This window comes from Bacillus sp. L75 (assembly GCF_003676355.1).
GTDB lineage: Bacteria > Bacillota > Bacilli > Bacillales > Bacillaceae > Bacillus > Bacillus velezensis.
Genome location: NZ_ML064901.1, coordinates 459,971 through 515,816 on the forward strand (window position 1 = coordinate 459,971; position 55,846 = coordinate 515,816).

Annotated in this window: 59 protein-coding genes, 1 pseudogene and 1 riboswitch (2 of these 61 cut by a window edge); of the genes and pseudogenes, 34 read left to right on the forward strand and 26 right to left on the reverse strand. The window is 47.7% G+C overall.

Features of this window, described 5'->3' with window-relative positions; all coding sequences use genetic code 11:
• The 4 genes from D5S11_RS02375 to modA form a co-directional block, all read right to left on the reverse strand.
• Window positions 1–1,015, reverse strand: the 5' portion of a protein-coding gene (locus D5S11_RS02375) for a sensor histidine kinase (RefSeq protein WP_047936429.1). It extends 89 nt beyond the left edge of the window; the window shows 1,015 of its 1,104 coding nt (coding positions 1–1,015); the start codon lies at window positions 1,013–1,015; the stop codon falls past the left edge of the window.
• A gap of 5 nt (window positions 1,016–1,020) precedes the next feature.
• On the reverse strand, window positions 1,021–1,668 hold the full coding sequence (locus D5S11_RS02380) for a response regulator transcription factor (protein ID WP_007410028.1): 648 nt from the start codon (window positions 1,666–1,668) through the stop codon (window positions 1,021–1,023).
• Window positions 1,669–1,762: 94 nt separating this feature from the next.
• A complete protein-coding gene (modB, locus tag D5S11_RS02385) occupies window positions 1,763–2,446 on the reverse strand; it encodes a molybdate ABC transporter permease subunit (protein WP_020956333.1) in 684 nt (227 codons plus the stop codon).
• Window positions 2,427–3,224 carry a molybdate ABC transporter substrate-binding protein gene (gene modA / locus D5S11_RS02390; protein WP_007410030.1) on the reverse strand — a complete coding sequence of 266 codons (798 nt, stop codon included), beginning with the start codon at window positions 3,222–3,224 and terminating at the stop codon, window positions 2,427–2,429. Before modA ends, modB begins: the two co-directional genes overlap by 20 nt.
• Before the next feature lie 117 nt (window positions 3,225–3,341).
• On the opposite strand from modA, the gene D5S11_RS02395 reads away from it, so the two are divergent.
• Entirely contained in the window at window positions 3,342–4,268 is a 927-nt protein-coding gene (locus D5S11_RS02395) for a substrate-binding domain-containing protein (RefSeq protein WP_032867975.1), read from the forward strand.
• Window positions 4,269–4,298: 30 nt separating this feature from the next.
• Here D5S11_RS02395 and D5S11_RS02400 read toward each other — a convergent pair whose 3' ends face one another.
• Both D5S11_RS02400 and D5S11_RS02405 read right to left on the reverse strand, forming a co-directional pair.
• Entirely contained in the window at window positions 4,299–6,155 is a 1,857-nt protein-coding gene (locus tag D5S11_RS02400; RefSeq protein WP_020956331.1) for an LTA synthase family protein, read from the reverse strand.
• 41 nt (window positions 6,156–6,196) lie between these two features.
• A complete protein-coding gene (locus D5S11_RS02405; RefSeq protein ID WP_003151759.1) occupies window positions 6,197–6,679 on the reverse strand; it encodes a metal-dependent hydrolase in 483 nt (160 codons plus the stop codon).
• A gap of 182 nt (window positions 6,680–6,861) precedes the next feature.
• Between D5S11_RS02405 and sspJ the strand changes: the two genes are divergently transcribed.
• Both sspJ and D5S11_RS02420 read left to right on the forward strand, forming a co-directional pair.
• Complete coding sequence (gene sspJ, locus D5S11_RS02410) at window positions 6,862–7,002, forward strand: small acid-soluble spore protein SspJ (protein ID WP_007410034.1); 141 nt, start codon at window positions 6,862–6,864, stop codon at window positions 7,000–7,002.
• 122 nt (window positions 7,003–7,124) lie between these two features.
• Window positions 7,125–7,305, forward strand: a riboswitch (Lysine riboswitch).
• Window positions 7,306–7,415: 110 nt separating this feature from the next.
• Complete coding sequence (locus D5S11_RS02420) at window positions 7,416–8,828, forward strand: amino acid permease (protein ID WP_014418866.1); 1,413 nt, start codon at window positions 7,416–7,418, stop codon at window positions 8,826–8,828.
• Between the two features lie 174 nt (window positions 8,829–9,002).
• Here D5S11_RS02420 and D5S11_RS02425 read toward each other — a convergent pair whose 3' ends face one another.
• Entirely contained in the window at window positions 9,003–9,941 is a 939-nt protein-coding gene (locus D5S11_RS02425) for an iron-hydroxamate ABC transporter substrate-binding protein (protein ID WP_007410038.1), read from the reverse strand.
• A 247-nt stretch (window positions 9,942–10,188) separates the two neighbouring features.
• On the opposite strand from D5S11_RS02425, the gene D5S11_RS02430 reads away from it, so the two are divergent.
• Genes D5S11_RS02430 through D5S11_RS02440 form a run of 3 tightly spaced genes read left to right on the forward strand, consistent with a single transcriptional unit; the run spans window position 10,189 to window position 13,058 of the window.
• Window positions 10,189–11,226 (forward strand): FecCD family ABC transporter permease, encoded by a 1,038-nt coding sequence (locus tag D5S11_RS02430; protein WP_031378357.1) that lies wholly within the window; start codon window positions 10,189–10,191, stop codon window positions 11,224–11,226.
• A complete protein-coding gene (locus D5S11_RS02435) occupies window positions 11,226–12,236 on the forward strand; it encodes a FecCD family ABC transporter permease (RefSeq protein ID WP_007410040.1) in 1,011 nt (336 codons plus the stop codon). The genes D5S11_RS02430 and D5S11_RS02435 overlap by 1 nt, the downstream gene beginning before the upstream one ends.
• An 18-nt stretch (window positions 12,237–12,254) precedes the next feature.
• Window positions 12,255–13,058, forward strand: coding sequence for an ABC transporter ATP-binding protein (locus D5S11_RS02440; RefSeq protein WP_007410041.1), 804 nt, complete (start codon window positions 12,255–12,257; stop codon window positions 13,056–13,058).
• 37 nt (window positions 13,059–13,095) lie between these two features.
• On the opposite strand, the gene D5S11_RS02445 is transcribed toward D5S11_RS02440, so the two are convergent.
• From D5S11_RS02445 to D5S11_RS02455, 3 genes are all read right to left on the reverse strand, one after another.
• Window positions 13,096–13,518, reverse strand: coding sequence for an acid stress-sensitive anti sigma factor RsiO (locus tag D5S11_RS02445; RefSeq protein ID WP_015240564.1), 423 nt, complete (start codon window positions 13,516–13,518; stop codon window positions 13,096–13,098).
• 66 nt (window positions 13,519–13,584) lie between these two features.
• On the reverse strand, window positions 13,585–14,745 hold the full coding sequence (locus tag D5S11_RS02450) for an oxalate decarboxylase family bicupin (protein WP_007410043.1): 1,161 nt from the start codon (window positions 14,743–14,745) through the stop codon (window positions 13,585–13,587).
• 117 nt (window positions 14,746–14,862) lie between these two features.
• Window positions 14,863–15,018, reverse strand: coding sequence for a YvrJ family protein (locus D5S11_RS02455; protein WP_012118419.1), 156 nt, complete (start codon window positions 15,016–15,018; stop codon window positions 14,863–14,865).
• 242 nt (window positions 15,019–15,260) lie between these two features.
• Here D5S11_RS02455 and D5S11_RS02460 point away from each other — a divergent pair, with 242 nt between their 5' ends.
• The 5 genes from D5S11_RS02460 (at window position 15,261) to D5S11_RS02480 (ending at window position 19,604) form a co-directional block, all read left to right on the forward strand.
• Window positions 15,261–15,797 carry a sigma-70 family RNA polymerase sigma factor gene (locus D5S11_RS02460; RefSeq protein WP_087920805.1) on the forward strand — a complete coding sequence of 179 codons (537 nt, stop codon included), beginning with the start codon at window positions 15,261–15,263 and terminating at the stop codon, window positions 15,795–15,797.
• Entirely contained in the window at window positions 15,794–16,030 is a 237-nt protein-coding gene (rsoA, locus tag D5S11_RS02465) for a sigma-O factor regulator RsoA (protein WP_003151778.1), read from the forward strand. Before D5S11_RS02460 ends, rsoA begins: the two co-directional genes overlap by 4 nt.
• Before the next feature lie 173 nt (window positions 16,031–16,203).
• A complete protein-coding gene (locus D5S11_RS02470; RefSeq protein WP_003151779.1) occupies window positions 16,204–16,923 on the forward strand; it encodes a response regulator transcription factor in 720 nt (239 codons plus the stop codon).
• On the forward strand, window positions 16,920–18,662 hold the full coding sequence (locus D5S11_RS02475) for a HAMP domain-containing sensor histidine kinase (RefSeq protein WP_015240563.1): 1,743 nt from the start codon (window positions 16,920–16,922) through the stop codon (window positions 18,660–18,662). The genes D5S11_RS02470 and D5S11_RS02475 overlap by 4 nt, the downstream gene beginning before the upstream one ends.
• Before the next feature lie 63 nt (window positions 18,663–18,725).
• A complete protein-coding gene (locus D5S11_RS02480) occupies window positions 18,726–19,604 on the forward strand; it encodes an SMP-30/gluconolactonase/LRE family protein (protein WP_012118417.1) in 879 nt (292 codons plus the stop codon).
• A gap of 50 nt (window positions 19,605–19,654) precedes the next feature.
• On the opposite strand, the gene D5S11_RS02485 is transcribed toward D5S11_RS02480, so the two are convergent.
• A complete protein-coding gene (locus tag D5S11_RS02485; protein ID WP_015240561.1) occupies window positions 19,655–20,446 on the reverse strand; it encodes an SDR family NAD(P)-dependent oxidoreductase in 792 nt (263 codons plus the stop codon).
• 187 nt (window positions 20,447–20,633) lie between these two features.
• Here D5S11_RS02485 and D5S11_RS02490 point away from each other — a divergent pair, with 187 nt between their 5' ends.
• From D5S11_RS02490 to liaR, 11 genes are all read left to right on the forward strand, one after another.
• Window positions 20,634–21,578 (forward strand): ABC transporter substrate-binding protein, encoded by a 945-nt coding sequence (locus D5S11_RS02490; RefSeq protein WP_108724736.1) that lies wholly within the window; start codon window positions 20,634–20,636, stop codon window positions 21,576–21,578.
• Complete coding sequence (locus D5S11_RS02495; RefSeq protein ID WP_025285248.1) at window positions 21,541–22,587, forward strand: FecCD family ABC transporter permease; 1,047 nt, start codon at window positions 21,541–21,543, stop codon at window positions 22,585–22,587. Before D5S11_RS02490 ends, D5S11_RS02495 begins: the two co-directional genes overlap by 38 nt.
• Window positions 22,584–23,810: an ABC transporter ATP-binding protein gene (locus D5S11_RS02500; protein WP_108724737.1), complete on the forward strand. Its 1,227-nt coding sequence runs from the start codon at window positions 22,584–22,586 to the stop codon at window positions 23,808–23,810. Before D5S11_RS02495 ends, D5S11_RS02500 begins: the two co-directional genes overlap by 4 nt.
• Window positions 23,807–24,376, forward strand: coding sequence for a cob(I)yrinic acid a,c-diamide adenosyltransferase (locus tag D5S11_RS02505; protein ID WP_007613687.1), 570 nt, complete (start codon window positions 23,807–23,809; stop codon window positions 24,374–24,376). The genes D5S11_RS02500 and D5S11_RS02505 overlap by 4 nt, the downstream gene beginning before the upstream one ends.
• Window positions 24,377–24,540: 164 nt before the next feature.
• Window positions 24,541–25,809, forward strand: a complete 1,269-nt coding sequence (locus tag D5S11_RS02510) for an MFS transporter (RefSeq protein WP_007410055.1) — start codon at window positions 24,541–24,543, stop codon at window positions 25,807–25,809.
• Between the two features lie 166 nt (window positions 25,810–25,975).
• Complete coding sequence (locus D5S11_RS02515) at window positions 25,976–26,356, forward strand: protein liaI (RefSeq protein ID WP_007410056.1); 381 nt, start codon at window positions 25,976–25,978, stop codon at window positions 26,354–26,356.
• Window positions 26,357–26,369: 13 nt separating this feature from the next.
• A complete protein-coding gene (gene liaH / locus D5S11_RS02520) occupies window positions 26,370–27,047 on the forward strand; it encodes a stress responsive protein LiaH (protein WP_007410057.1) in 678 nt (225 codons plus the stop codon).
• 105 nt (window positions 27,048–27,152) lie between these two features.
• Window positions 27,153–28,022 carry a LiaG family protein gene (gene liaG, locus D5S11_RS02525; protein WP_007410058.1) on the forward strand — a complete coding sequence of 290 codons (870 nt, stop codon included), beginning with the start codon at window positions 27,153–27,155 and terminating at the stop codon, window positions 28,020–28,022.
• Window positions 28,023–28,048: 26 nt separating this feature from the next.
• Window positions 28,049–28,774 carry a cell wall-active antibiotics response protein LiaF gene (liaF, locus tag D5S11_RS02530; RefSeq protein WP_020956324.1) on the forward strand — a complete coding sequence of 242 codons (726 nt, stop codon included), beginning with the start codon at window positions 28,049–28,051 and terminating at the stop codon, window positions 28,772–28,774.
• Window positions 28,771–29,853: a two-component system sensor histidine kinase LiaS gene (gene liaS / locus D5S11_RS02535; RefSeq protein ID WP_015418185.1), complete on the forward strand. Its 1,083-nt coding sequence runs from the start codon at window positions 28,771–28,773 to the stop codon at window positions 29,851–29,853. Before liaF ends, liaS begins: the two co-directional genes overlap by 4 nt.
• Complete coding sequence (liaR, locus tag D5S11_RS02540; protein WP_007410060.1) at window positions 29,831–30,463, forward strand: two-component system response regulator LiaR; 633 nt, start codon at window positions 29,831–29,833, stop codon at window positions 30,461–30,463. The genes liaS and liaR overlap by 23 nt, the downstream gene beginning before the upstream one ends.
• A 42-nt stretch (window positions 30,464–30,505) precedes the next feature.
• Here the strand turns inward: liaR and D5S11_RS02545 are convergent, their stop codons facing one another.
• Genes D5S11_RS02545 through gerAA form a run of 3 tightly spaced genes read right to left on the reverse strand, consistent with a single transcriptional unit; the run spans window position 30,506 to window position 34,135 of the window.
• The gene (locus tag D5S11_RS02545; protein WP_007410061.1) at window positions 30,506–31,621 is read right to left on the reverse strand and encodes a Ger(x)C family spore germination protein; all 1,116 of its coding nucleotides are present in this window, start codon (window positions 31,619–31,621) and stop codon (window positions 30,506–30,508) included.
• Window positions 31,618–32,718 (reverse strand): spore germination protein, encoded by a 1,101-nt coding sequence (locus D5S11_RS02550; protein ID WP_007410062.1) that lies wholly within the window; start codon window positions 32,716–32,718, stop codon window positions 31,618–31,620. Before D5S11_RS02550 ends, D5S11_RS02545 begins: the two co-directional genes overlap by 4 nt.
• The gene (gerAA, locus tag D5S11_RS02555) at window positions 32,693–34,135 is read right to left on the reverse strand and encodes a spore germination receptor protein GerAA (protein ID WP_108724738.1); all 1,443 of its coding nucleotides are present in this window, start codon (window positions 34,133–34,135) and stop codon (window positions 32,693–32,695) included. Before gerAA ends, D5S11_RS02550 begins: the two co-directional genes overlap by 26 nt.
• A gap of 116 nt (window positions 34,136–34,251) precedes the next feature.
• On the opposite strand from gerAA, the gene D5S11_RS02560 reads away from it, so the two are divergent.
• Window positions 34,252–34,437, forward strand: coding sequence for a YvzF family protein (locus tag D5S11_RS02560; protein WP_003151806.1), 186 nt, complete (start codon window positions 34,252–34,254; stop codon window positions 34,435–34,437).
• A gap of 67 nt (window positions 34,438–34,504) precedes the next feature.
• Window positions 34,505–35,893 (forward strand): class II fumarate hydratase, encoded by a 1,389-nt coding sequence (gene fumC, locus D5S11_RS02565; RefSeq protein WP_108724739.1) that lies wholly within the window; start codon window positions 34,505–34,507, stop codon window positions 35,891–35,893.
• A gap of 36 nt (window positions 35,894–35,929) precedes the next feature.
• Here fumC and D5S11_RS02570 read toward each other — a convergent pair whose 3' ends face one another.
• Window positions 35,930–36,805, reverse strand: a complete 876-nt coding sequence (locus tag D5S11_RS02570; RefSeq protein WP_007410065.1) for a TetR/AcrR family transcriptional regulator — start codon at window positions 36,803–36,805, stop codon at window positions 35,930–35,932.
• Window positions 36,806–36,983: 178 nt separating this feature from the next.
• On the opposite strand from D5S11_RS02570, the gene spxO reads away from it, so the two are divergent.
• The gene (spxO, locus tag D5S11_RS02575) at window positions 36,984–37,148 is read left to right on the forward strand and encodes an anti-adapter protein SpxO (RefSeq protein ID WP_003151811.1); all 165 of its coding nucleotides are present in this window, start codon (window positions 36,984–36,986) and stop codon (window positions 37,146–37,148) included.
• Window positions 37,149–37,175: 27 nt separating this feature from the next.
• On the opposite strand, the gene cssS is transcribed toward spxO, so the two are convergent.
• Window positions 37,176–38,531 carry a two-component system sensor histidine kinase CssS gene (gene cssS, locus D5S11_RS02580; RefSeq protein ID WP_020956320.1) on the reverse strand — a complete coding sequence of 452 codons (1,356 nt, stop codon included), beginning with the start codon at window positions 38,529–38,531 and terminating at the stop codon, window positions 37,176–37,178.
• On the reverse strand, window positions 38,528–39,205 hold the full coding sequence (gene cssR / locus D5S11_RS02585) for a two-component system response regulator CssR (protein WP_032869720.1): 678 nt from the start codon (window positions 39,203–39,205) through the stop codon (window positions 38,528–38,530). Before cssR ends, cssS begins: the two co-directional genes overlap by 4 nt.
• Before the next feature lie 276 nt (window positions 39,206–39,481).
• Between cssR and D5S11_RS02595 the strand changes: the two genes are divergently transcribed.
• A complete protein-coding gene (locus D5S11_RS02595; protein ID WP_007410070.1) occupies window positions 39,482–40,843 on the forward strand; it encodes a S1C family serine protease in 1,362 nt (453 codons plus the stop codon).
• A gap of 46 nt (window positions 40,844–40,889) precedes the next feature.
• On the opposite strand, the gene D5S11_RS02600 is transcribed toward D5S11_RS02595, so the two are convergent.
• Together D5S11_RS02600 and D5S11_RS02605 are read right to left on the reverse strand one after the other, a co-directional pair.
• Window positions 40,890–41,354: a Dps family protein gene (locus tag D5S11_RS02600; protein WP_007410071.1), complete on the reverse strand. Its 465-nt coding sequence runs from the start codon at window positions 41,352–41,354 to the stop codon at window positions 40,890–40,892.
• 89 nt (window positions 41,355–41,443) lie between these two features.
• On the reverse strand, window positions 41,444–42,286 hold the full coding sequence (locus tag D5S11_RS02605) for an oxidoreductase (RefSeq protein WP_007410072.1): 843 nt from the start codon (window positions 42,284–42,286) through the stop codon (window positions 41,444–41,446).
• A 132-nt stretch (window positions 42,287–42,418) separates the two neighbouring features.
• Here D5S11_RS02605 and D5S11_RS02610 point away from each other — a divergent pair, with 132 nt between their 5' ends.
• From D5S11_RS02610 to D5S11_RS02625, 4 genes and pseudogenes are all read left to right on the forward strand, one after another.
• The gene (locus D5S11_RS02610; RefSeq protein ID WP_020956317.1) at window positions 42,419–44,200 is read left to right on the forward strand and encodes a M3 family oligoendopeptidase; all 1,782 of its coding nucleotides are present in this window, start codon (window positions 42,419–42,421) and stop codon (window positions 44,198–44,200) included.
• Between the two features lie 118 nt (window positions 44,201–44,318).
• The gene (locus D5S11_RS02615) at window positions 44,319–44,756 is read left to right on the forward strand and encodes a YusW family protein (RefSeq protein ID WP_032869725.1); all 438 of its coding nucleotides are present in this window, start codon (window positions 44,319–44,321) and stop codon (window positions 44,754–44,756) included.
• Window positions 44,757–44,911: 155 nt separating this feature from the next.
• Window positions 44,912–45,736, forward strand: coding sequence for an ABC transporter ATP-binding protein (locus D5S11_RS02620; RefSeq protein WP_007410075.1), 825 nt, complete (start codon window positions 44,912–44,914; stop codon window positions 45,734–45,736).
• Between the two features lie 2 nt (window positions 45,737–45,738).
• Window positions 45,739–46,006 (forward strand): annotated as a pseudogene (locus D5S11_RS02625) (YusU family protein).
• A 192-nt stretch (window positions 46,007–46,198) separates the two neighbouring features.
• Here D5S11_RS02625 and D5S11_RS02630 read toward each other — a convergent pair.
• Window positions 46,199–47,239 carry a ketopantoate reductase family protein gene (locus tag D5S11_RS02630; RefSeq protein WP_032867998.1) on the reverse strand — a complete coding sequence of 347 codons (1,041 nt, stop codon included), beginning with the start codon at window positions 47,237–47,239 and terminating at the stop codon, window positions 46,199–46,201.
• Window positions 47,240–47,251: 12 nt separating this feature from the next.
• On the reverse strand, window positions 47,252–47,998 hold the full coding sequence (locus tag D5S11_RS02635; protein WP_053104480.1) for an acetoacetate decarboxylase: 747 nt from the start codon (window positions 47,996–47,998) through the stop codon (window positions 47,252–47,254).
• Between the two features lie 121 nt (window positions 47,999–48,119).
• On the opposite strand from D5S11_RS02635, the gene D5S11_RS02640 reads away from it, so the two are divergent.
• Window positions 48,120–49,007: a LysR family transcriptional regulator gene (locus tag D5S11_RS02640; protein ID WP_108724740.1), complete on the forward strand. Its 888-nt coding sequence runs from the start codon at window positions 48,120–48,122 to the stop codon at window positions 49,005–49,007.
• Between the two features lie 114 nt (window positions 49,008–49,121).
• Here D5S11_RS02640 and D5S11_RS02645 read toward each other — a convergent pair whose 3' ends face one another.
• From D5S11_RS02645 to D5S11_RS02660, 4 genes are all read right to left on the reverse strand, one after another.
• On the reverse strand, window positions 49,122–50,717 hold the full coding sequence (locus tag D5S11_RS02645) for an MDR family MFS transporter (RefSeq protein ID WP_007410079.1): 1,596 nt from the start codon (window positions 50,715–50,717) through the stop codon (window positions 49,122–49,124).
• A gap of 20 nt (window positions 50,718–50,737) precedes the next feature.
• A complete protein-coding gene (locus D5S11_RS02650) occupies window positions 50,738–51,199 on the reverse strand; it encodes a MarR family winged helix-turn-helix transcriptional regulator (RefSeq protein ID WP_003151828.1) in 462 nt (153 codons plus the stop codon).
• 138 nt (window positions 51,200–51,337) lie between these two features.
• Entirely contained in the window at window positions 51,338–51,670 is a 333-nt protein-coding gene (locus D5S11_RS02655) for a spore coat protein (RefSeq protein WP_003151830.1), read from the reverse strand.
• Window positions 51,671–51,681: 11 nt separating this feature from the next.
• On the reverse strand, window positions 51,682–51,939 hold the full coding sequence (locus D5S11_RS02660; RefSeq protein WP_003151832.1) for a hypothetical protein: 258 nt from the start codon (window positions 51,937–51,939) through the stop codon (window positions 51,682–51,684).
• Window positions 51,940–52,028: 89 nt separating this feature from the next.
• Between D5S11_RS02660 and D5S11_RS02665 the strand changes: the two genes are divergently transcribed.
• Window positions 52,029–52,937, forward strand: a complete 909-nt coding sequence (locus tag D5S11_RS02665; RefSeq protein WP_108724741.1) for a proline dehydrogenase family protein — start codon at window positions 52,029–52,031, stop codon at window positions 52,935–52,937.
• A 29-nt stretch (window positions 52,938–52,966) separates the two neighbouring features.
• Here the strand turns inward: D5S11_RS02665 and D5S11_RS02670 are convergent, their stop codons facing one another.
• Entirely contained in the window at window positions 52,967–53,107 is a 141-nt protein-coding gene (locus D5S11_RS02670) for a YuzL family protein (protein WP_003151836.1), read from the reverse strand.
• A 190-nt stretch (window positions 53,108–53,297) separates the two neighbouring features.
• Here D5S11_RS02670 and D5S11_RS02675 point away from each other — a divergent pair, with 190 nt between their 5' ends.
• Together D5S11_RS02675 and D5S11_RS02680 are read left to right on the forward strand one after the other, a co-directional pair.
• Window positions 53,298–55,667 (forward strand): 3-hydroxyacyl-CoA dehydrogenase/enoyl-CoA hydratase family protein, encoded by a 2,370-nt coding sequence (locus D5S11_RS02675; RefSeq protein WP_032868011.1) that lies wholly within the window; start codon window positions 53,298–53,300, stop codon window positions 55,665–55,667.
• 10 nt (window positions 55,668–55,677) lie between these two features.
• Window positions 55,678–55,846, forward strand: the 5' end (the start) of a protein-coding gene (locus tag D5S11_RS02680) for an acetyl-CoA C-acetyltransferase (protein ID WP_003151841.1). Its footprint extends 1,007 nt past the window's final position; the window shows 169 of its 1,176 coding nt (coding positions 1–169); it begins with the start codon at window positions 55,678–55,680; its stop codon lies off the right edge, out of view.

Sequence of the window (55,846 nt, forward strand, 5' to 3'; positions counted from 1 at the left end):
TACCGAGCATGCCGAGGCCTTTTTTAAAGCGGACGGCGCCGTTTCCGTTATCTTTCACTTCCGCTTTCACGGCTTTATTCAGCACATGGATATCAATGAAAATCTGCGTGGCATCGGCGTATTTCATTGCATTGGTCAAGGCTTCGGTTACGTTTTCCTGAATGACTCTCCAATGCATTTGCGTCAGCCTGTCCAAATCGCCTTGATGCGTAAACGGAACCGGCATCCCGTTTTTGGCCGAAAATTCATCAATAAACGTTCTTAATCTGTGAATGCCCATTTGTTCAGCGGGCGGTTTCATATTTTTCAGCGTTATGCGGATATCCTCAATGCCCTCTTTGGAAATGGTAATGGCGTTTTGGAGCAGTTCAGCCGCTTTGTCCGGATGGGAGCCGAGCATCCGCTTCGCCGCTTCCATCTGAATGAGCGCGCCTGTCATGGAATGGCCGATTTTGTCATGGATGGCTTGGGACAATCTGTTTCTTTCTTCGAGTTTGCCGGTATACTCCGATTGTTTGATATATTCCGTGCTGCTGTGCAGCTGTTTCGTCAGTTTTTCAATGCTTGAGCGCATATTGTCTGACTGCTCTTCATATTTTTTCAGCCGGTCGCTGGACCGGGCGGCCAAAACGAATATCGCCAAGCAGAACAAGGTCATGACGATATAAGTCGGAAGGTCGCCGTACGGGATAAATAAAAACGGCAAAAACACGAGCAGGCAGAACACATAGCGGTGAACCGGATATTCGGCAAGAACGGCAAAAATGGCGGGCGGCAAAAGAAATAGAAACGCCGGATGGCCTAAGGCGGAAAGCCAGGCAGTCAATGCAAGCGAAAGCAGGGTGATCCCGCGCCTCCAAGCGGGCGGCCTGATCATGCAGACCGCAATGCCCAAAGACAGATAAGCGAGCAGAAACAAGACGGCGTACGGCGTGTAAGGGCGGTCTGCCGATACGAACAAAAAAGCCGTATAAAAAATGGCGATCAGTCTGCTCATCAGCATCCAAAAATCCATACCGTTCAACGCCCGTTATCCACCTTCCCGGTGATATAATAAATCGCGATCTGCGTTCTGTGCTCAAGCCCCGTTTTCCCTAAAATAGATGAAATATAATTGGCCGTCGTCCCTTCAGAAATGAAAAGCTGTTTTGAAATTTCCCTGTTCGACAGTCCTTTCGCAATAAGCGACATGATGCTGAGCTCTCTTTCAGTAAACTGGCTTTCATCAATCTGATGCGCGGCTTCCGCCGGCCGGAAAAGGCTGTCTTTTATTTTATCCAGCACGGTGTCCTGAAGAATGCTGTGTCCGTTGAAAACGCTTTTGATCGCATCGCGTATCCGTTCCGGTTCGGTGTTTTTTAATAAATATCCTTTCGCGCCGTTTTTAATCGCTTCTAAAATATACTCATCGTCGTCAAATGTCGTCAGGATCATCGGCTTCGTATCCGTTTCCTCCGCGATCCGTTTTGCGGCTTCGACACCGTTCATCACCGGCATGCGGACGTCCAGCAAGGCGATATCGACGGGATTGTGTTTACAATACTCTGCCGCCTCGAGTCCGTTTTCCAACGTTGCCGATACAGTAAATTCCTCATATGTATGCAAAATGATTTTCATTCCTTCTCTGATGAAAGAATTATCATCCGCGATAATGACATTAATCTTCATGGCCGCACCCTTTGTGTGTTTTTTGTTTCATTATATACCATCCGATTTTAAATCAAAAAGCCTTCCGGCGAAAGGTGCGCGGAAGGCGGATCGGTCAAGCGGGTTTTTTCAATTGAATGAAAAACAGCATCAGGAAAGAAATGATCACAATACAGATCACCCACACCCAGGCGAGTGTTTCATTGCCGGAGTCCATCGCGACGTAAATCGCTGTCGGCAGCGTTTGGGTGACGCCGGGAATATTTCCCGCAAACATTAAAGTCGCCCCGAATTCACCTAGCGCCCTTGCAATACTGAGAATGCTTCCGGTCAAGAGGGAGGGAAAGGCAAGCGGGACGGAAATACGGGTGAACACCTGCCACCTGCCGGCTCCGTCTACTTTCGCCGCTCCCTCAATGTCGGCATCAACCGCGGCGAAGCCCGTTTTAGCGGACTGATACATAAGCGGGAAGGCGACAATGGCCGAAGCGATCACCGCGGCCGACCACGTGAAAATGACGGGCTGGTGAAAAATCCGCTCAATCGCCCGGCCGATAAAGCTGTGTTTCCCGAAAATAATAATGAGAATGAAGCCGACAACGGTAGGCGGAAGAACGAGCGGGAGCATAAACAGGGTCTCCACAGCCGTTTTTCCGGGAAATCGCGCTTTCGCCATCCAGGCGCCGGCAAGCGTCCCGAGAATGATGACGGCAATGCCTGATGTCAAAGCCACCTGAAACGACAGTACGACGGGAGTGAAAAACTCCGAAGCCGTAATGTTACTTGGCAGTAAATCCATATTTCTTAAACACTTTCATCGCTTTATCTGACTGCAGATACTGATAAAACGCTTCTGCTTCTTTACGGTGCTTTGTATCCTTGACGATGCCGAGCGGATAAACGATCTGATCGTGCGTTTTCGCCGGCGCTTCATCGGTGATTTTCACCTTTTTCGAAATCAGCGCGTCTGTTTTATAGACAAGCCCGGCATCGACATTTCCGGTTTCAACATAAGAAAGCACCTGGCGAACGTCTTTTGCATAGACGACTTTATCTTTTACCTTGTCCCACAGGGATAATGCCGTCAATGACTGTTTGGCGTATTGTCCGGCCGGAACGGATTCAGGCGTGCCGAGCGCGATTTTTTCCGCGCTGTCTTTTTTCAGGTCATTCAGATGTGTCAGGTGTGCGCTGTTTTTCTCAGGTACGATCATGACGAGATCATTTTTCAAAAGATCCGTGCTGTCCTTTTTGTCGATATCTCCGTCATGAACGAGCTTTTCGAATTTATCTTCGGCTGCCGAGAAGAATAAATCAGCTCCCGCGCCTTGTGAAATTTGTTTTTGCAATGTGCCTGATGATCCGAAGTTGTCTTGAATGGTTACGTTTGAATGTGATTTTTCGTAGTTGGTCTGGATTTCTTCAAGTGCATCCTGAGCGCTGGCTGCCGCAGAAACGGTCAGCGTGACTTTTTCGTTTTGTCCGCCCTTGGACGATTGTCCGGATGAGCAGCCCGCAGTTGCCAGGAAAACGGCCATAGCCGCAGTTGTGAGTAGTGTCGCTTTCTTTTTCAACATTGTGCACCCCTTATAGCTAAATATCATTAGATCAAACTAATTATAACGCAATTGTACGTGATGGTGCGGTTTTTTTTCAATATCTGAACAGTTATAATAAAAACGGAGCGTGATAATATGACAGAAGCCACTTCCTATACAATAGAAGAAGTTGCGGGCCTTTTGAAGGTCTCCAAACTGACAGTATATGATTTGATAAAAAAAGGACTCATTCCGGCGTACAGGGTCGGAAGACAGATGAGGGTCGATGAAGAGGACTTAAAACAATATAAAGCAAACATGAGAATGTCAAAAAAGCCATCCGTATCAGAAGCTGCTGACCCGTCCCGCGGGCGGGAGCCGGAAAAAAGGCAGTCCGTTATCATCAGCGGGCAGGATGTGTCGATGGACCTCCTCAGCAAACAGCTGGAACAAACTATACAGGCGGCTCCGCTCCGCAAGTACAGCGGCAGTTTGAACAGCCTGATCGAGATGTACCGCGGAGCTTGTGACATCGTCAGTCTGCATTTGTACGATGGGGAGACGGGGCAGTATAACATCCCGTATGTGAAGCGCATTCTTTCAGGGGAGCCGTTTGCGCTTTTTCATGTCGTGCTGCGGCAAGCCGGATTATATGTGAAAAAGGGCAATCCGCTGAACATTCAGGGTTTTCAGGACATGAGCCGAAAAGATGTCCGCATCGTCAATCGCGAAAAAGGATCAGGCGCGAGGGTGCTGCTGGATGAACAGCTCAGATCTTCCGGCATTACGCCGTCTGATGTCGCCGGCTATCATGACATTGTCACGGATCATCTGTCAGCGGCTTCACAAGTATCAAGCGGAAAGGCGGATATCGGAGTCGGGTCGCAGCATGCGGCGCATATGGCGGGCACGGACTTTATCCCGGTGATCAGTGAGCAGTACGATGTGGTCGTCTTAAAACAAAACCGGGAGCTTGTTCAAAGCGTGCAGGACATTCTTAATTCTGAGGAATTCAAGTCTCAGCTTTCTCAATTATCCGGATATGATACGAAAATGACCGGACGGCTTATATATGAAACATGAAAAATCCCTCCATATAACGGAGGGATTTTTTTATTGCTTATAAAACCGCAGCAGGTCGCCGTTTAATATTTTATCGGAAAGCATCAGCTCTTGTTCCGCTTTTTCTTTCTCATCGCTGCACGCGCTCATGTCAGAAAGCGGTTCACCCGTTTTACGGCTGTAACACGTATTTTTCGTATAAATATGATCATCCGTGATAAAGCTGCCGTTTCTCAGCACCGCAAACGGGGTCCGCTCTCTGGAAAACAGATCATTGCCGAACTGAATGCTGCCTTTCGTTTCAATGCCGAGCAGGTGAAGCAGCGTCGGTCTTACATCAACCTGTCCCGCGGCCGAAGCAATCGTTTCCGGCGCACGGTCGGTCACCCCGGGAATATGAATGATAAACGGCACGCGCTGAAGCTGAACCGTATCAAACGGAGTGATTTCCTCTTTCCCTAAGAATTCGGCAAGTCCTTGATTATGGGCTTCGGATATACCGTAATGATCTCCCATCAGGACGATCATCGCGTTGTCATACAGTCCTTCTTTTTTCAGCTTCTTGAAAAAGTGTTTCAGGGCCTCATCTTCATAGCGGACCGTCGTCACATAGCGGTTTAATAACTCGCTGCTTGTGTCCGGTTCTTCAATGAGCTGATCCTGTTTATCAATTTCAAAAGGAAAATGGTTGGTCAAAGTCAGCAGGCTCGCGTAAAACGGCTGCGGAAGCTTCTTTAATTTTTCCGCTGACTGTTCGAGAAATTCCTTATCCTTCAGGCCCCAGCCTGTTGAATTTTCCTGTGTCACCTTAAATTCATCCGCGTCGAAAAAACGGTCGATTCCGAATGCCCCGTACATCTCATCCCGGTTCCAAAAGGCCTTATGATTGGCATGCAGAACGGCTGAATAGTATTGACGGTCTTTTAACATATGGTACATCGTATTGAACCGGTGGCCGCTTTTTGTGAAAAAAACGGCGCCGCTTGAAGACGGATACAGCGAATTCGCAGTAATGAATTCTGAATCTGAGGTTTTTCCCTGTTCAGTCTGCTGATAAAAATGAGTGAAGTCATAACTTTTTTTCCGCAGTTTATTTAAAAACGGGGTAATCTCCCGCCCGTTGACCCGCTCATCCATTACAAAACGCTGTGTTGATTCGAGCGTAACAAAAATCACATTGCGCCCCTTTGCGAGCCCGAACTTTGATTCGGACGGCCTGCTGTAGTCGGCTTGAGTGTAATTCGCGACCGCCGCAAGGCTGTCTTCGTCGGCAAACGCTTTAGCCCCTGCATTCAGCGTCTGCGAAATGGTGTCATACAAATGAAAGTGGAACAGGCCGATTCCTTTTACGAGCGCTTCACGATCAAAAGGGTGCTTGAACAGCTTCGGCTGCTCAGCCTCAGACAGCGCAAGGTTGCACAGCATGAGGCCGGCTGATGCCCACGCATACGCTTTAACGGTACGGGTGCTGGCTTTACCTTTATCGGCTTTATGCCTTTTACCAAGATAAAACAAAACCGCAATATCCAAAAATAAAGCGATATAAAGCGGGTGAAACAGCTCTTGGACGCTGCTTCCCATATCACCCATATTGCTCGCCTGAAACAAAACCGGTATGGTGATAAAATCAATATAAAACCCGTAAAACACCGTATTCGCGATTAAAATTCCCGTCAGCATCACATTTGCCGAAAGCAGAAAGATCCGCTGTTTTTTTTCTGTCAGCAGCAGGGCGATGCCGAACAGCGGCACAATGAAGCTCAGCGGATTAATGAGAAGCAGACATTCCTCAAGAACCGAATTGTTCTGCAGATCAAAACCGAGCTTATAAACGGCATAGGTTTTCATCCACATGAACAGGATGGACAGGCATAAAAACCGATGATTGCTGAAAAAGGTTTTCTTCATATGTATGACTCCTCACCCTAAAAGCGAAAGATGCTTTTTGTTTAAGAGATGCGGCCGTGAACCAGTTCGTATAAATAATAGCAGGATACAATCGTTAAGCCGGCCAGCACAAGCTGCTCCGAAAAGCTCCCCGTTCTCATATAAAGGGGAAGACGGAAGCGGATGGCGGACGGAAACAGCAGTTTAATGCCGTTGACGGTCCATGCGTCAAGCACAAGATGACTCGCCATTCCGATCATCAGTCCGGCGGAAATGCTCGGATTCGGAATATAGGTTGCCGTAATGAAAAACATAATAAGCATAAACAGCAGGCTGTGTGTAAACGTTCTGTGGCCGAACACCGTGCTTACGATTTTGGACAGAACGGGCAGCGTCCTGCCGATTTTGCTTTTCGTATGGCATATGTCGGGAATCAGCGCCCCGAGGGCACCCGCTGAGGTCATAAGGACCGGATCATACCCGTAATAATACGCAATTGCGGAACAAGAAGCGATGCCTCCCATGATGTGTGTTTTTCCTGTCATTTTTCGCTTCTCCTTTTTATTTTTGCCAAAATCCCCTGAATTACAAATATATCAAGAGAATGCATGTTTGATCAACAAACTTTACCTGTTCCGCCAAAAGGAAGGAGACGCGGATTCCGCATATTCTGCCGCGGAAAAAGACACATTATAGGTGTACCATATTTGATAAAGAGGTGATACAGATGGCTTTCTTTAACAAAGAAAAAGGAAAAAACAGCGATAAAAACAAAAATGTCATTCAAGGCGCGCTTGAAGACGCCGGTGCAGCTCTGAAAGACGATCCGCTTCAAGAAGCTGTTCAAAAGAAAAAAAACAACCGCTGACCATATAAGACGGGTAGGGCGAACGCTCTATCCGTTTTCCATCTAATTTTTCCCTTTGACAGATCTTTTTATCTCTGATAACCTCTGAGTAGAATTGAATGATAAAAATCCTCACTCTTTCTCGGTGAGGTAGAGGTTGCGCTTGATGATGAGTCGCACATGCCAGGCTGATAGGGGCCGCAAAACATGTGTTAAAGGCATCAGCGCCGAAGTGTAAAGAAAGCCGATCCTTCTTTATGCTGGGACTGTATCTGAATAAGTGCAGGACTGCCGCGTGCTTTTTCGCGGAGGGCTATCCGGAGATCAAGGGTGTGTGTGTTTCTTTAAGCATGGACTTTTGTTCAGGCTTTTTTTGCGTGTAAATATGATCTCGGGGTCTGGTCCGTACGAATGAACAACCAGGAGGTACAGGAATGGAACAGACGAAAAAATGGGGTTTTTGGTTATTAACGGCGTTTGTCGTAGGAAATATGGTAGGCTCGGGCATCTTTTCGCTTCCGAGTACGCTCGCAAAAATCGCGAGCCCGTTCGGCGCCACATCGGCATGGCTTTTAACGGGAGCCGGTGTGTTAATGATCGCGCTGGTCTTCGGCCACTTATCCATCCGCAAGCCTGAGCTGACGGCGGGGCCGCAAAGCTATGCGCGTGCGCTGTTCAGCGATCGGAAAAAAGGGAATGCAGCGGGCTTCACGATGGTCTGGGGCTACTGGGTGGCGAGCTGGATCAGCAACGTGGCGATCATCACGAGCCTTGCCGGATATTTAACATCATTTTTCCCGATTTTAACGGATAAGCGTGAAATGTTTTCGATCGGCGGTCAGGCTGTTACGCTCGGCCAGCTGCTGACGTTTGCCGTATGTACGGTTTTATTATGGGGCACTCACACGATTCTCGTCACCAGCATTAACGGTGCGAGTAAATTAAATTTTGTCACGACGTTTTCAAAAGTATTAGGATTTATTTTCTTTATCATTGCAGGTTTATTTGTGTTTCAAACGTCGTTTTTCGATCATTTTTATTTTCCGGTTCAAACAGGTCCTCACACAGTTGAGGGAATCGGCGGACAGATCCACAATGCGGCGATTTCAACATTATGGGCGTTCGTCGGAATTGAATCGGCAGTCATTTTATCCGGGCGCGCCCGTTCGCAGCGCGATGTGAAACGCGCCACCATTACCGGATTATTGATCGCGCTCAGCATCTATATCATCGTGACATTGATTACGATGGGCGTGCTTCCGCATGGTAAGCTTGTCGGCTCGGAAAAACCGTTTGTTGACGTATTGTACGCGATCGTCGGCAATGCGGGAAGCGTCATCATGGCGATTCTGGCGATTTTGTGTCTGTTCGGAACGATGCTCGGCTGGATTCTTCTCGGCTCTGAAGTTCCGTATCAAGCGGCGAAATCAGGAGACTTTCCGGCTGCTTTTGCAAAAACGAATAAACAGGGAAGCCCGGTTGTGTCGTTAATCGTAACGAACGTGATGTCACAGATCTTTATCTTTTCGGTTATTTCCCGGACGATCAGTGACGCGTTTACGTTTTTAACGACGGCGGCGACGCTCGCTTATCTGATTCCGTATCTCGTGTCAGCGTTTTACAGCCTGAAGCTCATTTTTACGGGTGAAACGTATGACGAGATAAAGGGTTCAAGAGTAAGAGACGGTATCATCGCCATCCTTGCCTGCATTTATTCTTTTTATGTCATTATTACCGGAACGGCCGATTTAACGACCTTTATTCTCGGTATCGGGCTGTTCTTCGTCGGTTTGCTGTTATATCCTTTCGTCTCAAAGAAATTTGCAAACAACAGACAATCGGTATGACAAAAAGACATCTCACGTCTGTGAGATGTCTTTTTTATTTGCGGCGGCGGGTTACGTTTTGACGGCGTGTATATAATGAATGGTCTCGAATGCGGTTAAATGGTCAGTGCGTCCGCTGAAAAAACGGTCAAGTGTAAAGCGTAATAAAAAGCCGCTGTGACAGCGGCTTCGGGATTACTTCGTTAAGCTTTTTGTGATGTAGTCAAGCTGGCCTTCAAGTGAGATCGGGTCTGAGAAATAGAAGCCGATCGGATCAATGCGGTAGACATGGTTTTGTTTGACGGCATCGAGGTTCTTCCAGATTGAGCTGTCAAGCACGCCTTTGTCGTCACCGCCGGCCTGCCATGGCCCCATAAAGATGTAGTCTCCCGCGAAGTCAGGCAGTTTCTCGAGTGAAATGCTGGCGTAGCCCGGTCCTTGATTAATGGCTTTTTCCTGCGTCAGTTTTGTGGCCTTCAGCCCGAGTTTGTCATAAATGATGCTTCCGCCGCGGCCGAAGTCTTTACCGAATACATAGATGTCTTTTCCGTTTGTCTGCATGATGGAGATGGTTTTTGAGCCGACCGCTTTTTGAACCTTTGTTTTAGCGGCAGCGGTTTTCTTATCCCATTCAGCCAGCCATTTGTCTGCTTTATCTTCAGTGCCTGTCATTTTCGCAAACTCTTTGAATTGATCAATGTTGCTGAGCTTGTCATATTTAATGGCGATGGTCGGCGCGATTTTTTCCAGTTTTTCAATATCGGCGCCTTGTGTCGTCCAGACAACGATTAAATCCGGCTTTAAGTCAATGATTTTTTCAACGGACGTGCCGTCGCCGATGTTTGTCACACCTTTTGTTTTCCCTTTGTAATAAGGGTTTTTAAATACGTTTTGCGGCGCGCCGACAATATTGATGCCGAGCTGTTTAAAGTCGCCGTAGTAGCCGTCAGCCATGACGACGACCCGTTTCGGGTGCTTCGGAATTTTAATATTGCCGTTTTCGGCTTTATACGTGATGGTTTCTTCTTTTTCAGAAGAACCTTTCGAGTCTGAAGAATTGCCGCATGCGGCCAAAGCGGCGATGAGCAGCATGGCAATCAGCGCTGCGCCGATTTTCTTGTATGTATGGAACATCTGACATTCCTTCTTTCATGAGTATTAGTGATAAAGAGAATCATTATCAGTGTGATTATATCACTGCTTTCATAGAGAAGCACGCTCTTTTTTAAGAAAAACTTTCTTTTTTTATATGAAATTAGGTCTATTAAAAGAGAAGATAAAAGTGCTATACTGAAACAAGTCATTGATAATCATTATCATTACCATTCTTGTTTTGAGAAAGGAAGAACGAGTGTTGGGTCTATTGAAAAAGAAACAGACAATGACGGCTCTAGGGGCATCAGGGAGTGAAATCCAGTGGACGGCGCGTTCATTCAGAGCGGCTGTGCTGCTGTGTGCCGGGATTGCGGTTTTATTGATCGGCGCGGCCCTGTCTGTTTCCATCGGAGCTGCCGATATTCATCTGCGGACGGTGTGGGATGCTCTCTTTCACTTTCAGCCGCAAAATACATCTCATCAAATCATACGCGATCTGAGGCTGCCGAGAACCGCCGCCGCCGCGCTCGTCGGGGCTTTTTTAGCTGTGTCCGGGGCGATTATGCAGGGGCTGACGCGGAACCCGCTTGCTGAGCCTTCCATTATGGGCGTGACGTCGGGGTCAGGATTTGCGATCGCATTGGCGTTTGCTTTTTTTCCGGGCCTGTCTGCGGCGGGACTTGTTTTGTGGTCCTTCGCGGGAGCGGGAATCGGAGCGCTTATTGTGTTTGGCATCGGCCTGTTTTCAAAAGGCGGTCTGACACCGGTGAAGCTCGCGCTGGCCGGTACGGCAGTCGGCTATTTCTTAACGGGGCTTTCAAGCGCGATTGCGATCCGTTTTGATGTCGCCCAGGATGTGAAGTTCTGGTATGCCGGAGGAGTTGCTTCCGTGAAATGGGAAGGCGTGCAGCTGCTGTTGGCGGTCGGGGTTATCGGACTTTTGCTGGCATTTCTGATTGCGCGCTCAGTGACGGTGCTGAGCTTGGGTGAGGAGCTGGCCAAAGGGCTCGGGCAGTACACATCGCTTGTGAAAGTAATCGGAATGTTTGTCGTTGTCCTCTTGACGGGGGCTTCAGTCTCAGTCGCCGGAGCCATTTCTTTTATCGGCTTGGTGATTCCGCATATCACCCGATTTTTAGTCGGGGTAGATTACAGGTGGATCATTCCCTGTTCGGCGGTATTCGGCGCCGTTCTGTTAGTCTTCAGTGATATTGCCGCAAGACTTGTCAATGCGCCGTTTGAAACACCGGTCGGCGCTTTAACCGCCCTTATCGGCGTTCCCTTTTTCTTTTATTTGGCGCGCAGGGAAAGGAGAGGGCTGTAATGAATGTAAAATCGAAAAAACCGCTGGCGGTCATGGCCGTTACGTTTTTGCTCATATGCATCGTCTTTTTTATCAGCTTAAACATGGGCGTGATCCGGATTGCGCCTCTTGATACGCTACGTGTCTTTTTCGGACAAGGGGATGCCCGGGATCAGCTCGTTTTATTTGAATTCAGACTGCCGCGCATGGTGCTGTCATTGCTGGTCGGCGCCGGAATCGCGGTTTCAGGCGCGATTTTTCAAAGCGTGTCTCAAAATGACTTGGCGGAGCCGGGCATTCTCGGGATTAACGCCGGGGCGTCTTTGGCGGTCGTTTTGTTTATCTTCTTTTTCCAAGGATCAGCTGCTGATTTAAGCATGGCCGGTACATGGCTGCTTCCGGTGAGCGCTTTGGCGGGGGCTTTTCTGGCTGCGCTGCTCATCTATGTGCTGGCTTGGAAAAAAGGCGTTTCACCTGTCCGGCTCGTTTTGGTCGGGATCGGCGTCAATGCGGGGTTTAATGCGCTTCTCTTGATTTTTCAGCTGAAAATGGACCCGCGGGATTTCATGCAGGCGCTTGTATGGATTTCCGGTTCGATTTGGAACGCCAATTGGAAAATGGTGCTGTCCATTTTGCCGTGGCTGCTGGTTCTTTTACCGTTCAGCCTCTATAAAGCCAGGTATTTAAATGTGCTCCAGCTCGGTGATCAGCTGGCGGCGGGGCTTGGCACCCGGGTTGAAAAGGAGCGGCGCGTTCTGCTGATGTGCGCCGTTGCCCTGACCGCGTCATGTGTTGCGGCAGCCGGCGGAATCGCTTTTCTCGGACTCATTGCGCCGCATTTGGCCAGAAGGCTTACCGGACCGCGCCACCAGACGCTTATCCCGGTTTCGGCTTTAATCGGAGCATTTTTATTTCTGCTTGCCGATACGCTGGCGAGAAATGTGCTTGCACCGTCCGAAGTTCCCGTCGGCCTGGTGATTTCCGTGCTCGGAGCGCCGTATTTTGTATATTTGCTGATGAAAACGAAATAGAGGAAGGAGACTGCCGCGATGAACTCATTATCGGCGGAACAGCTTACTGTCGGTTATGGCGACCGTTTGATAGCGAAAGAATTGGATATCGCCGTCCCGAAAGGAAAAATTACAACACTGATCGGTCCGAACGGCTGCGGAAAATCGACGGTTCTCAAAACGATGTCAAGAATCATGAAACCGAAATCCGGCGCCGTCTATTTAAACGGACAGGCGATCATGCAAAAATCCACGAAAGACATCGCCAAGGAAATGGCAATTCTTCCGCAGACGCCTGAAGCGCCGAGCGGGCTGACGGTGTACGAACTTGTTTCTTACGGCAGGTTTCCGCATCAGTCCGGAATGGGCCGTTTGAGTGATAAAGACCGTGACATGATCAAATGGGCGCTGGAAGAGACGGGGATGGCCGAATTTTACGACCGGCCGATCGAAGCGCTTTCCGGTGGGCAGCGGCAGCGTGTGTGGATCGCCATGGCGCTCGCTCAAGAAACGGAGCTGCTGCTTCTTGATGAACCGACCACTTATTTAGATCTCGCCCATCAGCTTGAAATTTTGCAGCTGCTGGACAAATTAAACAAGGAGCAGGGCCGTACCATTTTAATGGTCATTCATGATCTGAACCATGCCGCCCGTTTTTCCCATTACATGATCGCCCTGAAAAAAGGGCGCGTCATCAAGGAAGGAACGGCGGAGGAAGTCATGACTCCCGGCATATTGAAAGACGTTTTCCAAATTGACGCACAGATTGTAAAAGATCCGCGCACGAACAAACCGGTCTGCTTAACCTACGATTTAATCCGGCATGAAAACGCAACGGTATGATGAAAAAAAACGCAGAGCCATTCCGGCCTGCGTTTTTTTATTGCGCCCGGGGCTGCTTTTGTCCGGAGACGCATTTATCCAAAACGAAAAAAACCCCCGCCACAATCAGCTCCTCCGTCGTTGACAGCCAAATCTTTTCAATCAGTTTATCCGTCGTATACGCGGTCATCCAGAGGAACAGCAGCTGAACGGTGCTGGCTAAAAGGAGAAAAGGCAGCCTGCCCGTCCCAAAAAAGGTAAAGCTATGTATCATCAGCCGCTCAAGCGGTTCAAAACATAAACCGAGAAGAATAAAAAGCACGGAAAAAAGCAGGACGTACGCCATCGATCCGTAGCTCGTCCCGGCTAATGAAAATACAGCCATCATCACGATGAAATACCCGAATAATACGGCAGCGGCTGCCAGGGCATACCGGAGCACATGAAGAAAAAACATTTTCGTCCCGTTTTGATTGATCATCTGTTCAGCTCCTTTTCACACAGAGGAGACTTGCAGAGACGGAACTCTGCAAGCCGGTGTGTATCTTCAGCATTTTTTTTTGACGACAGGGTGTTTCTCTTTCGAAAGAATATCCGTAAAGTCTTTGCCCAGATCCAGATGCTGCTGGACGAATTTCTCAGGAAGCATGGCAAGCCATTGGTTCAGGGACACATCGGCATAGTGGTCATCCTTGAAGATTTCCAGGAAGACGAGCGGCTCATCTCCCAAATTCTCCACATAGTGGCCCATTGCGAACGGAACGTAACCGACATCCCCGGCCTGATAGTTAAATGTTCTTGCATGGCCGTCCGATGCAAAAACCGTCATCCGCCCTTTACCGGAAATATAATACTGCCATTCATGCGTGTTCGGATGCCAGTGCAGCTCTCTCATTGCGCCCGGTTCGACCACGACAAGCGCTGAAGCGATCGTTTTGGACACTTTGAAGTTTGTGGAATCCGCGATATATACTTTGCCGCCATCTGTCTCAGCAGTCGGGCCTTCATCCAGCAGGCGGTAAGTGAACGGATAAGGCACTTCACCGTTCGGGCCTTCCACGATGTCATCTTTCAGCTTCCCGGGAACCGGCTCTTCAAAGATATATTTTTCTTTCCCGGGCAGGCCGGCGAGGTCTTTTTCTGAAACCCCAAAGTTGTTGGCGATGACATCAAGCGGTGTGTGGGCAAGCCAGTCAGTCACTTGGAATGTGCTGTTTTCTGAGAAAGAACCGTCATCAAAAACCAAGAGGAATTCACAGCCTTCTTTCAGCGCCTGAATGGAGTGCGGCAGGCCTGACGGGAAGTACCACAGATCTCCTTCCTTCACGTCATCGATAAAACTGCGTCCCTGTTCATCAACAATCGTGACCCGCGCTTTGCCCGTCAGCATATATGCCCATTCCGCTTCTTTATGCCAGTGCAGCTCACGGATGGCGCCCGGTTTTAAACGCATGTTGACAGATGCCAGATTCTCAGAAATCGGCAGCTCGCGAACGGTCACCTCACGCGCGTATCCGCCCTTTTCCAGCCGGTTGTGCACATCTGAGAAAGAGAATTTCATATTATCCACTGTGCCGTGATCCGTTTCCGGCGGCGTCAGCATATCCGGATTTTGGCGGTCTCTTTCAAGGTTGCGCGGAATCGTGACGGTCGCCCCTTTGTCTCCTCTGATCGGCTGCGGGATATTGCAGTTGTTTTCTTTTGACATGTAAATCGTCTCCTCTCAAGCTTTGTTTTTTCAGAAAGAGAATGTGAAAGGCCTTTCGTTTTCCCTTCTGCTTTGTTAAGTGATGCGTTCCGATGAAAAGTCAACTTCGTGTGAAAATTAATTTTTCATTTTCTGATCTTTCAGTTCCGTCATCAGTTCGATCAGGGCGTCAAACTTCTTCTCAAACCGTGTGAGAAGATACATGGCAATCAGAGCCGGAAAGCCGAGATTGCCGATCTGTCTGACCGCTTCTTCTATAAAAACCTGATCCATTATCAGCCACCTCCTGACTTGACCTGCAGTCATGTATATAAGTGAAAGAAAGAGCGGCTCCTGTAAACCTGATATCCCGGTTGAGGGTCTTTTTTTTGTTCCGGCAAATCCGGGACATAAGGAGTGTGGAATCTTAGTCGGAAAGGAGTAGTTTACTTTTTTTTGCTTTCTTTCATTTAATTTAAATAGGGGGCGGTTTTATGGACTATCAAGTTCTTTTACGGTCAAAATGCAAGGAAATTATGAAACATCCGATCGTTAAACATTTTTTAAGTGACCCAAAGCATTACGAGAAATTTAAAAATGTGCTGGAACATTCAGACGAGAAGGATGCAAAATCACTGGACGACCATTTTAAACAGTTTTATAAGGAAATCCGGATCATCAAATATATGAACTCTATGATCCGGATTTTCTCCATCGATTTTGACAAGCGCATCCGTAAAAATCAGAAGCGCTATCCGCTGACGGTGGATCAGCCGGAGGGAGGTGAAGCGCTTCCCTATGAAATGGGAAAAGACGCGTATGAAGAGTTTCTGCGGAAGCAGGGGGATTTGAGCCAGCATGTCCAAAACCGTGATTTATACGAAGCGCTTCAGACGTTAACCGATAAACAAAAAAGCGTGCTGACGAATATTTATCTTCACGGAGCGACGATGAAGGAGATTGCCGAGTCGCTGGGTGAATCACGGCAGAACATTTCCAATATTCATAAAAAAGGGCTCGACAATCTCAGAAAGCAGCTGGACAAGCAAAAAAAGGGGGAAAATAAGCAGTGAACGGGCCATTTGACTTCAACAAAGAGAACACAGATACCGACGAAATGGAACTTTTGATTTCGCGTTTTTCGCCAATGATAAAAAAAAAACTGAGCAATACATCATACCAGGAAAGAGAAGATCTTGAACAAGAATTGAAGATTAAAATAGTTGAAAAAGCGGACATGCTGTTATGCCAGGAAGTGCCGGGTTTTTGGGAATTTATTCTTCATCTTATAAATGAAAGCTCCTGACAAAAGCGGCGGAATGATGGATATTCCGCTCTGACAACATGAGAAAAACGAGAAGAGATGTCCGGTCTCGTTTTTCTTTTCTGTTTCCCCGCAAGACCTCCGCACTAAAAAAGTACCAAATCTTATCCATATAATGATATGATGAAAAAAACAAAGAGAAAGGAACGTCCAAGGTGGAAAATGCGTCAATTTTAATTGTAGACGATGAGAAGGCGATCGTTGATATGGTCAAACGCGTTCTCGTCAAAGAAGGCTATCACAACATTAAGACAGCCGGAAGCGCTGAGGAAGCGATCGAGTTTGTTAAACATGAAACCGCGGATCTGCTCGTGCTGGATGTGATGATGGAAGGCATGTCCGGTTTTGAAGCATGCACCGAAATCCGGAACTATACCGACGCTCCGATCTTTTTTCTGACCGCCCGTTCTTCTGATGCGGATAAGCTGTCAGGATTTGCATTGGGAGCTGACGATTATATAACAAAGCCGTTTAATCCGCTCGAATTGGCGGCGCGGATCAGAGCGACGTTAAAGAGAACCTATAAGCGCGAAGAGAAAACGGCGGTAAAGACGTATTCATACAGCCATTTTTCCTATTCACCGCAAAACGCCGAGCTGATCGTCGGGGGCGAGCCCGTCAGCTGCTCCGCACAGCTTCTGCAATTGCTTCAATATTTCTGTGAACACCCTGATGTGGTGCTCTCAAAAGATCAGATCTATGAAAAAGTATGGGGATATCCGTCTTACGGCGACAACAACACCGTCATGGTGCATATCCGCAAGCTCAGAGAAAAAATTGAAAAAGACCCCAGCAATCCGTCTTATATTGTAACGGTGCGCGGCCTCGGTTATCGGTTTATTCCCGATCAAGGAGAAAAAGGAACCCGCTCATGAGAATGCGCGGAAAATTTCTGCTCCACTTTTTCGGACAGCTGCTGCTTGTCATCCTGCTGATGTCCGTTTTGGCCGTCGCTTCTTTCTTCTATTTGGATTGGCGTTTCAGCGAAGCGGAAGCCAATGCGGGACTGACCAAAGCGACCGCAGACTCGTTTGAAGCGTGGCTTGATAAAAACGAAGACGGCACATGGGATGTCGATGAGTTTTTAAAGATGTCGGTCCGAAAGCAGAAGGGCTGGCTGCAGATCATTAATGATAATGAAAAAACGGACTACGCGTACAGAGTGCCGAAAGACGTCCCGAGCCATTACAGCAGAAAAGATCTCTTATCCATTTACCAGTACCGGAATTTTGACAACTACAAGCTGAATTACTGGACGGTCACGATAAATGATGAGACCTATTTGATTCTGTTCGGCTGGAAATCCGCCAGTGAGCAGCTTCTCACTTACATCGAATCACAGGAGCCATCCCTCGCTTCCCTTTCTCAATATAAAAAGAGCACGGTTGATTATATTAAACGGGAAAAAGGGGCGGTCTACCTTCTCGAAGACAGCGGCAGACTGCTCGGGGATATCAACAGCACGAAAAAAGAACGGAACACCGTCAATGAGCTTGAATTGCTGAAATACAGTTCCAAGCCGTGGAATTACAAACGGGAAATTTCTTTTAAAAGACTCGATAAAACGAAATGGATGGTCGCGTCGGTGCCGAACCCCGTGTACATCCCCGATCACGAGTTTAACAAATCATTTTTGAGAAATGTGATGAAAACCCTCTTCCTCTTGATCGGAATCTTAGTATTTATGATCTGCATCTTGACCATCTGGTACTCTTTCCGTTTCGGCTGGCCGCTGTTTCATACCATCAAATGGCTCGTCAATTTATCAAAGGGCCGGCTTGAAGAGCCGAAGAACCGCAAAGGACAGCCGGTCAGCAAAAACAAAAAAGGCAAAACAAAGCAGCCGTTCCGCTTTTTCGCCGAGATTTTCGAATCGATGGATCAGCTGACCGACACGCTGAAGCGGGATAAGAAAAACAGAGAAAAAATCCAGGCGACAAGGGAAGAATGGATCGCCGGGCTGAGCCATGACTTAAAAACCCCGCTGAGCACGATTTACGGCTACAGCATGATGCTTGAATCGAAGCAATACGACTGGACCCCGGAAGAAGTCAAAGAAATGGGGCAGATCGTCCGGGAAAAATCAGAATATATGTCCAAGCTGATTGAGGACTTAAACTTAACATACCGTCTCAAAAACGCGGCCCTCCCGATCGAACGGCGGCTGATCAACGTCGTGCCGTTTATCAGAAACGTCACGAACGATTTCACGAAAAACACGTTCTCGGAAGGCTATGACATCGCCTTTGAAACCAAAAAGGAAGACATTCTTTTCGCCATTGATGAAGCGTGGTTCCGCCGTATTCTGGAGAATCTGCTGGCAAACGCGGTTAAGCATAATAAGAAAGGGACCGCCATTCGGGTCGTGCTTGAGGAATCAGCCGAACAGCTCATTCTGAAGGTGAAAGATAACGGAAGAGGAATGGACGACGAAACGATTCACCAGCTGTTTAACCGTTATTACCGGGGAACGAATACGAAGGGACCGTCAGAAGGAACGGGACTCGGGCTCGCCATTGCCAAGGAGCTGGTTCACCTTCATAACGGAACCATCCATGTCAACAGCAGAATCAGCGCCGGAACGGTGATTACGATTCTTTTTAAAAAAGATTGAGTTTGGACGCCGCTTTGTCGGGAATAACAATAGAAGACTGACAAGCAAAAGAGGTGTTCACACATGGAAGCAGCATTACGAGCAGATACGAGAGCAGTTATCGGAGAAGGCCCTTTATGGGACAAGGACAAGCAATGCCTGTACTGGGTGGATATACTGGGCAGCCAGCTGCATATCTTCACTCCGGCTGACGGAATCAACCGTTCCGTTAAATTCAAATCATTTGTCACGGCTCTGGCCTTGTATTCAAAGGAAGAGCTGGTGATGACGATGAAAGACGGTTTTTACCTGTACAATCTTCGGGAAGACACATTGACGAAGATGAAGCAGCCGAAAGATATGCGGGAAGATATCCGTTTCAATGACGCAAAATGCGACCCGTCCGGCAGATTATGGGCGGGAACGACGAGCATGGAAGGCAAAGAAGAGGAGGCTTCGCTGTACCGTCTGAATACGGACGGCAGCCTTGCCAAAATAAAAGACCAGGTCTCCACCTCGAACGGTTTGGATTGGGATCGGGACCGAAACTTGATGTACTATATCGACACTCCGACGCAGGAAATCGTCTGTTATGCATACGATCCTGAAACCGGAGCCGTATCAGATCCGAAAACGGTCTACCGCTTTCCGGAGTCGCAAGGATCTCCCGACGGAATGACCATTGACCGTGACGGAATGCTGTGGGTGGCTCTGTTCGGAGGCGGCCGTGCCGTCCGGATTGACCCGTTTTTGCATAAGGAAATTGCATCTATCGAAGTTCCGGCGAAATACGTCACCTGCTGCGCGTTCGGAGGCAGAGACTTGAACACGTTATACATTACGACCGCGACGGAAAAATTGACGGAAGCCGAAAGACTTGAGCAGCCGCATGCGGGCGGCCTGTTTTCAGCAGAGCTTGAGACGGGCGGCTGGGAGCCGGTACCGTTTGCAGGCATGATGTAAAAAAAGCCCTGGCATATGGGGAAGTTCCCATTGTGCCGGGCTTTTTTGTGTTAAATGGAGCGGATGATGCCGCCTTCAACCCGCTGTGCGGTGCCATTAATGGCAGAAGCCGCTGATGAAGCGAGAAATACAATCGTATTGGCGACTTCTTCCGGCGTTGCATAGCGCTGAATCAATGATGTCGGTTCATTCACTTTAAAATAATCCCGGACGAAGCTGTCTGTGTCTTCTCCGGCAGCCTTTGCGGCTCCTTCCATGTAAGAAGCGACGCCTTCGGTCCATGTCGGTCCCGGCAGCACGGAGTTGACCGTGACATTTGTGCCTTTCGTCATTTCCGCCATTCCCCGGGACAAGCTGATTAACGCCGTTTTCGTCATTGAATACGGAATCATTTGCGCAAGCGGTTTGACACCGGCTTCACTGGAGATGTTCAGAATCCGTCCGCTGTTTCTTTCGAGCATTTGCGGCAGAAAACGCCGGCACAGGCGCACGGCGCTCATAACATTCACTTCAAAATACCGAGTCCATTCGTCATCAGACACCTCAGTGAAGTCCTTTACTTCAAAAAAACCGAGATTATTGACGAGAATATCGACTTCCCCGATTCCGCCGGCGCGCTTGATCAAGTCATCCGCCTCATCCTGACGCGATAAATCCGCAGCGATGCCGTGGACCGTTCCGTAAGCGGAAAGCTCCTCAACCGTCCGTTCCACAGTTTCTTTTTTTCTTCCGTTTATAATCACCTCGGCGCCTTCGGCTAAAAAGCTTTTTGCCGCGGCTTTTCCGATGCCTGAGGTTGATCCTGTAATCAAAACGAGCTTTCGTTCAAGCTGTAATTCCATGATAATCCTCCTTTTTACACCATTGTGTAACAGTATACATGATGAATTTTAGTGTGTACGAACAATTTGCTTTCATGCAAAAAGGCCGGATATACAAGCCTTAAAGACTTATAGTATAATTACTGCGAAAAAAGGATACGAATGTCAAAGAGACAATCGTTTACCATAATCAGGGGGAGTTAAAAGAATGAAGAAGATCACTGCCGTCTGGGCGGCGCTCTTGGTCACCGCCTTTGTGGTCGCCGGCTGTTCCGGCGCACAGGAAGAAGGAAGCGCGGCCAAACAAAAAGCCGTCTCAACCGAAGCATTCCCGGTAACCATTAAGGATGCCGCGAACGAAAAAGTAACCTTAAAGCAGGCACCGGAAAAAATCGTTTCCCTCATGCCGAGCAATACGGAAATTACATACGCGCTCGGACTGGGAGATAAGGTCGCAGGCGTCACAACAAATGATACATATCCGAAAGAAGCGGTAAAAAAACCGAAAGTCGGAGATATGAATGTGAACGCTGAAAAAGTCATCGCGCTGAAGCCGGATCTCGTGCTTGCCCACGCGTCCTCTATGTCCGCTTCCGCCGATGCGATGAAGCAGCTGAAAGATGCGGGCATCACCGTCTTAACGGTCAATGATGCGCAATCGTTCCAAGATGTGTACAAATCAATCAGCATGATCGGGAAAGCGGCCGGCAAAGAAAAGCAGGCGGATAAGCTGATCAAATCGATGAAATCCGACCTTTCCGGCATAGAAAAGAAAGCGGCGGCCATTTCTGAAAAAGACGAAAAGAAAGTATTCGTCGAAGTGTCTCCTGACGGCTACACGACGGGGAAAGGCACGTTTATGAACGAAATGCTTGAAGATATACACGCGAAAAACGCCGCCGGCAGCCAGACCGGCTGGGTTCAGCTGACGGATGAAGCGATTGTCAAAATGAATCCGGACGTCATCATTACGACAGACGGCGTAAAGGCCGCTGAAGTGGAAAAACGCGCCGGCTGGGGTGCCGTCAATGCGGTCAAACACCACAATGTCTATTCTGTTGATCCCGACCTTGTCACACGCTCAGGCCCGCGCCTTGTCAAAGGGGTCGAGAAGCTTGCAGAAAGCGTTTATCCTGAAACGTTTAAAAAGTAACCGCCCGCTGGCCTACACGGTCAGCCTGCTGTTTTTAGCCGTTTGTACGGCACTCGGCATTTCAATCGGCAGTCTGCATATTCCTTTATCCGACGTTTTTTGGATCGGGATCGGCCGGACATCCTCGGCTGACCCTATGAATGTAAATATTATGATGAATATCCGCCTGCCGAGAGTCGTTCTGGCTGCCCTTGTCGGAGCCGCGTTATCCATTGCGGGAGCGGCGTTTCAGGGACTTCTGAAAAATCCGCTCGCCGACCCTTATACACTCGGGGTATCTTCGGGAGCCTCAGCGGGAGCCGTTATCACCTTGTTTTTCGGCATTCAGATTCCCGTCATCGGCCGGTTCACACTACCGGTTGTCAGCATCGCCGCAGCCATTGCGGTCATGGCGGCGGTTCTGTTTTTCAGCCGCCTCGTTCATGCGTCGATGTCGGTTTCGACGCTCATTTTGACAGGCATCATCATGAATTCTTTTCTCGGGGCTCTCATATCGCTTGTGATCGCTTTAACGGGCAATGATCTGCTCCCGATTGTCCGCTGGCTGTTAGGAAGCGTGTCAATGAGGGGCTGGGGCTATGTCGCGCTGTTTCTGCCTTTTTTTCTGGCCGGGACGGCGCTTCTGCTTATCAATGGCAGAGAATTAAACATTATGACTTATGGAGAAGAAAAGGCAAGGCTGTTAGGCGTCAGTACGGGAAAAAGAAAATGGCTGATGATCGCCGCCGGATCTCTGCTGACGGGAGGAGCGGTTGCCGTCTCGGGGACGATCGGATTTGTCGGCCTTGTCATTCCCCACGTGACACGGCTTTTGTGGGGGACGGATCATCGCCATTTACTGCCGCTGTCAGCATTGACGGGCGCCGGGTTTCTCATTTTGGCGGATTTGTTTTCCCGCACCGTCATTGAGCCTGTCGAATTGCCGATCGGCATTATGACGGCTTTGGCGGGAGCGCCTGTGTTTGCCTTGATTCTGCTTCGCCAGCATCATGGAGGGAAACGCTTATGATCAGGGTGAGCAGCCTGTCCGGCGGGTACGGAGGCCGGATGATTGTAGAAGATGTCAGCTTTACCGCCGGAAAAGGTGAATTTGTCGGCATACTCGGTCCGAACGGCTCGGGAAAAACAACGCTGTTGAAATTGCTGACGGGAATGCTCTCTCCGTCAAAAGGCGAGGTGCTCGTAGCAGGCAGGCCCGTCGGCGGATACAAGCCGCGGGAACTTGCGAAAATCATGGCCGTTTTGCCGCAGCATACAGAGCAAGCTTTTACATTTACCGTTAAGGAAACAGTGTCCTTCGGCAGATATCCGTATCAAAAAGGACTCTTCAGACAGATGGATCAACATGACGAAGACATTGTCCGGGAAGCGATGGAAATGACGGGCATCGACCGATATGCGCAGCAATCCGTCCGCAATCTGAGCGGCGGGGAGCGGCAGCGCGTCTTTCTGGCGCAGGCGCTGGCTCAGCAGCCTGAGGTGCTGTGTCTGGATGAGCCGACGACCTTTCTTGATCTCAAATATCAGAAAGACCTGCTTGATACGGTGAAGCGGTTGACGAGAGAAAGAGGCCTGACGGTCATCAGTATTTTTCACGACCTAAACGCCGCAGGCCAATATTGTGATCAGCTCCTGATGATGAAAGACGGACGCGCTTTTCCGAAGCAGACGCCGGATCAGGCTTTGAAAAAAGAGACGATTGAAGACATTTACGGCATCACCGTCAGCGCTGTTGCCCAGCAATCGTCACCGAAACCGCTGATCGCTTTCATGCCGGAAGCGCAGGAGGAAAGAGAGCCTGTCAACGTTCCGTTCGCCTCTCTGATAAACAAAAGCGGAAATACCGTAACGCTTCATACAGAACGGCCGTTCAGAATGTTGTCAACCGCATCTGACGGCCCGGGCTTTTCGTGGAGCCGCCGGCTTTCCGGCTCAGCGGCCGCTGGTTTGATCTGCCGTACGTTTGATTCGGTCACAATTGCCGTGACTGCGCAGCATACCGTTTGGGTGCTGATCAGCGGACGTTTATCGGAACAGGGATTTGTACGGCTGTTAACGGCAGCGGCTGAAGCGAGAATGCAGGCTCTTTCCGGCAGACAGGCAAAAGGCGACATTGTCATTTGCGCCTTGCAGACAGGAGAGGCGATGGATGTCCCTCACGCGGAAAGAGCCGTCAGAAGAGGAACCGCGGCATGTGTAAAAGCGGCGGAAGAAGGAGGAATACAACGATGAAGCTGTATACGAAAACCGGTGATAAAGGACAGACAAGCCTGATCGGCGGCAGAACGGATAAAGACAGTCTGCGGGTTGAAAGCTACGGGACGATTGATGAGCTGAACAGCTTTATCGGGCTTGCGCTTGCGGAGCTTGATGATTGTGAGAATTGCGGTGATGTGAAAGCCGAACTCCGAAACATTCAGCATGAGCTGTTTGACTGCGGCGGCGACTTGGCGACGGTCACTGAACATAGAAGCTATACATTAAGAGAGACATCTATTTCCGCATTGGAGGACTGCATAGACCGTTACACGGCTGAAGCGCCCCCGCTTGAGAAATTTATTCTTCCGGGCGGTCATAAGGCGGCTGCTCAGCTTCACATCGCGCGGACCGTCACAAGACGGGCTGAGCGTCTCGTCGTGAAACTGGGCAAAACAGAAGAGATAAACGATACGGTGATGCGTTACTTGAACCGCCTGTCTGATTATTTTTTCGCGGCGGCAAGAGCGGTTAACGCAAGACAGGGCGTTCAGGATATAGAATATGAAAGAAGCGCCGCGGTATTCCGTGATGATGAATAACGTTTTGTTCAGCCGGCAGCAGCAAGCCGGCTGTTTTTTTATAGAGATATCCATCAATTGAACCTTTATTGACAGGAGGAAAATGTATCTTATGCATTATTGACTGAAAAATTAAAAAATGAGATATTATAAGAAACATTGTAAAATAATGGGGGATTTGATAGATGGATACATATAATAAGAGCGAGAGCATCTGGAATAAAAATTTCACCCTTCTGTTTATCTCAAGGCTGGTTAAATTGTCAGGCGACGGTTTTGCCTTTAATTCCATTCTGTGGTTTTTAATTTTTGACGGGGAAGGCGCGATCGGCACGTCCCTGCTCATTGCGGTCACGTTCCTTCCGGAGGCGATGCTGGCGCCGATTACCGGGCCTTTTATGAAGCAGCATACGCTGAAATTCTGGATGTATTTCTCCGACCTGACGCGCGCGGCGGTCGTGTTGATCATTCCGGTCTGTTACTTTAACGGTTTTTCTCCTTTATGGTTTGTCATGCTTCTCATGATTGTGCATTCAGCCACGGGAGCCGCTTATAATCCTGCATCTATCTCATTAATCCCCAATATTGTCAGAGAAAACAGCCTGCAGAAAGCGAATGCGGTCATCCAGTCATCAGGCCAGATCGTCAGGCTTGCCGCCATTACGCTGAGCGGGGTGTTCTTAACATTTATCAGTCCCGCTTATTCTTTGTTTATCGCTCTTATATTCTATCTTCTATCAGGTTTTCTCGTACTCTTTATGTCATACCAAGTCCAGCATGCCAAACAGGATACAGTCGCCGTCAGACAGCGCGGGACGTATTTCGGAAGGCTCAAACGGGGTTTCGTTCTTGTCAGGAAACACCAGATTTTATACCCGCTCGCCATCTATTGTATCTTCATGAATTTTGCGGCCGCTCCGTGGGAGGCGCTCTCTGCCGTTTATGTCGCCGAAGATTTAAACATGCCGCCGATCATCTACTCGCTTTTGAAAGCGACAGGCACGGGCGGAGCCTTTTTAATGGGTTTTATTTTGGCTAAGGTGAAGGTGAACAAATACGGCCTCCTGTTTGTGTCAGCGGGAATCATAGAAGGAGCGGCATTTTTCATCACCGGCCTCAACACTTTTCTGCCGCTCGTCTTCCTCGCCGCGTTTGCGTTCGGATCTGCCGTCAGCGCTATTAATGTGCCGGAATATACGATTATTCAGACGTCTGTGGACCATGATGACCAGCCGCAAGTCTATGCCGTCATCCATATGATCTCAAACATATCCATTCCGCTCGGCGCGGTTCTTTGCGGATACGCGGCTAACGCCTTCGGTCCCGGAAAAGTCATTGCCGCCGGCGGTCTCGTTGAAGTCCTGTCCGGTCTCGGAATATTGTTCTTTACGAAGCTGGCCAAAGCCGAACGCTCAGATCTCATCAGGGAAAAAGAAGCGAGCATCAGAATATAGATTTTTCGTGAAACGCCCTGCGCCGTCCGGTGCAGCGGCGTTTTTTTATGCGAAGGTCCGGGGGCTTATACGACTCCGGTCTGATATGAAAATCAATCTCTGACTCGTTTTGCCGGCCGCGGGATTTGTTTATAGTAAAGACAAGGAAAACGAAAGGAGGATCTGCATGAATATAAATGGCAAAACGGCAGGCGGCTTTCTGCTGATTGTGTTCGGACTTTCTGTCTTTTTCGGAGGAGGCCATTTCGCATTTATCATCCCGCTGGCGATCGGAGGCCTGATGCTTTACTGGGGAATCAAACGTTTTTCAAAAGGCCGGGCGGTATCGGGTATCATCGCGGGCGTCATCGGAGCTATGATTCTCGTCGGTTCTCTTCCATTTATCGTTGCGATCGGACTGGCCGGCGCCATGGTGTATTTCGGGTGGAAGATGATGAAGCAGGGCGGCTCAGATACCGCTTCCCGCCAGTATGAACCGGAAGCGGCATCACCGGGCTATCAATCCGGATTTGACTCTGAATGGGAAGAATTTCTGAAGAAAAAATAAGGAGGAAGACAAAATGGTCTTAAAAAGAATAAGAAATATGTTCGTCGCATCTGTTAACGAAGGGCTTGATAAATTAGAAAATCCGAAAGTCATGCTGAATCAATATGTGCGTGATATGGAAAGTGACATCGCTAAGGCGAAACAAACGATTGTCAAACAGCATACGATCGTCCATCAGTTTAAGAAAAAACAGGAAGACGCCTCCGAAACGGCGGCAAAACGGAAAAACCAAGCTCAGCTTGCTTTTGACGCCGGGGAAGAGGAGCTAGCGAAAAAGGCGCTGACTGAAATGAAATACCTTGAGGGAAAAGCGGCCGAACATGAAAAAGCGTATGAGCAGGCGAAAACACAGCTGGCAGAGCTGAAAGAGCAGCTGGAAACTTTAGAAACGCGCCTCCGCGACGTAAAGGATAAAAAACAGGCGCTCATCGCCCGCGCAAACGCGGCAAATGCGAAGGAACATATGAACGCTTCTTTCGACAAAATTGACAGCGAAAGCGCCTACAGAGAGTTCCTTCGAATGGAAAGCCGCATTGAAGAAATGGAAGTCCGCGTCAAATACGGCACTTCAGCTGAGGCGAACACAGAATACAGCCGCTCCCAATATTCAGACGAGGTGGAAGCTGAGATTGAAAAAATGCGCTCGCTTTCTCTGGAAAAAACAGAGCGTCAAAAAGCGGCTCATGAATAATGTGCACAAGGGAAGATCGGCGCGTTTACGCCTCTTCCCTATACGCACGTATCAATTATCCGGCTTTTCCTTTATAATAAAATGAATGAAAAAGGATGGAACGTAATGAAGCGTAAGATTGCCAAAGGACTGATGGCGGCGTCCGTTCTGATCTGCTGTCTGTTTTTGGTGAAAGAAGTGTTTGCCGGGCGTTTTTTTCCGTTGTGCGAAACAGAAGCGGAATCGGCAAGCATACCGCCGCGTGCCGTCAACAGCCTGTCGGTTTCATCGGAACAGACGGATGTAAAAATCATCGCGGAAGCGCGGAATGATATCGCGGCAAACATGACGGGACCGGCGGGGAAAATGTTTGTCCAAAGCAGGGGAAAGACCCTCAATCTTAAAGCGAAGGAGAAAGGGTTCCAATTTCTGAATCTCTTTCAGCGCCCTCTGCTGATTGTCCGCATTCCGTATGATTATCATCGGGACATCACCGTCCATACATCAAGCGGCAGCATTGCCGTCGACGGAAACAAGGGGCTGTCTCTTGCGCACCTCGGCGTCCGTTCTGTAAGCGGGAACATGTCGCTGAAGCACGTGAAGACGGATGTGTTTGAAGCGAAGGGGCTGTCGGGCAATCTCACAGCAGCAGGCCTTGCGGCAAAAACGGGGGCTGTCCGTTTATCCTCGGGACATGTCGGGCTTCAACATGTGGCGGGCGCCCTTGACGTGCGGGTCGCTTCTGGCAGTGTCGATGCCTCGCTTGAGACGGCGGATGCTCCCGTATCCGTCAGGCTTGCGAGCGGCAGCGCAGCGATCAGCCTGCCGAAAGACGGAAGTTTTACGGTGAACGCCGAGACGGCAAGCGGAAGGATTCGGCCGTCTTATTCCTTTGAGAAAACGAGTAAGGAAGGCGGGGCATTTACCGGCATGAAAGGCAGCGGCGCCAGGCCGATTGATATAAAAGTGACGAGCGGCAATATTGCACTGCAATAGTCAAGGAAAGGAGGGGCAAGCAGCTGATGGCAAAAAAACAGATTCTCGGACTTATCATCGCCTTATTAGGCGTCAGCATGTTTTTGCGTATTATCGGCATCGGCGACTTCTTGTTTTGGCCGCTCTTTTTTCTGATCACAGGTTATATTTTTAATAAATATTCCCGCGGCTGGCTCGGCTCCGTCCTGTATATCTTCGCCGCTTTTTTATTTTTGAGGAACCTGTTCAGCGCCACCTTTAACCTGTTCGGCTATGCCTTCGCCGCCTTTCTCATATACGCGGGCTACAGGCTCCTGAAAGGAAAGCGCGTGTATGAACATAAAGAGAAGAAAATCAATCTTGAAAAAGAAGAAAAGCCTTCCGCCCAGACGGAAAGCAGACAGCCGGACCTCCGCAGCTTTTTTATCGGCGAGCTCCGGATGATGAAGGACCCGTTTGAGCTGAATGATTTAAATGTTTCCGGATTCATCGGCGATGTGAAAATTGATTTGTCAAAAGCGATGATTCCCGAAGGAGAAAGCACGATGACCATCAGCGGTGTCATCGGCAATGTCGATGTGTACGTCCCGCCGGATATCGAAGTGTCCGTCAGTTCATCGGCTTTTATCGGCGATATGAACCTGCTCGGCTCTAAGAAAAGCGGCATGAGCCCGAATCTGTATAAAGTATCGTCTGAGTACGGCGACTCGCCGCGGCGGATTAAAATTTCAATTTCGTTATTCATCGGCGATGTGGATGTGAAGTATTTATGAGGAAAAAATTACTCGCCAATATTCAGTGGCGCGCCATGCGGATGACCGCGGGACTCAGTCTGCTCCTTTGCGCGGTGTTTATTACGCTGATGCTGCTGTATTACGGGCTTGACCCGATGCTGCTGTTTTCTTCCGGCTGGTTCGGTATTCCGTTTGTGGTCATCCTGCTTTTGGCGTCTCTTTCGGCGGGGTTGATTTCCGGTTATGTATATGGCGGCCGCCTGAAAACAAGAATGGATACACTGATTGAAGCGGTTTTGAAATTTGAAAACGGCAATTTTGCTTATCGGGTGCCGCCGCTCGGCGATGATGAAATCGGTCTGGCGGCAGACCAGCTCAACGAAATGGCCAAGCGGGTCGAGCTCCAGGTTACATCGTTGCAAAAGCTCTCCAACGAACGGGCGGAATGGCAGGATCAAATGAAAAAATCGGTCATCACTGAAGAACGCCAGCGGCTGGCGCGCGATCTGCACGATGCCGTCAGCCAGCAGCTCTTTGCCATTTCTATGATGACATCCGCCGTCTTAGAGCAGGTGAAAGATGCGGATGACAAAATCGTCAAACGGATTCGCATGGTTGAACATATGGCGGGGGAAGCGCAAAACGAGATGAGAGCGCTGCTATTGCATTTGCGGCCCGTCACTTTAGAAGGAAAAGGCTTAAAAGAAGGGCTGATTGAGCTGTTAAAAGAGTTCAAAGCGAAGCAGCCGCTGGATATTGACTGGGACATCAGCGATACGGGTGTGTCAAAAGGCGTTGAAGACCATCTGTTCCGCATCGTGCAGGAGGCGCTTTCCAACGTTTTCAGACATTCAAAGGCGACCAAGGTCACCGTCAGGCTCGGCGCGAAACATCAAAAGCTGCAGCTTAAAGTCATTGATAATGGGGCGGGTTTTACGATGGATCAAGTGAAAGCATCCTCATACGGCCTGCATTCCATCAAGGAAAGAGCGAGTGAAATCGGCGGCATAGCGGAAATTATCTCTGTAAAGGGAAAAGGCACGCAGATCGACGTGAAAGTCCCGATTTATCAGAAAACAAAAGGAGAGAACGACAGTGATTCGAGTGTTACTGATTGATGATCATGAAATGGTCAGGATGGGTCTGGCCGCATTTTTAGAAGCACAGCCGGACATTGAAGTCGCCGGTGAAGCATCAGACGGGCAGCAGGGCGTCGATCTGGCCGCAAAGCTTTTGCCGGATGTGATTTTAATGGACCTCGTCATGGACGGCATGGACGGTATCGAAGCGACAAAACAGATCTGCGCGACACTCAATGACCCGAAAATCATCGTGCTGACGAGCTTTATTGATGACGACAAAGTGTATCCGGTGATCGAAGCGGGAGCGCTCAGCTATTTGCTGAAAACGTCCAAGGCGGCAGAAATAGCCGAAGCCATCAGAGCGGCTGCCAAGGGCGAACCGAAGCTTGAATCGAAGGTGGCGGGAAAAGTGCTGTCAAGGCTGCGCCATTCAGAGAATCAGCTTCCGCATGAAACGCTGACAAAAAGAGAACTGGAAATCCTCTGTCTCGTCGCGGAAGGCAAGACGAATAAAGAGATTGGTGAAGAGCTGTTCATTACGATTAAAACGGTGAAAACCCACATTACGAATATATTGTCAAAGCTTGATGTCAGTGACCGCACGCAGGCAGCCGTATATGCCCACCGCAATCATCTCGTGACATAAGAAAAGGAGAGCGGTGCCAGCACACTCTCCCGAGGAACGGGGTCATTGGGACATTCCCTTTGTTCCGAAATCCCTGATGGCGACTTTGACTTTGTATTCAATATCCGATTCACTGAAGTGATGATCCCAGTCAGAGGATATCTTTTTCCATTTATCGGGATAATGAATCCGGACTTGATCGCCTAACCCGGTAATATCCACTTTCAACTCATGCTGCATGTAATCAATGAATGCCATGACATCTGAATGAATGCTGCGTTTTACCGCGTTTTTGATTTCATTTATATAGGACTCCTTGAAGGAATCTTCTTTCGGGTTCCAATCCTCAGATAGACGGCCTTCAACAAACCGGGTAACGATAAACTTGAATTTTCCGTTTTTATATTGTGTTTTTACATCATATTTGCTGGAAAATACCTCGAAAGACAAATAATAATTGTCATGCTTTGCAAACGTAACGCCTCCCTTTACCGTGCCTGTGAACAGGTTCATATTCTGGACTTGTAAAGGAGTTAGATTCGCATACCAGAATTTATTTTTAATAATGGTAGCGCCCCAGATTTCCAGTCTGCTGCCCACTTTGCGAACTTGAGGAAGGGCAAAGGTCTCGCCCTTGGCGATTCTCTCGGATATTTCCCCCAATGTCACGGGCTCCATCATCCGGATGGTGACCGCATTATTCTCCGTTAAGTCATAGATCGTATTTGACGCAGGCTCTCCCTGGTCACTGATTTTGAAAATATCTTTCGTTTTATCCGGCACCGTCATCACATTGCAGCTTCTTCTCGTACCGTTGTCCCTGATAAATTGGTTCATCAATGCGTCAAGCGGGATGTCGTCCTTTAACAGCGCCTCGGAAAACAGCATGATACGCAAGTGCTGGGAGAAAGCGGGGTGATTTTTTAATGATGCCGTTCGTAAGGCTTGATGGACGGTTTCTCCGGAAGTGGAAGTCACCTTTGTCGTGTCGCTCCCTGACGACGACTGCTGGGAACTTGCTTTTTGCGGAACCAGAATCTGCTGCGTCACTTCCACGTTTTCTTCCTCGGGTTTATCGAGCCCGACGCCGATAACGAGACTCAAATCTTCTATATTGCGGCTGTCCCAGCATCCGGCCAAAAGCAATGTGCAAAGAATGATTACGATATATTTCTTCATTGCGCTTTTTTCACCTTCCTTTTCACAGCGACGACTGCAAACATCAGTAAAGGCAGCAAAAAGAAAACCAAGAAGATATAGCCGAGAATATCACTGAACAGCATCAGCTTGTTAGCGTCTTTTGGCATCAATGATCCGAAGAATGTCGCAATGCCTACGAAAATGATGCCCTTTTTGTGCTTCAGCCCGAAAATTTTATTAAGACCCGATGTCGCGAAATATCCGTACGATACATAGGTGGCGAAAAATTGGATAATCCAGACGGCAAGCAAAAAAGACTCGAATCTTTCGATAAAAAGCCCTTTGATTTCAAATGATTGAAAAAGCGCAATCGTAGGCCAGATCATTGTTTTGACATCCTGGGTGGTTAAGGCGCCGACGACGAGCACGTAGGTAATGATGTATAAAATAATCGGGATGCCAAAGCCCATGGCCGACATACGGAACGTGTGCTTTTTATTTTTGATGTGCTCAGGGAGAAACAGCATAATCTCAATTCCTAAGAATGAAACAGAAACGACGGTCAAGGAAGCCATAACGGGAGAAAACCCCTGTCCGAGCACCGGCCGCAGGTTGTCCAGATCAAATATTTTAAAGCTGAAAGAAAACACCACCAGCAAAATAATGATCGTAATCGTTAAATAGAAAGGAAAGAGCCTGCCGAGATCGCTCATGCCGCCGATAATTAAATAAACGGAACAGGCGATAAAGATAAACAGCGTAACCGGCACGGGCGTTCTCTCCAATAAAAAGAACTTGACCATTTCCGCCATCGCCCGGGCTTCGAAGCTGGCGACTCCTATAAAATAGAGACAGATCATAAGATTGACGATATTTCCCGCCCATTTGCCGAGGCCTTCGTTCATATAATCAAACAATGATCCGTACTGATGCTTTTTCATAATGAGCGTATTGAGATAAATCAAAAAGATAAAGATGACGCCTTCCAGACATAATGCAATCCAGCCGTCCGGCGAATTCGCCCTTGATGACAGCGACCGCGGCATGGTAAGGAGTCCCGCCCCGAGCATCGTGTTGGAAATCAATGCCGTCCCTTGATAGCTAGTAAGCTTATTGAGAGTTGTTTTCTGGCTCATTTACGTTTTTCGCCTCTTTTGGTTGATTTTTAATAGGGAGACGGAGAATAGAGTCGTTTGCGTTTTTTAAGCTGAAAAATCCATTCGGCGAGAAATACGGAGAACCGAAGCTTCGCTGTCTCGATAAATGAGTGTAGATCGCCAGCATAAATAAAATCATGCCGTACAGCCCGAAAGCTGCGGCGGTAAACATCGAAATGAAACGGAGCACACGGAATGACAGACCCATCCCGTACTGCGGCACCGTAAATGAAGCAAGCGCGACAATGCTGACCACGATGACCATGATGGAGCTGACAATATTCGCTTCAACGGCCGCTTGGCCGATGACGACTCCGCCCACCAATCCGATCGTCTGGCCGAGCGGGCTGGGAAGCCTCAAGCCCGCTTCTCTCAGCAGCTCTATCGTAATTTCCATTACCATCGCTTCAATGATAGGCGGGAAGGGAACGTTTTCTCTGTTCGCCGCGATGGTGACTGCAAGCGACGTCGGCAGCAGCCCTTGGTGAAACGAAACGAGGGCGATATAAATGGACGAAAAAAACAGCGTAATAAAAATAGACGTAAACCGCAGCACCCGGATGAGCGAGGCGGAAATCCACCGTTCATAATAATCATCGGGAGACTGCATTAAAATTCCTAAAGAAGCCGGAACCACCAGCGCAAACGGCGAGTTGTCGACAAGGATGGCGACGCGGCCGTTGAACAAGGCGGAAGAGACTTTATCAGGCCGTTCCGTATTTTGTATTTGCGGAAAGGGCGAATACTTATTATCCTCAATAAGCTCCTCAAGCGTTCCGGAATCCTGAATGTCGTCCATCTTCACTTCGCTGAGGCGCTTTACAACATCGCTGACGACAGATGGGTCCGCCTTATCATCTATGTACATGACCGTGGCGTATTTTAACTTATTTTCTCCGATCGGAACCTTTTTCGTTTTCAGCTTCGGATGGTTCGTGCGCTGCCTGATCATGGCGACGTTTGTATCAGAATCTTCTATGAAGGCGATTTTCGGACCTCTTACGACCTTTTCGGATGTGGGTTCATTCACGCTTCTTTTTTCTCTTTTTCCCGTGGACAAAATGTATACGCTGTCAAGTCCGTTAATAAATAAGGCGCATTTTCCCCGTAGAATGGAGATGACGGCTTCCTTCGACGTAAAGACGGGACGGGCGTCAATCTTATCAAGACGTTTCGACACCGTATCCAGCGTCAGAGTGTCTTCTTCCCGAAGCAGCGTTTCAATCGCTTCTTTTATTTTGTCTTCATCGTTCATTTCACTCAGATACATATAATAAAAAACAAGCCCGTTCGGAAGCATCTTTTTATTTTGAACCAGGTCATCATTCTGCTCTACGTGGGGAAGCACCAGTGCCAGGTTAACGTGTATGTATTCCTTGAATTCCGATTGCGCCAACGACAGTCACCCGCCTTCCAATCCTTAATTGAGGTTATCTTTTCCTGTTAAAAAAATGATATACTATGATAAAGTATTTAATGGTACAAGTTTTTTTATGAAAGCGGAGGAGAGATGTGGCACAAGTCAGACTGGCAGGGAATGCCGAAGAAATTGAACAGCTCATCAAATCATTTGAAGCGCATTACGAAGTGGCTTACACGTCGAAAGAATACCGTAAAACAAATCCGAAGTATAAATACTCTAAGGATTCGCGCGTCTATCTTGAGCTGAAATTAAAAACGGCCAAGGCCGAAAAATAAAAAGGGTTTCATCTGTTACTGGCGAATAATACTCAGGGTGAAGCAACTGTTATGGAGGGATACATAAATGGACTACAGAATTGAAAAAGACACCATGGGAGAAGTTAAAGTTCCGGCAGATAAATTTTGGGGCGCTCAGACACAGCGCAGCAAAGAGAACTTCAAAATCGGTTCAGAAAAAATGCCTCAGCGTGTTGTGAAGGCGTTTGCAATATTGAAAAGAAGCACAGCGATCGCCAACGAACGCCTCGGCAACTTAGAGTCTGAAAAAGCACAGGCGATTGCCGCTGTATGTGACGAGGTTTTAAACGGCAAATACGACGATAACTTTCCGCTCGTTGTCTGGCAGACGGGAAGCGGCACGCAAAGCAACATGAACATGAATGAAGTGGTGGCCAACCGCGCGACTGCTTTACTGAAAGAAAAAAATTCCGAGCTGAAGATTCATCCGAATGATGACGTCAACCGCAGTCAAAGCTCAAACGATACATTCCCGACGGCGATGCACGTTGCGGCGGTTCTTGCCGTATATGAGCAGCTCGTTCCGGCGCTTGATCAGCTGCGCGCGACGCTTGATGAAAAAGCGAAAGCTTATCAGGATATTGTGAAAATCGGACGCACGCATTTGCAGGACGCCACTCCGCTGACGCTCGGACAGGAAATCAGCGGCTGGGTATACATGCTTGACCGTTCGAAAGAAATGATTCTTGAGTCAACGGAAAAAATCCGCGCGCTTGCCATCGGAGGCACGGCAGTCGGCACGGGAATCAACGCCCATCCGCAGTTCGGTGAATTCGTCGCGGAAGAAATCACAAAAGTAACGGGGCAGACATTCAAGAGTTCGCCTAACAAATTCCACGCGCTCACAAGCCATGATGAAATCACTCACGTTCACGGCGCGTTAAAAGCATTGGCTGCCGACCTGATGAAGATTGCCAACGATGTCAGATGGCTGGCAAGCGGCCCGCGCTGCGGAATCGGCGAAATCGTCATTCCTGAAAATGAGCCGGGAAGCTCTATCATGCCGGGCAAAGTCAACCCGACGCAAAGTGAGGCGCTGACAATGATCGCCGCGCAAGTGATGGGAAATGACGCGACAATCGGATTTGCGGCCAGCCAAGGAAACTTCGAGCTGAATGTCTTCAAACCGGTTATTATCTATAACTTCCTGCAGACCGTGCAGCTGCTCAGTGACGGAATGAATTCCTTCCATGACAAATGCGCTGTCGGTATTGAGCCGAACCAAGAGACGATTCAGGAAAATCTCTCTAACTCATTAATGCTTGTTACGGCGCTTAACCCGCACATCGGTTATGAAAACGCCGCGAAAATCGCCAAGCTTGCCCACAAAGAAGGCCTGACGCTGAAAGAAGCGGCATTACAGCTGAACCTTCTGACAGAAGAACAATTTAATGAAATGGTGCGTCCGGAAGATATGGTGCACCCGAAAGCATAAAAAGAAAGAACGGCTGCAGTCATTGCGGCCGTTCTTCTAAATAAACTGCTGTTTCAGTAAAAATCTGAGCTGTTCTGCATCTTCAGCCAGCAGGTCGGATTCCTTCAAATTCAAAATCATTCCTTTGATGATTGCCGGTTTCGGCGACTTTTTCTTCATTTCCGCTTCCAGAATATCCAAGCTCTCGGTGAATTCAGATGCTTGCGTCTTATCCATCGTGCCGATGCGCGTGCGGAGGGTCTGCAAGATCGATTGGCTTAAAGGATCGGGCTGCCCGTTATGAAGGGGCCCAAACAGTGAGCTTGCCTCATCAAGAGAAATAAACGCTTCATCATGTCTGTCCGCCATTCCGTTTACGATGTCATCAATTCTGTGAATCACGGTATTTGCCAAAAGCGAAGGCTGTACGGACCGGCCGGTCAGAATGAGATATTCAAGATACATCTGACTGATTCCTTCTATTAAAAAACAAAGCTCGGCTGTGTATGGTTCAGCTTTTTCTCCGTAAATCGCAAGAAGACTGTCGATATGAAACTGCAGGATCGACCGGCGGATTCTCTTTCCGCACTGCGCCGCTTCTTCGGTATAAGGAAGTGAACCGTCTTTCATCTGCACGGTAATAAAATCCTGATGGGCGAGAATCGATTCGTAAAACACCGCAAGCTGTTTTTGGTAAGCGGCTCTCGGACTGTCACCCTCCGTTTGGATCGTCGTGATTCGGGTAAACGTTTTATCATAGTAGTAATTCAGCATGGATAGGAGCAGTGCTTCTTTGGAAGGAAAGTAAAGATAAAAAGCGCCTTTTGAGATTTTGCATTCATCGGCGATTTCCTGAACCGATGTAGATTTGTACCCTTTTCGGGCAAACAGTTTGATTGCTGCTTCAATGATCAGCTTTTCTTTTTCCTTCAATGGTTCCACCCTTTCGGAGCCAGGAGGCTGGCTTGTGCTTCTCATGTATGACTATATGGTCATATTGATATTCCGTAAATTTAACCTGATTGTAACTTGTTTTTTTGTTTTGTTTTATTTATATTATAAAGTGAGCTGACCGAATGGTCAAAGTTCTGGCGAAAGGGTGAATCTGAAAATGAAAGAATTAGATGAAATGATCAGCCGCTTGCGAAACAGAGGAATTAAAGTCGAAAAGGTGAAATATCCGAAAAAGACAATTTGTGAAAAGAAATGGGTTCATCAATGCCAAAAACCGCTGAAAGCAAACTACAGAGATTTTAACGGCTATTCCTTCACATAAAAAAAGACTGCAATGGAACACTACAGTCTACTTTGGTATGATAATTCGGTAGATTACACCCGATTGGTCATTTTCAATTGAAATTGATGCTTTATGCAAGGTTAAAATCCGTTTTACGATGCTGAGTCCTATGCCGAACTCGCCTTTCTTCCCTTTATTAAAAGGCTCGTACAAGCTGGATAGCATCTCATCCTCAATCGGAGGCCCGTCATTTTCAACCGTCATGACAATCTGCTGCTGATTTTGGCTGATCCGAATGTGAATCGCCGTTTCTGCATAGCGGATTTGATTTTCGAGAATGTTTTCAAGAAGTTTGCTCCATTGTTCCGGATCACCAGGCATCATTAATGCATCTTCTGTATCAACGGTCCACGATAATTCCTTCCGGGCCCATTTGAGCCGTTCAATGACTTCTTCCGTGACCTTCACAATGTCAAATGTCTCATGGTGCACCCGCTGCTTCATTAAATAATCAAGCTTCGTTAAATATAATAAATCCTTAATTTTCTTCTCAAGTTTTTCTGCTTCGCCTTCAATGACATCAATTGTGGTTTCCAGATCCCCCTTAGGAAAAATCCCGTCCTTTATTGATTGAGTATAGCCCCTTATCACCATGACAGGCGTTTTTAAATCATGAGAGATATTTTGCAGGAGCGTTCTTTCCGTTTCGTCTTTTTGCACCAGCTTGCTCCGCATGTCTTCAATGGTATGGCCTAATTTTCCGATTTCGTCTTTTCTGTCGACGATGACCGGATCATCCCAATCCTGTTTTGAAATCCGTTTGACATGCTTCTCTAAGGAAACGAGCGGGCGCGAGAGATATTTGGCAAGCCAAATCGCCGGAATCCAGCTTAACAAAATCACGCCGGCAATGATAAAGAGCAGCTGCTTGAACAGGGTGAATGCCAGATCATCACGATAAGAATCAAGGGCGTAAGACAGCATCATCGCATCCTGGCCGTTAATGGTGAGGCCTTTTTTAATGACGAAAAACACTTTTTCACCGCTGATGTCCGCGCTGTATCGTTTCGTGACGCTGTGCTGGCGGCCCGCGAGCTTGTACACCTTATGGATAAAGGAAGAAGAAAAGTAGTTCAAGTCTTTGTCACTGGCCGACTCCTCCCGTTCCGGCAGAAGAACGTGCTGAACGGATCGGAAAGTCGTCGGCGCGGTCGCATCCTCGCTGTAATATCCCCGCTCGATCGATCCGGGCAGCCGGTACTCCGTCAGTACATGCTGTTCATTTTCAATGGTCGTATACGTTTCATCCGTGAAAAAATTACGCAGCGTATTTGAGAACAGCACGAGAAGCAGAATCGAAATGGCTAAGAGGATGCCTGAGATGACCACCCATATTTGAAAAGCAAGCGGCTTATTTTTCATGACGTCATCATCCTGTAGCCGAATCCGTAAATGGTTTCAACCTTTAACCCGGGCATTTTTTTCCGCAGCCTCCGCACAAGATCATCGACCACCCGGTCAGTGCCGAAATAATCATGGCCCCATATATTCAGCAGGATATCTTCTCTGGAAAAGGGGTGTCCTTTATGGTGAAGAAATAAAAGCAGCAGATCAAATTCCTTAGACGTCAAATTGACCAGGCTGCCGGTTTCATCATAAACCTCTCGGGCATCTTCGATCACATTGTAGGAAGAAACGGTGATGCCGGTTTTCTTTGCGGCGGGCTGTTCTTTATACACGAGCTCGAGCAGCTTCTGGACCCGTATAATAAGTTCTCTCGGCAAAAAAGGCTTGGCGATATAATCATTGCTTCCAAGCTCTAACCCGAGGACTCTGTCAATATCGGCATCCCGCGCGGAAATGAAAATAACCGGCACATCGGGATCTTTTTCTTTTATTTCTTTTATCAATGTATAGCCGTCCGTATCCGGAAGCATGATGTCAAGAATCCACAAGTGGGGAGACGGCTGCATCTGCTTTCTGGCATCTTCGCCTTTTGTGAAAGATGTAATGTTCCAGCCTTCATTCTCTAAATATTTTGTGAGCAGTTCATTCAGGTTATCCTCATCTTCAACTAGATAAATGGTGTATGACAAGGCATTTCACATCCTTTCAACGTCATTATACTAGTTTTAACATACTCAAGCCGCATTTTCATAATTTCACATATTCTTTTCATTTTTATCCCACAATGTTTGTTTATGATGTGTATAAGGGAAGAAAGGAAGAAAAAAAGCGGGGAAGATAACATGTTCAAACACATTTTGTTTTGGAGCTTTGCTTTTCTCCTTATTATTGGGACAATAGAACTTGTACATGCGATGAATATGTAATCGATAGAATGAAAACATGCTGAAGGAGTGTGCGTGAATATGAACGATCATCGAGATGACGGCAGAAGCCGCGATCAGTCAGATCTTTCACATACGGAACAAAACAGAAATGAACAGCAGCAGATCAGCCATCAGGAGCCCGAGCTGCTCGAAGGGCCCGTCTCGAAAGAAGCGGAAAACGAGACGGCGGCCGGTACGGAATTTGAAAAAACGGCTGCCGTGAAAAAAGAAAAAAAACGGAGAGCCGCTTGGCTGAGCCCGATTTTAGGCGGCATTATCGGCGGCGGCCTCGTGCTTGGCATTGTGCCGAACCTGCCGGGTGAGCAGCATAAGACAGAAGCCGTTTCTGATACGAAACAAGTTCAGTCTTCGAATTTTACGTCAACGCCTTTGAAAAATACCTCAAGCGTAGCGGATATGGTGGAAGACTTGGAGCCCGCGATTGTCGGAGTGTCCAACTACCAAGCTTCGCAAAGCAGCCAGTTCGGACTTGACGGCGGTTCAAGCTCTGAAACGGAAAGCGGCACGGGGTCAGGCGTCATCTTCAAAAAAGACGGCGAAAAAGCGTACATCATTACAAACAACCATGTCGTAGAAGGTGCGAACAAACTGTCGGTCACTCTTTACAATGGGAAAACCGAAACGGCAAAGCTTGTCGGAAAGGATGCCATCAGTGACTTGGCTGTATTGGAAATCAGCTCGTCCAATGTCAAAAAAGCGGCCAGCTTCGGGGATTCCTCCAAGCTCCGCATTGCCGATAAAGTGATTGCCATCGGCAACCCGCTCGGCCAGCAGTTTTCCGGCACCGTCACACAAGGTGTCATCAGCGGGCTGAACAGAACGGTAGACGCCGATACATCCCAAGGCACGGTGGAAATGAACGTGATTCAGACGGATGCGGCGATTAACCCCGGAAACAGCGGCGGCCCGTTAATCAACTCAAGCGGCCAAGTTATCGGGATCAACAGCATGAAAGTCAGTGAAAACGGCGTGGAGTCACTCGGCTTTGCCATTCCGAGCAATGATGTAGAACCGATAGTCGACCAGCTGCTTGCAAAAGGAAAAGTCGAGCGCCCATTTTTAGGTGTGCAGATGATTGACATGGCGCAAGTGCCGGAAACTTATCAGGAAAACACGCTCGGACTGTTCGGCGACCAGCTGTCTAAGGGTGTTTACGTAAAAGAAGTGCAATCCGGCTCACCGGCTGCGAAAGCGGGCATCAAATCAAATGACGTCATTGTACAATTGAACGGCAAAGATGTCGGCAGCAGCGCCGATATCAGACAGATCTTATATAACCAGCTGAAAATCGGCGATAAAACGACTGTTCAAGTTCTCAGAAACGGAAGCAAAAAGACGCTGAACGTCACATTAACGAAACAAACCGAAAGCGCAAGCTGAACGCATAAAAAAAGCTGAACCTGCAACTGAGGTTCAGCTTTTTTCGTTATTCTCCCAAGTAGGCTGACAGCATCCACACATGCTTGTCCGCTTCTTCAACTAATCCGACAAACAGGTCGGCAGTTGACGGGTCATTTTGTTCCTCGGCGATGCCGATGACAAATTTTGATTCGCGGCTGATTTGTTTATAGTCTTGAACCAGTGATTCCACCATTTCAGAAGCCGTTTTTTCCTGGCCTTCATCCGTAATGGAAGCTTGTTCAAGGTAAGTGTGTAAAGTCGCCGCAGGCTGTCCTCCGATGGCCAGAAGTCGCTCTGCGATGGCATCCGCCGTTTCCGCCGCTTCGTTATACAGTTCTTCAAATTTTTCATGAAGCGTAAAGAAATGAGGGCCTTTTACATACCAATGGAAGCGGTGCAGTTTAGAGTAAAGGATAAACCAGTTTGATAATTGTGTGTTCATTGATTTCTCAACAAGAGTTTCAGTTTTTTTCGCGTTTTGTGTATTCATATTCATCGTCCTCCCTGTGATCTGTTAATTTAATTATATCACGTATCAAATAAAAATCAATACTAAATTATAATAATTATAATTTAGATTTAAGTGAACAGCTTTTTTCTCACAACAGATTCCCAGGCGGACCACGGAAAGAGTGAGCGGAAAGCCAATGTCAGCTTAACGCCCCTGCCGATCGGATACCGCAGTTTCTTCAGCCGTTTCCTTTGTGCCAATTGATAAATCAGCTCCGCTACGTCATCAGGATCGCCGCTTTTGGATGCGTTGGCTTTGAAGTAAGCTTCTATTTGCTGATAATAGCGGTAATAAGGCGAATCTTTGCCGGGTGCCGTAAGATGATTGGAGAGAGATGTCTCCCATATAGACGTTTTGTAGGAGCCCGGTTCTATTAAAGCGGCATCAATTCCTAAAGGCAGCAGTTCGAGGCGCAGGCTCTCTGTAAACCCTTCAACCGCGAATTTGGAAGAGACATACGGAGATAGAGCCGGGAAACCGGTCAGTCCGCTGATACTGCTGATATTGAAGATTTTCGCCCCGCTATGTTTTCGCATATAAGGCAGCATGATTTTTGTGACGTGAATCAGACCGAATACATTTGATTCATACTGCTGTCTGTAATGTTCCATCAGCACATCGTCAATAAACCCCCCGTACGCAGTGCCGGCGTTATTGACGAGCAGGTCAATCGGTCCGAAACCGCTGATGGTGTTCCCGAAGTCAGACACCGACTGCTCATTTGTCACATCTAAAGAAACGACCGTAACATGTTCGGATGCACCCGCTTGAGCGGCGGCCTCTTTCAGTATTTCAGCTTTCTCCGGCTGTCTGGCTGTTGCGATGACGTGATAAGACCGGGCGAGCTTCAGCGCTGTCAGCAGCCCGAATCCGCTCGTCGCGCCGGTTACAATGGCAATTTTTCTGTTCATCTTATAATCCTCCCCGTTTGTTCTTATCTCATAGTGTATAACATCTCGCGGAAAGAAGGAGAAATCGTTCGGAAATATGTCAGAATTGTTTTATAATGGAGTCAGCTTCGGATAGAAAGGGGTAAAGAAAAGATGGCATTAGAGGGATTGAAGGAAACATGGGATTTAAACTCCATTTTTGAGGGCGGGAGCCGGTCGGAAGAGTTTCAGCAATACATACAAGAGCTCAAAAAGCATCTAAGCGCTTTTCAACATGCGGTTGAAGCGTTTACAGTTCCGACGCATGCGGATGAAAGCCGGGAGATGATCAATCTGATTGATAGGTTTGAACGGTCAGCGATCATGATCAGGCAGGCGGGAGCGTTCGTCGGCTGTCTTCAGGCTCAGAACACTCATGATCAGAAAGCGAATGAATGGAGGGCGCGGATCAATCAGCTGAGCAGTGATTTTAAATCCGCTCTGGTCACCCTTGACGATACACTTGCCCGGATTGACGAGCCGGTCTGGGAGGAGCTGCTGCAAAAACCGGAACTTCAGGATCTCACATATGTTTTAAATGAGAGAAGAGATCGTGTCAAAGAGAAGCTCAGCGCTTCAGAAGAAAGGCTGATTGAAGGCCTGGCCGTTGACGGCTATCACGCATGGGGCGACCTGTATAATGCGGCTGTCGGCAGAATGAAGATTCCGTTTGAGGATAAAGAGCTGTCGGTCGGCCAAGCGGAAAATATGATGGCGCACCCGGACCGCCGCATCAGACATCAAGTGTTCAAAGAGCTTAATGAAGCCTGGAAAGGAGAAGAGGAGCTTTTCGGCAGCACGCTGAACCATCTGGCCGGCTTCCGCACGGAAATCTATAAAGCGCGGGGCTGGAAAAGCGCTTTGGAAGAGCCGCTTGCGATCAACCGGATGAAAAAAGAAACGCTGGATGTCATGTGGCAGGTCATTACCGATCATAAAAAGCCTTTTGCCGAATACCTGAATCGAAAGGCGTCTCTTTTAGGGCTTGAGCGGCTGAACTGGTATGATGTGGACGCGCCGATCGGCGAGGCTCCGAAAGAATATACATATGATGAAGCGGCCAATCTGATCGTCAGCCAATTTTCGACGTTTGGCAAAAAGCTGTCCGCATTTACGGAAAAAGCGTTCCGTGATCGGTGGATAGAAGCGGAAGACCGCAGCGGCAAACGGGTCGGCGGTTTCTGCACCAGCTTTCCCGACAGCGGAGAATCCCGGATTTTTATGACGTTTTCCGGAAGCGCTTCGAATGTATCGACGCTGGCGCATGAGCTCGGTCACGCGTTCCATCAGGAGGCCATGCTTCAAGTGCGGCAGCTGAACAGAGCCTACGCTATGAATGTCGCTGAAACAGCCTCGACCTTTGCGGAAATGATCGTCGCCGACGCCGCTTTGAAACAAGCGGAGACAAAGGATGAAAAGGTGTTCTTGCTTGAAGATAAAATTCAAAGAAGCGTAGCCATGTTTATGAATATTCATGCGAGATTTTTATTTGAAACGCGTTTTTATGAAGAGCGCAAGCAGGGCGTCGTTCCGGCTGAGAAACTGAATGAACTGATGGAAGCGGCGCAGAAAGAAGCATTTTGCGATTCATTAGGGGAATACCACCCTCATTTCTGGGCGTCAAAACTGCATTTTCATATTACGGGAGTGCCGTTTTACAACTTTCCGTATACGTTCGGTTATTTATTTTCGCTTGGAATATATGCAAGAGCTCTTCGGGAAAAAGCGGATTTTGAAGAAAAATATATCGCGCTTTTGTGTGACACGGCTTCGATGACTGTTGAGGATTTGGCGATGAAGCACCTTGGAGCGGATCTGACGGAACGGTCGTTTTGGGAAGACGCGGTCCGCCTTGCCGTACAGGATGTGCAGGAATTTTTAGAGCTGACTGAATGATAATCTGGAGATGAACCGGCCGGAGTGTTACCGCTCCGGCTCTTTTTTGTTTAATGAATGACAGCCGCCTCCCTTGGAAATACCTAAAAACGATCGGAATGGAATGGGAGTGAATCGCATGAAATGGATCAGAACGGCGGGCGTTTTATGTCTTACGCTGATGCTGATTGCCGGCTGCCGATTGAATGAAGAAAAACGGGAAGCGGAACAAGACAGCACACCCGTGTCATCCGCGAAGCCGGTTCCTTACAGCAGCTTTGCCCTTCGCGTCAGCTACGGAGCCGGAGAGCATAACCGCTATGAAGGTTTGTATGAGAGAAAAGGCGGTCATGAAAAGGCTGACATCCGGGACAAGCTCTCAGGGGTTCACAGAGAGGGCGAGGAAGCGCTTGATGAAATGAAGATGATCCTTGGAGAACTTGCCGTAAACAGCCGGATGAAGGAAAGTGAGGTCGTCCGGCAGGTGCTCTCGGCTTTTAATTTGGACAGCCGCTATGACCATTTTTATCTGAAACTGAAAAAGAATGATGGAGAAATGACGGAAATAAAAAAATAACCGCCGTCCGCTGCTTTTTTGCCCAAAACTAATTGATAATGATATTCAGAGTCATTAATTTCTGTTACAATATAATCATGATCTCACGTTGAATGTTTAGGCAATTTGTTTATATACATAGTGTTGGGAAACTCAAAAAAGGAGCGGTTAGCGGTATGAGTGCAATTTCTACAGAGACGCTGAGCTTAGGGTACGGAGAGACTGTTATCATTGACGAATTGGATGTCGCGATTCCAAAAGGCGAAATCACTGTATTGATCGGAAGCAACGGCTGCGGAAAATCGACGCTTTTACGTTCATTGGCCCGGCTGATGAAACCGAGGGGCGGTACTGTGCTTTTAGAAGGAAAAGCCATCGCTAAGCTTCCGACGAAGGAAGTGGCAAGAGAGCTCGCTATTTTGCCGCAGAGTCCGTCAGCTCCCGAAGGCCTGACGGTGCATCAGCTTGTGAAGCAGGGAAGATACCCTTATCAAAGCTGGCTGAAGCAATGGTCCAAAGAGGACGAAGACGCAGTGGCAAAAGCGCTTAAAGCGACGAAGCTTGAGGAAATGGCCGACCGTCCGGTGGATTCCTTGTCAGGCGGACAGCGCCAGCGCGCATGGATTGCGATGACACTCGCTCAGGATACGGATATCATTCTGCTTGACGAGCCGACAACCTATCTCGACATGACGCATCAAATTGAAATTCTTGATTTGCTGTTTGAATTAAATGAAAAAGAAAAACGCACAATCGTCATGGTGCTGCACGACCTCAATCTGGCATGCCGTTATGCCCATTATCTGGTCGCCATTAAGGATAAACAGATTTACGCAGAGGGCCGTCCCGAAGAAGTCATCACTTGCGAGCTTGTACAGCAGGTCTTTGCGATGAACTGCCAGGTAACGCAAGACCCGCTGTTCGGCACGCCGCTTTGCATTCCGCACGGACGCGGCAGATGTATCGTGCAGGAAGCGGCCCTCACCGCCCGATTGTCATAATCATGAAAAAGGGAAGGGAACGGTATGGAAGAGAAACTGCAGCAGCAGCTGGACGGCCTGCTTGAGAAATACACGGAACTATTGCTTGGCGAAACAAACCCGGATGTAAAGGAAGAAGTCAGGCAGTGGATTTTGTATACACATATCGCAAAAAGCATGCCTCCGCTCGTCAAACATTGGAATCAATCCTACCCGGACGCCAAAGAGGGCATCAAAGCTGCGATACAGCATATTAAACAGCTCAATGAAGCACACAGAAAAAAACAATAAAAAAGCTTTCGGCATCAAAGAGAGGTGCCGAAAGCTTTTTTTGCTGAAAAGGAATCAATAAAGGCGCCGTTCAATTCATAGCGAAGAACATTAATGTAACTAATGCACCCGTTTGTTTACGTATATTTCTTCCGCTTGCTGAACCAAGAAAAAAGGACCGCCGCAGCAATCCCTTTCTCTCTTTCCTATATATCACATTTCCTTTCGGATACGTAATAACTCTTCAAATGCTTTTATATTTGTATCAAAATTGGGCACTGTTTGAGATTCCTCGGCACATTTGACTTGTGCTACAACCAAATCATGAAAAGGTGTTGAAATGCCCGTACCTTCTGCCATTTTGGGAATAACTCCATTAATATAATCAATTTCAGTTTTGCGTTTTTTCTCAAGATCCTGGAGCATACTTGCTCTTAGCAGCCTAGATGGTGCCATGGCTGACCTAAAAGTTTGGATACGTTCAGGAATATCATTTTCACTTCTTAATTCCAAAGATTCTAAATCAAGGCCGCCCATTTTCGCAAATTTGACACCATTGGCGTGTCCAACCTTAATCGTCTCATCTGCGATATGGACTGCACTAACAATGCCGATTTCATGGTCAAGAATGTCTCCGTATTCTCCGTTTAATGCTGCCGATAAACCACTGAATGCATTATTGATAAGTAATTTTGACCACTTCGTTCCAACTAAATTATCGGAAATATGTGTTCCGCCGATAAGGTCTAAAACCGATTTAATACGCTGGATTCTTTCTGTTGTTTCACCATGTAATTCTCCAATTTGAAAAGCGTACTCTTTAAATTGAGTATACTCAGTTGTAAGTCTGGATACGCCCGGCTCAATAAACGTAGCACCAAATTCAACAGAACCTGCAATAACACGTTCATCACCAACGATCGAAGCAACTTTCTGTTCAGGTATACCGTTTTGCAAGGAACATACTACACTGTCATCCTTTAAAAAAGGCAGCAACTCTTTAAGAATGGAGTCATTATATAATTGTTTCGTCAGAAGTAATATGAAATCATACTTGCCTGACTTGTTTTCAGGGGTAATGGCTTTCACCTTTGCTTGAAATTCCGTTGTACCAACTACTTTAGCACCTATTTGATTTAAGGTATCTACATGTTCTTTGTATGAATCAATCAATTCGACATCCATTCCGCCAGCAGACAGATATGCTCCAACAATGGTTCCTAAAGAACCTGCTCCTAAAACTGCAATTCTCATTGTCAACGCTCCTTATTTTTCCTCTAAGTAGTTATAAACCGGCTGTGCTGCATTTAAGGTTAAATCCGTAATAATATGAGATGCTGAAACGACTTCTAATACAGGCAAATCTGCAAGAGGTGCCAGAGCATGTTCAAATAATTGAAGCCGCGCCGGTCCAGTCCAGGCACCTTTAACTTCTATATTCGTTATTTGCGTCCGCACCAAATCACAAACCCTTAAATCACCATTGTAATCAGTGGCAATCTTAACCATAAAATTAGGTCGGCAAATTTCCCTTTTCGCTTTTTCCTTATCCATTTCGAAATGTTTATATCCCATAGTCGCAGTTGCCACACGAAGACTGCCATAATCCAATGTGCCAACAAGAGTATCAGAGTCTATATACAGCTTAGGGGCACCCAATTTCTTTGGATATGCAGTAAGTTCCCGTCCGCTTGCAATAGCCGGGAAATTGTCAACATACATAGAATGTACATAATCTCCTTCTTCACCATTAAAGCTGACAGGGATGACTTGTCCTGCCTCTGTATAGGCACCAAGTCCGGAAACATCGGGCATCCACATGACTTCGAATTTCACTAAAGGTTCAGTAATTTGAAGAGGTTCCGGCACTGCCGCACGTAAAGCTTTTTCATCCGTTCGGTAAATAATATTTAAATATTCACGGTTAACAAATTTATAATTTGGGATAGGATAAGCAGGGGCTGTTAGTGGCGTACTTAAATTTTTTGCTATATCTTTCACATCAATTTTCATTGAATGACACCCTTTCCTTTTCTTTAACTATGCTATTATCTTACATTCGCATTTACATTTAATCCAATACATAATAAGGTATATATATATTTATTGAAATAAATGAGGGGGGTGCAGACAGATGGAATTGCTGCAGCTAAAATACTTTCAGACAGTTGCCTATACTGAACATATTTCTAAAGCAGCAGAACAATTAAAGATTGCCCAGCCTTCTTTAAGTCTCACTATAAAAAGACTTGAGAATGAACTGGGAACAACCTTGTTTGAGAGAAAAGGCAGAAATATTAAGCTGAGTTCAGCAGGGAAAATTCTTTTAAAACATGTAAACAGGATTTTTACTGAGATTGAAAATGCACAAACGGAAATTCAATTGGAGGAACATCAAATTTCTGGCACCATCAGAATATCTATTTCCAATCCAAGATTCCTTGCAGGACTGATGAGTGAATATATCAACCGCTCTCCTCAATCAAAAATTCTCCAAGCAATCGGAGTTAAAAGCGAGATCATAACAAGTTTAAAAAAAGGGGACATTGATTTAGGAATAACAGGTCATCCGATTCAAGATGAAGAGATAGAGAGTTGGGTGCTGGTAAATGAAGATATTGTTCTGGCTTTGCCCTCAAACCACCGATTTACGGGTAAAACAGAAATTTCTTTACGTCTTGTCGCCGATGAACCATTTATTACCCTTGCTAATAATGAAGAGTATAGCGGTTTTACAGCCTCGCTTTGTGAGAAAGCTGGTTTCACCCCAAATATTGCATTTGAGGCAGATTCTCATTTACTGGTCGAGATTATAAAGCTGGATCAAGGTGTGGCGTTGCTTCCTATTTCAGTTTGCAGAACATTGGGGCTGAATTTTATAAAAGTGACTGATCACTCTGCTTCATATCCAGTCGGCTTATCTTGGATGAGACATAAGCTATTATCTTCTTCGGTAAGAAATTTTCGTGACTTTATTATGTCGTACTATAAAGATAACTATGAAATGTTTAAGGTTTATTAAAGAATTCCATCACTATTTTTTTGAATTTTCACCCCCCATTTCCAATGAGGCGGAAGACTGGTCATTCCCAGATGATATAAAAAAATCCCGCGGCATCCGCGGGATTTTTCTTTGTTAAACGGCTTTCGCCTTTTCTTCTTGTTTGCCTGTCTTTTTATTTGTCAGCTTAATTGATTTAACAAACAGCGTGAGGATCAATCCGGCAGCGATAAAGGCCAGGCCTGTGAAAAACACGCTGTGAAGCGAATCCATCAGTGACGTTTTCAAAACCGGCACGATATGGGAAGAAAATGCGGCCGGAATCTGCTTAATCGATTCCTGGCTGAACAAGGATTGAAGCAGCCCTTCAGGATTCTTGTCAATCATACCTTTAAACTGGGCGGCAAAGGCACTTGCCTGTTTCGGGAGTGAGTCTAAGTAAGGCACCAGTCTGTCGGTTAAAAGGCTTCCTGATCTGGCATTCATGACAGCGCCGAGCACCGTAATGCCGAACGTTCCCCCGATCATCCGGAAAAATTGGCTTGAAGAGGTCACAACACCCAGCTCTTCTTTTGAAAACGTTTCTTGCAGAGCGAGTGTGAGAAGCGGCATGACGAGCCCCATTCCCAGACCGATCACGGCCATATAGCATGTAGCCGCGAGCTTGCTTGTATCCAGCTGCAAAGTCGTTAATAAGAAGAAGCCGACGGCCATGATCAGCATGCCGATCATGATTTGCGGTTTAATACCGATCTTATAAACCAGCTGGCCTCCGATAATACTTGTGATAATCATAGATACCATCATCGGCGTCATAATCGTGCCGGAAGCGGTGGCGCTGACTCCGATAATTCCCTGCATAAAGAAAGGAACGAACGTAACGGCGCCGAACATGCCGATACTCATGAAAAAGCCGATCAGATTCAGTACGGTAAACGTTCTGTTTTTAAACAGGTACATCGGCAGAATCGGCTCTTTTGCTTTGATTTCAGCGAAAATGAATCCGACAATCCCGGCAAGTGCAAGCGCAAAGAGACCGAGAATCTGCCAAGAGCCCCATGCGTAATCCTTTCCTCCGAAGCTGAGCGCGAGGAGGAGGCTGACGATTCCGACGATCATTGTGAAAATGCCGGCGATGTCAAAGTTAATCGGCCCGGTCTGTTTTCTGCCTTGAAGTCCTCTTGCGATAAAGATCACGGCTAAAATTCCGACAGGCAGGTTGATATAGAAAACCCATTTCCAATTTAATGAGTCAACAATCCAGCCCCCGATTTGCGGGCCGATCACGGAAGCAAGCCCGTAAATCGCCCCGAAAAGCCCTTGGAACTTGGCACGCTGTTTCCCTGTGAACAAATCCCCGATGACGATCATAGCCATCGGCATCATGACACCGCCGCCGATTCCCTGAAGTCCGCGGAAAATAATCAGTTCCGTCATGTTGCTGGCCATTCCGCACAGTGCGGAAGCTCCCATAAAAATCAATAAACCTGATACATAGACGACGCGGCGCCCCAATAAATCTGCAAGTTTCCCCGCAATCGGAACGATCGTCGTCGAAGTTAAAAGATATGCCGTGGTCAGCCACGTCATCATGCTTAATCCCCCGAGGTCACCCACGATTTTAGGAATCGCCGTTCCTACGATGGTGCCGTCAAGGGCTGAGAAAAACATGGCGATGATTAAGCCGGTTATTAATAATGTGCGTTTTGGATCTTTCTTTTCAATGCTCATGTTTCGGCAGCTCCTCTTTTCTATTCGTTTTCTTTTTGATCAGCCGCGTATTTCTCGGCTGCTTCCGCTACTTTGCGGATGATGTTCACGGACTGAATCAGTTCATCGTCAGTCAGAACGGATAGGTTTCGCGCCAGTATCGCTTTCCGTCCTTCCACAACATCTTCGAATTTTGTTTCGCCTTTTTTGGTGAGGCTGATGTCGATGACGCGTCTGTCCTGCTGGTTATGTTTGCGGACGATAAGTCCTTTTTGTTCGAGGCGGTCGGCCATCAGCGTCACTGCACTCGGCTTTACCTCCATGCGTTCCGCAATTTCGGAAACTTTGCAGCTCCCGTGTTTTTTCAGGCTGGCTAAAACAAATAATTGGGCAGGCGTCACCTCGTGTTTTGCCATGCTTTCCACCATTTCAGGCTGTATGTTTTGCAGCAGCGTCTGAAGAGATTTCTGGATGTCAGACACATATTGATCCGCGTTTTTCATAACTCCTCCTCATCTTGTTCCTTGGGAAAATAATTAACATTAGTTAAATATAAATAAGGATTAATGATAAGTCAATCTTTTTGTGCAAAAATAAAAAAAGGATTGATGCTTGTCGAAAACATCAAATCCTTCTTCGTTTTACTGCTGGTAGGGAGACTGCTGCTGAATGGTCTGCCGGAACTTCTGATACGATTGCTGAAGCTTTTGGGTATCGGCTGCTTCAATGGAATACCAGCCATTTTGAAACATCACATCGTATAATCTTCTTTGCGCTTTTTGTGACTCATCGAAAATCGCCTGAATATCTTGATAAAGAGACTCGTGGCTGAACTCGTGCAGGGCTGTGCAATATGAAGCCGTGATGTATTTTTCCGTCGTCAGCAGCTCATTCACCAAGTCTCTGTCATTCATTTGCGCCGTATTGGGCACAGGCGTTTGCGGATTCGTGATTTTTTGGTTTTGCTGTTCCATGTATTGTCCTCCTATTGCATATAGCCTGTTGTTGTCTGTCCGCCTTGATCGGGGTTCAAGCGGCCTAATATGTGCTGATAATGCTTCTCATGCATCCGGCCGATCTGATCAAGCTCTTGTTTTAACGTCTGATTCTGGCAGTGTTCCGCCATAAAATGCGCTTTTTTCATGGCAAGCAGATTCCAGTTCAGCATGTCCTCAAGATACAAATGGTCTTTCGTTGAGATGACGGCAGGCGGCAAGTTTCCGTGCTGCTCTTGGTTGTTCATTTAAACGCCTCCTTCAATTCTGTTCTTTTTAGCTTTCTCTGCGATCGGAAATTCATACACGAATAAAAGAAAAAGGAGGGAGTTCATCCTTGCTGCGGAGCATATGTTTATTTTTGTCGAAAAATAAAATGCTTACAAAATTCGCCCAGGCTTACGGAATCCGCTTCGGTGCGGGAAGGTTCGTTGCAGGGGAAACACTCACGGAAGCTGTGAAAACGGTAAAGCGGCTGAACCAAAAAGGGCTGTCGGCTTCGATTGATTATCTAGGTGAATATGCGGGTTCAGAGAAGGATGCGAGAAGGACGGCGGAAGAATGTAAAAAAGCAATCAGGGCGATTGCCGAGAATCAACTGGATTGTGAGCTGTCGCTGAAATTAACATCCATCGGTCTGGATATTTCCGAGAAGCTCGCGGAACAGCATGTCAGAGACATATTGACGGAGGCAAAAGAACGCTGCGTGCCTGTAACGATTGATATGGAGGACTATTCAAGATGCAGCCGTACGCTTGAGCTGTATAAGCGGTGCAAGCCGGATTTCCCGATGCTCGGCACCGTCATTCAGGCTTATTTGTACCGCGCAGCTGAAGATATCAGCGGTCTGATGCCATACAAGCCGAGGCTCAGGCTTGTAAAAGGCGCTTATAAAGAATCGGCGGCCGTTGCATTCCCTGATAAAAAAGCAACCGATCTTCATTTTCAGCAGCTGATTAAGCTGCAGCTTTTGAGCGGCCATGAAACGGCGGTGGCGACACATGATGATGACATCATTTCTTATACGAAAACACTCATCAGCGAACATCAGATTCCCCGGGAGCAGTTTGAATTCCAAATGCTGTACGGCATCAGAACGGAGCGCCAGAAGGAGCTTGCCGAAGAAGGATACAGGATGAGGGTGTATGTCCCGTACGGAACCGATTGGTACGGGTACCTGATGAGAAGAATTGCCGAGCGCCCGGCAAATGCGGCATTTGTGCTGAAAGGGATCTTCAAAAAATAACGGCTGCTCCAAAAAGCAGCCGCAGCATGTTATTCCATGTTGTCTTTTTTATATTGCTGATTTTGGCTCGTCCGTTTGCCGCCGCCGTATTTTTGTTTCGGTCCCGCATTTCCTTTCATGCTGGCCGCGCTCACTGCGGCAGAAGACGGATCTTTTCTCCCTCGCACCATTCCCTTCACCTCCGGGTTTAAGTTTCCCGCCCGCGCCATGGAACATGCGGAAGCAGAAAAATTTAAAAAAATTCCATATTTGCTATTGAAGTCATCCTGAAAATCTTTTAAGATGAAAGAAGAAAAGGGTTTCATTTTTTTTGCCGAAAAAATGAATGACTATTCATTCAAAGTTCAAGGGGGATGACTCATGCACAAGTTTATAAAGAAAGCAGCCGTTCTCGGATCAGGCGTCATGGGGTCCGGAATTGCCGCGCACTTGGCTAACATCGGAATTCCCGTCCTGCTGCTTGATATTGTGCCAAACGAGCTGACAAAGGATGAGATGAAAAAAGGGCTGACATTAGAAAGCCCGGAGGTCCGCAGCAGACTGAGCCGATCGGCCATGCAAAAGCTGCTGAAGCAAAAACCGGCGCCGCTGACTTCGGCTGCCAATCTCGACTATATAACGGCGGGGAATTTGGAAGATGACGCAGCTCAATTGAAGGATGCTGATTGGATTATTGAAGTCGTCGTCGAAAATCTTGACGTAAAAAAACAGATTTTCTCACTCGTTGATGAATACCGGAAACCGGGAAGCATCGTGTCGAGCAATACGTCCGGTATCTCCGTCACAAAAATGGCGGAAGGCCGATCTGCCGATTTTAAAGCTCATTTCTTAGGAACCCATTTCTTTAATCCGGCCCGCTACTTAAAGCTTCTGGAAATCATTCCGATTCAGGAAACAGATCCTGACGTGCTGGAGTTTATGACTTCATTTGCAGAAAACACGCTTGGGAAAGGGGTCGTCATCGCAAAAGATACGCCTAATTTTATCGCCAACCGCATCGGTACGTACGGCCTGTTGGTCACGGTAAGAGAAATGCTTTCTTCCGGCTGCCGCATCGGCGAGGTGGACACGGTGACCGGGCCTTTGATCGGCAGACCGAAAAGCGCGACCTTCAGAACCCTTGACGTTGTGGGGCTTGATACTTTCGCCCATGTGGCAAAAAATGTGTATGATAAAGCCGACGGCGCTGAAAAAGACATGTTTAAGCTTCCTGAATTTATGAATGACATGCTGAAAAACAATTGGCTGGGCAGCAAATCAGGCCAAGGTTTTTACAAAAAAGAAGGTAAAACAATATATGAACTCGATCCGCTGACCATGACATACGGTGAGCGCTCGAAAATGAAGACACCCGCTTTAGAAGCCGCCAAACAGGCAAAGGGTGCCAAAGGCAAAATGAAAGCGCTTATATACTCTGGTGACCGCGCCGGACGCCTGCTTTGGAATATTACATCGCAAACACTCTTATACTCAGCCAGGCTTTTAGGTGAGATCGCTGATGATATCAAAGCGATTGACGACGCCATGAAATGGGGCTTCGGATGGGAGCTCGGCCCGTTTGAGATGTGGGATGCCATCGGCGTCAGAAAATCAGCGGAGCGGCTCGAAGAAGAAGGCGCAGCACTCCCCGGCTGGGTGAAAGAAATGCTTGATCAGGGCCATGAAACATTTTATATGAAGGAAAACGGAACACCATTTTACTATTCAGACGGCCAATACAGGGCTGTGAAAGAAAATCCGAAACGGATCAGCCTGCAAACGTTAAAAGAAACAAAAGGCGTTATCAGTAAAAACAGCGGCGCAAGTCTGATTGATCTCGGCGATGATGTCGCGCTGCTGGAATTTCATACGAAAAGCAACGCGATCGGCTTAGACATTATTCAGATGATTGACAATGCGCTTGAGGAAACGGAGCGGAATTATAAAGGTCTTGTCATCGGTAACCAAGGCAGACATTTCTGCGCGGGGGCAAACCTTGCGATGATTTTGATGGAAGCTCAGGATGATAACTTCATGGAAGTCGATTTTGTCATCCGCCGTTTTCAGCAGACGATGCTGAACATCAAATACAGCGCTAAACCCGTTGTCGCGGCGCCATTTGGGATGACACTCGGCGGCGGCACGGAAGTCTGTCTCCCGGCGGCACGCGTTCAGGCGGCGAGCGAATCGTATATGGGTCTCGTTGAAACCGGCGTCGGTCTTATTCCGGGCGGCGGAGGAAACAAAGAGCTGTACATGAATTATTTGGACGGCGGAAGTGAACTGATGGACGCAGCGATTAAAACCTTCGAAACAATCGCGCTTGCCAAAGTGTCCGGTTCGGCACACGAAGCCCGTGATATGCAGATTTTGTCCGCGGCTGACCGTGTCAGCATGAATCAGGATCACCTGCTGCACGATGCGAAACAGCTGGCTGCTTCCTTATATGACAGCGGATACCGCCCGCCTGCCCGCAAAAAAGTGAAAGTCACCGGGGAAACCGGATGTGCGGCATTACTGCTCGGAGCAGACCAAATGAGACGGTCGGGTTATTTATCCGATCACGATATGAAGATTGCGAAGAAGCTGGCCCATGTCATTGCCGGCGGAAGAGTCCCGTTCGGCACGGAGGTTTCAGAAGAATATTTACTCGAGATTGAAAGAGAAGCCTTTTTAAGCCTCGCTGGCGAGGCGAAATCTCAAGCGAGAATGCAGCATATGCTCGTCAAAGGCAAACCTTTACGGAACTAGGAGGGTGTTTATGAGAGAAGCAGTCATTGTGGCCGGTGCGAGAACCCCGGTCGGTAAAGCGAAAAAGGGATCGCTTGCAGCCGTTCGTCCTGATGATTTAGGCGCGCTTTGTGTAAAAGAAACGCTGAAACGGGCAGGCGGATATGAAGGAAATATCGATGACTTAATTATCGGATGTG

What these genes read in the sequence shown, in the direction of transcription:
- D5S11_RS02640 (WP_108724740.1), top strand. Translation starts at nt 48,120, where the DNA reads ATGGAATTGCTGCAGCTAAAATACTTTCAGACAGTTGCCTATACTGAA.
- D5S11_RS02450 (WP_007410043.1), bottom strand. Translation starts at nt 14,745, where the DNA reads ATGTCAAAAGAAAACAACTGCAATATCCCGCAGCCGATCAGAGGAGAC.
- liaS (WP_015418185.1), top strand. Translation starts at nt 28,771, where the DNA reads ATGAGGAAAAAATTACTCGCCAATATTCAGTGGCGCGCCATGCGGATG.
- modA (WP_007410030.1), bottom strand. Translation starts at nt 3,224, where the DNA reads ATGTTGAAAAAGAAAGCGACACTACTCACAACTGCGGCTATGGCCGTT.
- D5S11_RS02605 (WP_007410072.1), bottom strand. Translation starts at nt 42,286, where the DNA reads ATGAACAGAAAAATTGCCATTGTAACCGGCGCGACGAGCGGATTCGGG.
- D5S11_RS02425 (WP_007410038.1), bottom strand. Translation starts at nt 9,941, where the DNA reads ATGTTCCATACATACAAGAAAATCGGCGCAGCGCTGATTGCCATGCTG.
- D5S11_RS02435 (WP_007410040.1), top strand. Translation starts at nt 11,226, where the DNA reads ATGAATGTAAAATCGAAAAAACCGCTGGCGGTCATGGCCGTTACGTTT.
- modB (WP_020956333.1), bottom strand. Translation starts at nt 2,446, where the DNA reads ATGGATTTACTGCCAAGTAACATTACGGCTTCGGAGTTTTTCACTCCC.
- D5S11_RS02660 (WP_003151832.1), bottom strand. Translation starts at nt 51,939, where the DNA reads ATGAACAACCAAGAGCAGCACGGAAACTTGCCGCCTGCCGTCATCTCA.
- D5S11_RS02440 (WP_007410041.1), top strand. Translation starts at nt 12,255, where the DNA reads ATGAACTCATTATCGGCGGAACAGCTTACTGTCGGTTATGGCGACCGT.
- D5S11_RS02420 (WP_014418866.1), top strand. Translation starts at nt 7,416, where the DNA reads ATGGAACAGACGAAAAAATGGGGTTTTTGGTTATTAACGGCGTTTGTC.
- D5S11_RS02500 (WP_108724737.1), top strand. Translation starts at nt 22,584, where the DNA reads ATGATCAGGGTGAGCAGCCTGTCCGGCGGGTACGGAGGCCGGATGATT.
- D5S11_RS02430 (WP_031378357.1), top strand. Translation starts at nt 10,189, where the DNA reads ATGACGGCTCTAGGGGCATCAGGGAGTGAAATCCAGTGGACGGCGCGT.
- D5S11_RS02485 (WP_015240561.1), bottom strand. Translation starts at nt 20,446, where the DNA reads ATGGAATTACAGCTTGAACGAAAGCTCGTTTTGATTACAGGATCAACC.
- D5S11_RS02600 (WP_007410071.1), bottom strand. Translation starts at nt 41,354, where the DNA reads ATGAATACACAAAACGCGAAAAAAACTGAAACTCTTGTTGAGAAATCA.
- D5S11_RS02510 (WP_007410055.1), top strand. Translation starts at nt 24,541, where the DNA reads ATGGATACATATAATAAGAGCGAGAGCATCTGGAATAAAAATTTCACC.
- D5S11_RS02475 (WP_015240563.1), top strand. Translation starts at nt 16,920, where the DNA reads ATGAGAATGCGCGGAAAATTTCTGCTCCACTTTTTCGGACAGCTGCTG.
- D5S11_RS02670 (WP_003151836.1), bottom strand. Translation starts at nt 53,107, where the DNA reads ATGGTGCGAGGGAGAAAAGATCCGTCTTCTGCCGCAGTGAGCGCGGCC.
- cssS (WP_020956320.1), bottom strand. Translation starts at nt 38,531, where the DNA reads ATGAAAAATAAGCCGCTTGCTTTTCAAATATGGGTGGTCATCTCAGGC.
- liaF (WP_020956324.1), top strand. Translation starts at nt 28,049, where the DNA reads ATGGCAAAAAAACAGATTCTCGGACTTATCATCGCCTTATTAGGCGTC.
- fumC (WP_108724739.1), top strand. Translation starts at nt 34,505, where the DNA reads ATGGACTACAGAATTGAAAAAGACACCATGGGAGAAGTTAAAGTTCCG.
- D5S11_RS02615 (WP_032869725.1), top strand. Translation starts at nt 44,319, where the DNA reads ATGAAATGGATCAGAACGGCGGGCGTTTTATGTCTTACGCTGATGCTG.
- D5S11_RS02445 (WP_015240564.1), bottom strand. Translation starts at nt 13,518, where the DNA reads ATGATCAATCAAAACGGGACGAAAATGTTTTTTCTTCATGTGCTCCGG.
- D5S11_RS02610 (WP_020956317.1), top strand. Translation starts at nt 42,419, where the DNA reads ATGGCATTAGAGGGATTGAAGGAAACATGGGATTTAAACTCCATTTTT.
- D5S11_RS02645 (WP_007410079.1), bottom strand. Translation starts at nt 50,717, where the DNA reads ATGAGCATTGAAAAGAAAGATCCAAAACGCACATTATTAATAACCGGC.
- D5S11_RS02480 (WP_012118417.1), top strand. Translation starts at nt 18,726, where the DNA reads ATGGAAGCAGCATTACGAGCAGATACGAGAGCAGTTATCGGAGAAGGC.
- D5S11_RS02630 (WP_032867998.1), bottom strand. Translation starts at nt 47,239, where the DNA reads ATGAGAATTGCAGTTTTAGGAGCAGGTTCTTTAGGAACCATTGTTGGA.
- D5S11_RS02490 (WP_108724736.1), top strand. Translation starts at nt 20,634, where the DNA reads ATGAAGAAGATCACTGCCGTCTGGGCGGCGCTCTTGGTCACCGCCTTT.
- D5S11_RS02550 (WP_007410062.1), bottom strand. Translation starts at nt 32,718, where the DNA reads ATGAGCCAGAAAACAACTCTCAATAAGCTTACTAGCTATCAAGGGACG.
- D5S11_RS02650 (WP_003151828.1), bottom strand. Translation starts at nt 51,199, where the DNA reads ATGAAAAACGCGGATCAATATGTGTCTGACATCCAGAAATCTCTTCAG.
- D5S11_RS02545 (WP_007410061.1), bottom strand. Translation starts at nt 31,621, where the DNA reads ATGAAGAAATATATCGTAATCATTCTTTGCACATTGCTTTTGGCCGGA.
- D5S11_RS02400 (WP_020956331.1), bottom strand. Translation starts at nt 6,155, where the DNA reads ATGAAGAAAACCTTTTTCAGCAATCATCGGTTTTTATGCCTGTCCATC.
- D5S11_RS02405 (WP_003151759.1), bottom strand. Translation starts at nt 6,679, where the DNA reads ATGACAGGAAAAACACACATCATGGGAGGCATCGCTTCTTGTTCCGCA.
- D5S11_RS02675 (WP_032868011.1), top strand. Translation starts at nt 53,298, where the DNA reads ATGCACAAGTTTATAAAGAAAGCAGCCGTTCTCGGATCAGGCGTCATG.
- D5S11_RS02380 (WP_007410028.1), bottom strand. Translation starts at nt 1,668, where the DNA reads ATGAAGATTAATGTCATTATCGCGGATGATAATTCTTTCATCAGAGAA.
- spxO (WP_003151811.1), top strand. Translation starts at nt 36,984, where the DNA reads ATGAAAGAATTAGATGAAATGATCAGCCGCTTGCGAAACAGAGGAATT.
- D5S11_RS02395 (WP_032867975.1), top strand. Translation starts at nt 3,342, where the DNA reads ATGACAGAAGCCACTTCCTATACAATAGAAGAAGTTGCGGGCCTTTTG.
- liaG (WP_007410058.1), top strand. Translation starts at nt 27,153, where the DNA reads ATGAAGCGTAAGATTGCCAAAGGACTGATGGCGGCGTCCGTTCTGATC.
- D5S11_RS02655 (WP_003151830.1), bottom strand. Translation starts at nt 51,670, where the DNA reads ATGGAACAGCAAAACCAAAAAATCACGAATCCGCAAACGCCTGTGCCC.
- D5S11_RS02455 (WP_012118419.1), bottom strand. Translation starts at nt 15,018, where the DNA reads ATGGATCAGGTTTTTATAGAAGAAGCGGTCAGACAGATCGGCAATCTC.
- D5S11_RS02635 (WP_053104480.1), bottom strand. Translation starts at nt 47,998, where the DNA reads ATGAAAATTGATGTGAAAGATATAGCAAAAAATTTAAGTACGCCACTA.
- D5S11_RS02595 (WP_007410070.1), top strand. Translation starts at nt 39,482, where the DNA reads ATGAACGATCATCGAGATGACGGCAGAAGCCGCGATCAGTCAGATCTT.
- D5S11_RS02620 (WP_007410075.1), top strand. Translation starts at nt 44,912, where the DNA reads ATGAGTGCAATTTCTACAGAGACGCTGAGCTTAGGGTACGGAGAGACT.
- D5S11_RS02505 (WP_007613687.1), top strand. Translation starts at nt 23,807, where the DNA reads ATGAAGCTGTATACGAAAACCGGTGATAAAGGACAGACAAGCCTGATC.
- D5S11_RS02460 (WP_087920805.1), top strand. Translation starts at nt 15,261, where the DNA reads ATGAAACATCCGATCGTTAAACATTTTTTAAGTGACCCAAAGCATTAC.
- liaH (WP_007410057.1), top strand. Translation starts at nt 26,370, where the DNA reads ATGGTCTTAAAAAGAATAAGAAATATGTTCGTCGCATCTGTTAACGAA.
- D5S11_RS02515 (WP_007410056.1), top strand. Translation starts at nt 25,976, where the DNA reads ATGAATATAAATGGCAAAACGGCAGGCGGCTTTCTGCTGATTGTGTTC.
- sspJ (WP_007410034.1), top strand. Translation starts at nt 6,862, where the DNA reads ATGGCTTTCTTTAACAAAGAAAAAGGAAAAAACAGCGATAAAAACAAA.